Raw genomic sequence first — 56,959 nt, forward strand, 5'->3', positions numbered from 1 at the left:
CGCTTCTGGCTGCAGCCGGGCGACGGCGTCGGCGTCAGCGACTATCAGCAGTTTATGGCGCAGCAGTGCGCCGCCGATATCAGCCGCTGGCTGGTCGCCGGGCAGCAGGGACGTGCGCTGCTGGGCAAGGGCGACGATCTGCGGCCGGTGCAGGCGTCCGATATTACCGTGCTAGTGCGCAGCCGTAACGAGGCGGGCCTGATCCGCGACGCGCTGAACGGGCTGTCGATTCCGTCGGTCTATCTCTCTAACCGCGACAGCGTCTACACCACGCCCGAGGCGCGCGAGCTGCTGTGGCTGCTGCAGGCGGTACAGGCACCGGAGCAGGAGCGTCTGCTGCGCAGCGCCCTGGCGACCTCGATCTTTGCCATCGACGCCGCCTCGCTGGACAGGCTGAGCCAGAACGAGCGCGAATGGGATGCGCTGGTCGAGCAGTTTGCCGGCTGGCAGCAGCTCTGGCACCAGCGCGGCGTATTGCCGATGCTGCGCGACGTGATGAACCAGCGGCAGCTGGCGGAAAATATGCTGGCGTCGGAGAACGGCGAACGCAGGCTTACCGACCTGATGCACCTGGGCGAGCTGCTGCAGGAGGCGTCGACCCACCTCGACAGCCCGCATGCGCTGGTGCGCTTTCTCGCCCAGCAGATCGCCCGGCCCAACAGCCAGTCGGCGGAGCAGCAGCTGCGGCTGGAGAGCGACCGCCATCTGGTGCAGATCGTCACTATCCACAAATCCAAAGGATTGCAGTATCCGCTGGTGTGGCTGCCTTTCGCCGCGGGCTTTCGCGAAGCGGCCAGCGCGCTCTATCACGATCGTGAGAGCTTTGCCACGCTGCTCGACGTGCAGGGCGACGAGCAGAGTCTGGCGCTGGCGGAGCAGGAGCGTCTGGCGGAAGATCTGCGCCTGCTCTACGTCGCCTTAACCCGCTCGGTGTTTCACTGCAGCGTCGGCATTGCGCCGCTGTTTAAAGGCGCGCGCAAAAAAGAGGGCGACAGCGATCTCCACAAAAGCGCGCTGGGCTATCTGGTGCAGCAGGGCGAGAGCGGCGACGCCGACCGCCTGCGCGCCTGCCTGGCGACGCTGGCGGATGCGGATACCGAAGTGCTGTGCGACGATCTGATCCCCGGCGAAAACTGGCGTGAACAGGCGCAGCCCGACGATGCGCTCAGCAGCCGTCAGGTAACGCGCGACCTGCGCGACGCCTGGCGCGTCACCAGCTATTCCGGGCTTCAGCAGCACAGCAGTTCGCCGCTGCTGGAGGCGATGCCGACGTTCGATATCGACGCAGCGGGCGAAGAGGGCGGCGAGGCAGAAAGCGCGCTGACGCCGCATCACTTCCCGCGCGGCGCGGCGCCGGGCACCTTTCTGCACGGCCTGTTTGAATCTATCGATTTTACCCGTCCGCCGGACAGGGCGCTGCTGGAAACGCAGCTGGAACAGAACGGCTATCCGCCCCACTGGCTACCGGTGCTGGAGGCCTGGATCGCGCGCGTGCTGCATACGCCGCTTAACCGCGACGGCCTGACGCTGGGGGCGCTGAACAACCGGGACCGGCTGGTGGAGATGGCCTTTTATCTGCCGCTGGAGCGCATGCTGAACGCCCCGCAGCTCGATGCGCTGATGCGGCAGCACGATGCGCTGTCTGCGCGCGCCCCCCGGCTGGAGTTCCATCAGGTACAGGGTATGCTGAAAGGCTTTATCGATCTGGTGTTTCGCTGGAACGGTCAATATTATCTGCTGGATTACAAATCCAACTGGCTGGGGGAGAGCGAAGCGGCCTATACCCCGGAAGCGATGGCGCAGGCGATGGTGGATCATCGCTACGATTTGCAGTACCAGCTCTATACGCTGGCGCTGCACCGTTATCTGCAGCATCGCCTGCCCGACTACGACTATGAGCGCCACTTTGGCGGCGTGTTTTATCTGTTTTTGCGCGGCGTCGACGGCAGTTCGCCGCAAAACGGCATCTTTACCGCGCGGCCAACGGCCTCCTTCGTTGCCGGACTGGACGCGCTGTTTCGTCGCCCGAAAGAGGAAGAAGTATGACGGACATAGTGTCACTGCTCGATCAGGCGGTAGAGAAGCGTCTGCTGCGGTCGCTTGATCTTCAGTTTGCGCGGCTGCTGGCCGACGCCTCGCAGCCCGCCTGGCTGCTGGCGGCCGCCTGCGTCAGCGCCGAAGCGGGGGACGGTCACGTCTGCCTGCCGCTGGCGCAGCTGACCCCCGAGGCGCTTTTCGCCGGACGCCATCCCGAACTGGCTAAGGCGCTGTGGCGCGCAGCGGGCGCGCCACAGTGCTGGAAAACGGCGCTGGCGGGCTGGCCAGCGCTGAGCGACGGCGGCATCGCCACGCCGCTGGTGCTCAATCATGAGCGTCTCTATCTGCATCGCCTGTGGCAGAGCGAAGGCCGGGTGGCGCACTTTTTCACCCGGCAGGCAGAGATGGCGGAGATGGATATCGCTGCCGCGCAGAACGTGCTGAGCGCGCTGTTTGGCGATCGGCCCGATGACTGGCAAAAAATCGCCGCCGCCGTGGCGCTGACGCGTAAAACCGCCGTGATTTCCGGCGGCCCCGGCACTGGCAAAACCACTACCGTGGCAAAGCTGCTGGCGGCGATGATCCGCCTGAGCGGCAGCAACCTGCGTATTCAGCTGGCAGCGCCGACCGGCAAAGCGGCGGCGCGCCTGACCGAATCTCTCGGTCAGGCGCTGCAGGCGCTGTCGGTCAGCGACGAAGAGCGGGCGCGCTTTCCCAGCGAAGCGACAACGCTGCACCGTCTGCTGGGCGCCCAGCCCGATACGCAGCGGCTGCGCTATCACGCCGCCAACCGGCTTCACCTCGACGTGCTGGTGGTGGATGAAGCCTCTATGGTCGATCTTTCGATGATGGCAAAGCTGATTGCCGCACTGCCCGATCACGCGCGCGTGATTTTCCTCGGCGATCGCGATCAGCTGGCGTCGGTGGAAGCGGGCGCCGTGCTGGGCGACATCTGCCGCTGCGCGGAAACGGGCTACAGCCTGTCGCGCGCGCAGCAGCTGGCGGCGCTGACGCAGTGCGCGCTCGACGGCGCGGATGACGCGGGCGCGCCCGACGTGCGCGACAGCATCTGTCTGCTGCGTAAAAGCTACCGCTTTGATGCGACGTCGGGCATCGGGCAGCTGGCGCGGGCGGTCAATCTCGGCGACGCGCGCGCCGTTGAGTCGGTATTTAGCGCCGCCTTTGAGGATATCGATTTTCAGGCGCTGCAGAGCGGCGAAGCCTATCAGGCGATGCTTGACGCGGTGGCGGAGGGTTACCAGCCTTTCCTGAAGTTAGTGCAGTCGCGCGCGCCGGTAGAGGAGATTCTGCTGGCCTTTAGCCGCTACCAGCTGCTTTGCGCCCTGCGCGACGGGCCGTTTGGCGTGCAGGGGCTGAACCAGCGCATCGAGCAGCGTCTGGTGCAGCTGCAGCGTATCCGGCGTCCGGCGATCGGCAGCCGCTGGTATGCGGGGCGGCCGGTCATGGTAACGCGCAACGACAGCGCGCTGGGGCTGTTTAACGGCGATATCGGCATTACCCTGCGCGATGCAGAGAATCAGCTGAAGGTCTTTTTCCCGCTGCCGGACGGATCGGTGAAGGCGGTGCAGCCGAGTCGCCTGCCGCCGCACGACACCGCCTGGGCGATGACGGTGCATAAGTCGCAGGGATCGGAGTTTGAGCATACCGCGCTGGTCATGCCGGCCCAGTTCTCGCCGGTGCTGACGCGCGAGCTGGTCTATACCGCCATTACCCGCGCGCGCAAGCGGCTGACGCTCTACAGCGAACCGGCAGTGTTTCAGCGTGCGGTGCAGCTGCAAACCCAGCGCCGCAGCGGGCTGGTGGAAAGGCTAAGTCTGGTATAAAGGGCACATCAGGAGCGAAGGCAGGACGCTTTGCTCCACGGCCCATGCCGCCCGCGCAATCAGCTACGGGGCCGTCCGAAAGAGGAGCCGGCTGGCCACTCAGGTCAGGTCGGCCATCAGCACCTTTGAGCGCCGCTGATAGTTATACATCTGCTTTTTACTCTCCGGCAGCGACTCAATATCCACCGGCGTAAAACCGCGCTCCTGAAACCAGTGAATGCTGCGCGTCGTGAGTACGAACAGCTTCTCCAGCCCCATCTGCCGCGCCTGAAGCGCAACGCGCTGCAGCAGCATCTCGCCGCGCGACGAGCTGCGATAGTCCGGATGCACCGCCACGCAGGCCATTTCGCCGATTTTCTCATCCATAAAAGGGTAGAGCGCCGCGCAGGCGATGGTCAGGTTGTCGCGAATGATAATGGTGAACTTGTCGATCTCCATCTCCAGCTGCTCGCGCGAGCGACGCACCAGGATACCCTGCTGCTCCAGCGGGCGGATAAGCTCAAGTATGCCGCCGATATCGTTAATGGTGGCGCGGCGGATCTGCTCGCTCGACTCCATTACGATCTGCGTGCCGATACCGTCGCGGGAGAAGAGCTCCTGCAACAGCGCGCCATCTTCCTGATAGCTAATCAGATGGCTGCGGCGCACGCCGCTGCGGCAGGCTTTCACCGCGCCACGCAGGAAGCGCACCGTGCCAGAAAGGTAGTCGCCGTCGCTCTCCATCTCGTCGATGCGCGCCTGCGCGTCGTTCGGGAACAGCTCGGAGATAATGGTGCCGTCGCGGCGCGGCACCCCCTGCTCGGAGCAGAAGCCGATCATCTTCTCCGCCTTCAGCTTAATGGCCAGCTGGGTGGCGACCTCTTCTGACGTCAGGTTAAAACTTTCGCCGGTAACGGAAACCGCCACCGGGCCGAGCAGTACGATCGCATCGTTATCCAGCTGACGATGGATCGCCTCTTCGTCGATGCGGCGAATGCGCCCGCTGTGGCAGTAATCGACGCCGTCATCCACGCCCAGCGGCTGCGCGATAATAAAGTTGCCGCTGACGACGTTGATATGCGCGCCCTGCAGCGGCGTATTGTTGAGGCTCATTGAGAGTCGCGCCGTGATGTCGAGCTGCAGCCGTCCCGCCGCCTGCTTTACCAGCTCCAGCGACTGGGCGTCGGTGACGCGGGTGTACTTGTGGTAAACCGGCTCCAGCTGATGCGCCGCGAGGCTGGCGTCAATCTGCGGACGCGCGCCATAGACCACCACCAGGCGAATGCCGAGACTGTGCAGCAGGCCGATATCGTTAACGATGCTGGAGAAATTCTCATGCTCGATCGCTTCGCCGCCCAGCATGATGACAAAGGTCTTGCCACGGTGGGCATTGATATAGGGAACGGTGTGGCGAAAACCCTGAACCAGCTCAGTACTACGTTCCTTCACGGCAAACCTCAATGAATGATTATTCGTAATTTTTGTATTTTTATTCTTTTAGGGCGCTATTTGCAAGCGGTAAACCTGACGTAAATTTACGTTTTTTCGGGTGCGCTGGCAGCTAAGAGACTGCATTATTTAGCTTTTCCAGGATGACTTAGCCAAAAGGATGGGCTAAAGTTTTCAGCGCCGTTTATTAAAGTGGCGCTTTTTTAGACAGAACAGAGCAGCTGGAGCGGCATGTCAGAATCAAATCCCCTTATTTCCCGCAGAAGGCTCCTGCAGGGTACCGGCGCATTATTGCTACTGAGCGTCAGCCGCACAGGCCTGGCGGCAAAAAACCATATCGTCGCGGTTCGCATCTGGCCATCTTCGACCTATTCGCGCATGACGCTGGAGTCCAGCGTGCCGCTTCACTATAAGCAGTTTGCGCTCTCGCATCCGGATCGGCTGGTCATTGATATCGCAAATATGCATCTCAATCCGGTGCTGAAAGGCGTCGACAAGCTGGTGCGCGTAAGCGATCCCTTTATTAAAAATGCGCGGGTCGGGCAGTTTGACGCCAATACCGTGCGCATTGTGCTGGAGCTGAAGCGCAACGTCGCGCCGAAAACCTTTACGCTGGCGCCGGTGGCCGGGATCAAACACCGGCTGGTGGTGGATCTCTATCCGAGCCAGCATAGCGCAGAAGACGATCCGCTGCTGGCGCTGCTGAAGGATTACAACCAGGGCGATCTGGAACGCAACGAGCCGGCGTCCGCGCCGCTGCCCGGCAAGGCGGGACGCGACCGACCGCTGATCGTGATGATCGATCCAGGTCACGGCGGCGAAGATCCCGGCGCGCACGGCAAATACAAAACGCGTGAAAAAGATATCGTGCTGAAGATGGGGCGACGGCTTAAGGCGCTGATCGATAAAGAGCCCAATATGAAAGCCTATATGACGCGCAACGAGGATGTGTTTATTCCGCTGCGGGTGAGGGTGGCGAAAGCGCGCAAGCAGCGCGCCGATCTCTTTGTCTCGATACACGCCGACGCCTTTACCAGCCGCAGCGCGCGCGGCTCCTCGGTATTCGCGCTCTCAACCAAAGGTGCGACCTCGGCGGCGGCCCGTTTCCTGGCGCAGACGCAGAACGAATCGGATCTTATCGGCGGCGTCAGCAAGAGCGGCGATCGCTATCTCGACCACACCATGTTCGATATGGTGCAGCGCCAGACCATTCACGATAGCCTGACGTTCGGCAAAGAGGTGCTGCATCGTATGGGGCGCATCAACCATCTGCACAAGCGTACCGTCGATCAGGCGGGCTTTGCGGTGCTGAAGGCGCCGGATATTCCGTCGATTCTGGTGGAAACCGCCTTTATCAGCAACGTGGCAGAGGAGCGCAAGCTGCGTACCAGCCGCTATCAGCAGCAGGTGGCTGAAGCGATTTTCCACGGCATAAAGGCTTACTTCGAGAAGGGCGGGGCGCGACGCTAACGGCAGAAGAGGGGATGGCCTGCGCCATCCCGTTTTCAGAAGGCACAAAAACAAAAAAGCACCCTTAAGGTGCTTAAATGTTGGTTGCGGGAGCCGGATTTGAACCGACGACCTTCGGGTTATGAGCCCGACGAGCTACCAGGCTGCTCCATCCCGCGTCCGTAGTGCGCTTTGCGTCTTTTTCACATTCTCTCTTCACAAGAAGAGTTGGTTGCGGGAGCCGGATTTGAACCGACGACCTTCGGGTTATGAGCCCGACGAGCTACCAGGCTGCTCCATCCCGCGTCCGTAGTGCGCATTGCGTCTTTTTCACATTCTCTCTTCATAAGAAGATTTGGTTGCGGGAGCCGGATTTGAACCGACGACCTTCGGGTTATGAGCCCGACGAGCTACCAGGCTGCTCCATCCCGCGTCCGTGGATGCGCACTATACCTCCTGGAGCTGATGATGCAACCCCTTTTTCGCGCGAAGCGCCAAATTAGGGATTGTTTGCTGAATATTTTCTCCATATGGCTAATTATCGCACAGCTGCGCACTGGGAAGGGGAAGGCGGATTTCAATCTGCCAGACGCTTTGCTATCGTCGCGGGGCGAAAACTGATGAATAAAAGAGATGGCGATGAATAAAGGACACTGGGCGAAGTACGCACTTACTGGTGCAATGTTTGCGCTGCTGGCGGGTTGTAGCTCGAAACCGACCGACCGCGGGCAGCAATATAAAGACGGCAAGCTGGAACAGCCGCTGGCGCTGGTTAACCAGCCCAACGCCAAAGGCCGACCGGTCAACGGCAGAGATTTTGGCGAGCAGGTGCGGCAGATCCAGTCCGCCTCTTCCGCGCTGTATGGACGCCATACCGGCACCTACAGCGCGATTGAAAGCTGGCTGATGGCGGGCGCCGACACGCGCCAGCTGCGTCAGTTCGGCCTGAACGCCTTCCAGATGGAAGGAACCGATAACTACGGCAACGTGCAGTTTACCGGCTACTACACGCCGGTGGTGCAGGCGCGCTATACGCGTCAGGGCGAGTTCCAGTACCCCATCTACCGCATGCCGCCGCGCAAGCGCGGTGCGAAGCTGCCGAGCCGCGCTGCTATCTATAACGGCGCGCTGGACGAACGCTATGTGATCGGCTGGAGCAATTCGCTGATCGATAACTTTATTATGGACGTGCAGGGCAGCGGCTACGTTGACTACGGCGACGGCCGTCCAATGACCTTCTTTGGCTACGGCGGCAAAAACGGCTGGGCCTATCACAGCATCGGCAAAGAGCTGATCGATCGCGGCGAGGTGAAGCGCGAAGATATGTCGATGCAGGCGATTCGCGACTGGGCGGCATCGCACTCCGAGCAGGAGGTGCGCGCGCTGCTGGAAACCAACCCGTCGTTCGTCTTCTTTAAGCCGGAACCCTATACGCTAGTGCGCGGCGCCAGCGCGGTGCCGCTGGTGGCGAAGGCCTCTGTCGCGTCGGACCGCTCGCTGATCCCGGCGGGAACCGCGCTGTTGGCGGAAGTGCCGCAGCTGAACGAAAAAGGCAAGTTCAACGGCAAGTATGAGATGCGCCTGATGGTGGCGCTGGACGTCGGCGGTGCCATTAAGGGACAGCACTTTGATATCTATCAGGGTATTGGGCCCGACGCGGCGCACCTGGCGGGCTTCTATAACCACTATGGTCGCGTCTGGGTGCTGAAGGCCGCGCCGGGTGCCGGGCAGCCGCTGTTCAGCAACCCGCAAAACGGCGATAATGGCTCTCTGTTACTGGGTTCAAACTGATTCTCTGCGGGCCGCACGGCCCGCATGAAGCAACAAGGTTAATTATGAGTGTGGTTAACGACGCCTGGCGTCAGCGTTTTGGCGGCACGGCACGTCTTTATGGGCAGGATGCGCTGTCGCGTTTTGCCGCGGCGCACTTCTGCGTTATCGGCATCGGCGGCGTCGGCTCCTGGGCGGCGGAAGCGCTGGTGCGTACCGGCATCGGCAAAATTACCCTGATCGATATGGACGATGTCTGCATTACCAACACCAATCGGCAGATCCACGCGCTGAACGGCAACGTCGGCAAAGCGAAAACCGAGGTGATGGCGGAGCGGCTGCGCGCCATTAATCCCGACTGCGAGGTGATCTGCATCGACGACTTTATCACGCCGGACAACACCGCCGAGTTGATGGCGGCGGGCTACGACTATGTGATCGACGCCATCGACAGCGTGCGGCCAAAAGCGGCGCTGATCGCCTGGTGCCGCCGCAACAAGATCCCGCTGATTACCACCGGCGGCGCGGGTGGCCAGATCGATCCGACCCAGATCCAGGTGGCCGATCTGGCGAAGACGATTCAGGATCCGCTGGCGGCGAAGCTGCGCGAGCGGCTGAAGGCGCTCGGCGTGGTGAAAAACAGCAAAGGCAAGCTGGGCATCGACTGCGTCTTCTCTACCGAAGCGCTGATGTATCCGCAGCCGGACGGCAGCGTCTGCGCCGCGCGCAGCACCGCCGAAGGGCCGAAAAGAATGGATTGCGAAGCGGGATTTGGCGCGGCCACTATGGTGACCGCTACCTTCGGCTTTGTCGCCGTTTCTCATGCGCTAAAGAAGTATCTGGCGCGCGCGGCGCGTCAGGCGGCGTAACCTTCAGGGCTGCGCCGCGCGCGCGGCCTGATGGACCGCCTCCGCCAGCGCTTTCAGGCCGCTGCTGCGCGAGGCGCTGAGCTGAGCGCGCAGCCCAAGCTCGTCAAACAGCTGCAGCGGATCTTCCGCCAGCAGCGCCTGCGGCGTTTTGCCCTCCACGGCGGTCAGCAGCACCGCCAGCAAACCGCGCACGATGCGGCCTTCGCTGTCGCCGTAAAAATGCAGCGTGCCATCCTGGCGACGCTGGCTGCCGAGCCAGACGCGGTTTTCGCAGCCGCTTAGCTCGATATCAGCGGTTTTCAGCGCCTCCGGCAGGGCAGGCAGCTGGCGGCTGAGCTGGATAAGCTGGCGATAGCGATCCTCCCACTGCTGAAAATGGGCGAACTTCTCTTTCAGGCCGTCCAGGGTAATCAGATCGCCAAACGGGTGCGGGCCAGCCAGGGCGTGACTCATACTTCCTCCTCCGACAGCAGGTCGAGCGCGGTGTAGACGGCGCGCGTCAGCGCGTCCACATCCTGCAAATTATTATAGGGTGCAAAAGAGACGCGCAGCGTGCCGCTCACGCCCAGCGCTGCCATCAGCGGCTGCGCACAGTGCTGACCGGCGCGCAGCGCGATGCCCTGTTCCGCCAGCAGCGTGATGATATCGCTGTGGTGCACGCCTTTAAAATCGAACGCCAGCACGCTCGACCGGCTCGCGCGATAGCTGCGGAAACCGGGAAACTCGCCCAGCTGCTCTTCGGCCAGGCTGGCAAGCTGCTGGCTCCACATCTCCGCTTTCAGCCAGTCGTGCTGCTCACACCAGCTGAGCGCGGCGCTCAGTCCCACCACGCCCGCCACGTTTGGCGTGCCAGCCTCGAAGCGCCAGGGGACAGGCTGCGGCGTGAAGCCGTTAAAATCGACCTGCGTCAGCATTTTGCCGCCCCCCTGCCACGGCGACATCTCTTCCAGCAGTTCGGCTTTGCCATAGAGCGCGCCGATGCCGGTCGGGCCGTAGAGCTTATGGGCCGAAAAGGCGTAGAAATCGATATCCAGCGCCTGCACGTCGGTTGGGCAGTGCGCCACGCCCTGCGCGCCGTCGACCATAACTTTCGCGCCGACGCCGTGCGCCAGCGCGATCGCCTGCGCCAGATCCGGGCAGCCGCCGGTGACGTTGGACATCTGGCCGATGGCCAGCAGCCGGGTACGCGCGTTAAGCAGCGACGGCAGCAGCGCGATATCTGGCAGGCGATCGGCACCGATGGGCCACTTCACCACCTTTGCGCCACTCGCCTGCGCCACCATCAGCCAGGGCACCAGATTGGCGTGGTGCTCCGCCTCGCTCACCAGGATCTCGTCGCCAGCCTTTAGCCGCGGCAGCAGCCAGCCGTTGGCGACCAGGTTGATCGCTTCCGTGGTGCCGCGCGTCCAGACGATCTGGTGGCCGTTCTCCGCATTCAGCAGGCGCGCCACCTGATAGCGCGCCTGTTCATAACGCTCGGTGAGCTGACGCGCCGCGCCGTACTGGCTGCGATGCACGGTGCCGCCGCTCAGGCTGTAAAACTGTTGCGTGGTGTCAATGACCACCTGGGGCTTGAGCGTCGTGGCGGCGCTGTCGAGATAAACGCCGGCGTCACTCAGCGCGGGAAACTGCTGGCGGAAGGCGGTGGGATTGAATGCGGTCATGCTTTGTCTCGTCATACAAATAAACAGGGCCAGATCAAAAGCCTGGCGCTCTCCTGGCAAAGCTGTAAAAGCGCGTTATGCTGATTAATGCAAGGTTTAAACCAAAACCCGCACAATGAGCAACCTTCTTTAGTCAATTTGACCAGAGTTAGCCCATGCGGGTGGTTTGATGCAATCATCTACAAGGAGATAGAAAATGAAAAAACTTTCAGCAGTGCTGGCTGTCTGCGCTATGGCTTTTACTCTGGCCGCGTGTTCAAGCAATTACGTTATGCATACCAATGACGGTCGCACCATTGTTTCAGAAGGCAAGCCTTCCGTAGACAGCGATACCGGTATGATCAGTTATAAAGACGCTAACGGCAACAAGCAGCAGATTAACCGCGCTGACGTCAAAGAGATGGTTGAGATGCAGTAATCGCTTCGGCTTCGGCTGCAGGCAAAAAAAAAGCACCGCAATTTGCGGTGCTATTCAAAATCACTATGGACAGACAGGGTAAATCTACAGGAATTAAAAGCTTGATCTGCAAAGCGGCAGATCAAAATGCAAACACAACATCACGACCACAAGCCAAAAGCTTCCCGGAAATCTGCGAACTCACTCACAAATCCTGAAATCTTTTCGTTCCGGCTCAGGAAGTGCGGCAACTATAGGTATTTGCTGGAGCTTCCTCAACGGACAATTTATAATGCCTCGGATTACTAAAACTAATATGTGACCGCTTTTTATAAGCGCATGCGTATTGCCCCTGATCCGAGCACGGAAAACCATGTCGAAACGCCTTCCTCCTCTTAATGCACTCCGCGTGTTTGACGCCGCGGCGCGTCATCTCAGCTTTACCAAAGCCGCCGAAGAGCTGTTCGTCACCCAGGCAGCCGTCAGCCATCAGATAAAATCGCTGGAAGATTTTCTGGGGCTTAAGCTGTTTCGCCGGAGGAATCGTTCGCTGCTGCTGACGGAAGAGGGACAAAGCTACTATCTCGATATTAAAGAGATCTTCACCGCCCTAAACGACGCGACGCGCAAGCTTCAGGCGCGCAGCGCGAAGGGCGCGCTGACCGTCAGCCTGCTGCCGAGCTTTGCCATTCAGTGGCTGGTGCCGCGCCTCTCCAGCTTTAATATGGCTTATCCGGGCATCGACGTGCGTATCCAGGCGGTGGACCGCGATGAGGAGAAACTGGCTGACGACGTTGACGTGGCGATTTTCTACGGCCGCGGCAACTGGCCAGGACTGCGGGTGGAGAAACTCTATGCCGAATATCTGCTGCCGGTCTGCTCGCCCGCGCTGATGACCGGCGACAACCCGTTGAAAACGCCGATGGATCTGTCGCGCTTTACGCTGCTGCACGACGCCTCGCGGCGCGACTGGCAATCCTATATTCGGCAGCTGGGCCTGCAGCATATTAATGTGCAGCAGGGGCCGATTTTCAGCCACAGCGCCATGGTGTTGCAGGCGGCGATCCACGGCCAGGGCGTGGCGCTGGCCAATAACGTGATGGCGCAGAGCGAAATCGAAGCTGGTCGGCTGATCTGCCCGTTCAACGACGTGCTGGTAAGTAAAAACGCTTTTTATCTGGTTTGTCATGACAGCCAGGCAGAACTGGGTAAAATAGCCGCCTTTCGACAGTGGATCATCGCGAAAGCCGCCAGCGAACAAGAAAAATTTCGCTTTCGCTACGACCACTAACTAACTGATTTCTGTAGAGTGAAGTACAGATGCACCTTGAGGATAGTCAGATGTCCAGTCGTGCCATGTTTATCTTTGCCGCCATCAGCGGTTTTTTGCTGGTGGCCTTTGGCGCTTTTGGCGCCCATGTTTTAAGCCGCTCTCTGGGGCCAACCGAAATGGCCTGGATCCATACCGGGCTGGAGTATCAGGCGTACCATACGCTGGCGGTTATCGGTCTCGGCGCCGCCATGCTGCGCCGCGCCAACCTCTGGTTCTACTGGAGCAGCGCCTTTCTTGCCCTTGGCATCGTGCTGTTCAGCGGCAGCCTCTACTCTCTGGCGCTGTCGCATCTGAAGTTTTGGGTTTTTGTTACGCCGGTCGGCGGGCTCTGTTTCCTGGTCGGCTGGTTTCTGATGTTGATTGGCGCGCTGCGTCTTAAACGAAAGGCAGATCGCCATGAATAAAGTTTTACTCTATTGCCGTCCCGGTTTTGAAAAAGAGTGCGCCGCGGAAATCGCCGCCGCTGCCGCCGAGCGTGAAATCTACGGCTTCCCGCGGGTAAAAGAGAACAGCGGCTATGTGCTGTTCGAATGCTATCAGCACGAAGAGGCGGATCGCCTGGTGCGCGAGCTGCCTTTTGAGAGGCTGATCTTTGCCCGCCAGATGCTGGTGGTCGGCGAGCTGCTGAAAGATCTGCCGCCGGACGATCGCATCGCGCCGATTGTCGGCATGCTGACCGGCGTGGTGGAGAAGGGCGGCGAGCTGCGCGTCGAGGTGCCGGACACCAACGACGCAAAAGAGCTGACGAAGTTTTGCCGCAAGTTTACCGTACCGCTGCGCGCCAGCCTGCGCGAAGCGGGCATTCTGCTTAACTACGAAAGCCCGAAGCGTCCGGTGGTGCACGTCTTCTTTATTGCGCCCGGCGCCTGCTATGTCGGCTACTCTGTCGTTGGCAACAACTCGCCGTTTTATATGGGCATTCCGCGCCTGAAGTTCCCGGCCGATGCGCCGAGCCGCTCGACGCTGAAGCTGGAAGAGGCGTTTCACGTCTTTATTCCTGCCGACGAGTGGGACGAGCGTCTGGCGGGCGGCATGCACGCGGTCGATCTCGGCGCCTGCCCCGGCGGCTGGACCTATCAGCTGGTGAAGCGCAGCATGTGGGTTGACGCGGTAGATAACGGCCCGATGGCGCCGAGCCTGATGGAGACCGGACAGGTCACGCACTGCCGCGAGGATGGCTTTAAGTTTCGCCCGACGCGCAACAACGACTGGCTGGTGTGCGACATGGTAGAGAAGCCGGTGCGCGTCGCCAGCCTGATGACCGAATGGCTGATCAACGGCTGGTGCCGCGAGGCGATCTTTAACCTCAAGCTGCCGATGAAAAAGCGCTACGAAGAGGTAACGCAGAATCTGGCGATGATCGACGAGGCGCTAAAGGCGCAGGGCATCAACGCGCAGATCCGCGCCCGCCAGCTCTACCACGACCGCGAAGAGGTGACGGTGCATATCCGCCGCATCTGGGGCGCCATTCCCGGCCGCCGCGACGAACGCTAAGCGTCAGGCCGGGCGCGGCGTCGCCTGGCCTTCATAGCGCAGCGTTTTCAGATTTCCCTGCAACACCAGATCCTGCTTCAGCATCGCCACCTGTCGGCTGAGAAGGGCCGACTCGCGGCCCGCGATCAGCTTCGCGCGCCATTTTTCCGGCACCTCATCAAGCCGCGCATAGAGCACCTCCAGGTTTTCGAAGGTCTGCAACAGCGTTTTCGCGCTCTTCGGGCCGATGCCCGCCACGCCGGGGATCTTGCTGCTGCTGATGCCGCACAGCCCCCAGTAATCGGGCAGCCGCTGCGGCGCGACGCCGAACTCATTTTCGATAAAGGGCAGATCCAGCCAGCGCTTTTGAAAGTAGTCGCGGATGCGGATCTGCGGCGCCAGCAGCTGGCAGTAGCCTTTATCGGTTGAGACGATGGTCGCCTGATGGCCCGCCTGCGCCATTTTTACCGCCAGCGTGGCGGCCAGGTCGTCCGCTTCATCCGCCTCGGCGATCCAGCAGCTGACGCCGACGCGGCGAAACGCCTCCTGCAGCGCGGGCAGTTCGGCATGCAGATCTTCCGGCATAGGCGGCCGGCCGCTTTTATAGTCCGGCAGCAGCTGATGACGCCAGCCCTGGTGACGCTGTTCGCTGTCGAATACCGCCACGGCGTGGGTCGGCTGCGTATGCCCCAGAAGCTGGCGCAGCGCCGCGACGCAACCCTCGACGCAGGGCGATCCCTGTACTGCGTGCAGACGACGGATCAGGTTGAGCGCGTCCACAATAAGAAGGTGAAATGACATAAGCTAAACGGCAGCCCCTCAGGGCTGCCTTCCTTGCGGTTTATTTAATGATTTCGTAGCAGGGGATATAGGCGGTGCCCGGCAGCTTCATGCGGTGCTGGGCGACAAAGCCCTGCAGCAGTTCATCCATGCGGCGCATAATGTCCGGCTCGCCGTGCAGCTTATAGGGCCCTTTCTCACGAATTTCCCGTATGCCGATCTCTTTTACGTTCCCGGCGACGATACCGGAGAAGGCGCGACGCAGATCCGCCGCCAGCTGCTCCGCCGGCTGGCTGGTGTAGAGATTAAGGTTGGCCATATTTTCATGGGTCGGCAGAAACGGCTTCTGCAGATCGGGCGAGATACGGATCGACCAGTTAAAGCTGTAGGCGTCGCCCGTTTCGCGGCGATACTCTTTCACCTGCGGCATCGCTTTTTTCATCAGGCGCGCCACTTCGGCAGCGTCGTCGATAATGATCTTGTAGTGGCGGCGCGCCGCTTCGCCCAGCGTATTAACGATAAAGTCATCCAGTACGTGGAAGTAGTCGGCGCTCTCCTGCGGGCCGGTGAGGATCAGCGGCAGCACCTGCTCGTGGTTCTGCGGGTTCATCATAATGCCCAGCAGATAGAGCAGCTCTTCCGCGGTGCCCACGCCGCCCGGGAAAATAATGATGCCGTGCGCGATGCGCACAAAGGCTTCCAGACGTTTTTCGATATCCGGCATGATGATAAGTTCGTTCACCAGCGGATTCGGCGGCTCGGCGGCGATAATCGACGGCTCGGTCAGGCCGATAAAGCGGCTGTCGCGGTAGCGCTGCTGCGCATGGCCCACCGCCGCGCCTTTCATCGGCGCCTCCATTACGCCTGGCCCGCAGCCGGTGCAGATATTCAGCTCGCGCAGGCCCAGCTGGGTGCCGACGTTGCGGCAGTACTGATACTCCACCGCGTTGATGGAGTGGCCGCCCCAGCAGACGACGGTATTCGGATACTCCCCGATATGCAGCGCGCGCGCGTTGCGCAGGATAGAGAAAACCTGGTTGGTGATATGCGCCGAATCATCCGGCGGCGCCTCTTCCATGCCGGCGATCGCCAGCTGGCCGTTAACAAACAGAATGTCGCGCAGCACGGCGAACAGGTTGGCCTGCAGCGAGCGGATAATACGTCCGTCAACAAACGCCTCTTCCGGCGGATTGATCAGTTCCAGCTTAACGCCGCGCTCGCGGCGCAGCACGTTGATGTCGAAATTTTCAAAGCGGGAAAGCAGCTCGTGACTGCTGTCGGTCTGGCTGCCTGAATTCAGGACGGCAAGGGAGCAGTTGCGGAACAGCTGGTAAAGGTCGCTGCTCGCCGTGCGCTTGAGCATGTCGACTTCCAGCTGAGAGAGCAGATCCATTGAGCCAAGAGGGCTGATATGCGTAATCAAATGAACTCCGTTACACCCGCCTGGGTGACTAATGACACCGCCGTTGCGGTGGCGAAAATCCCTTGGTCGGCGATCCTCCGATCGCCGCCTTCACCAGAGTGCCTTGTCGACCCTGAATGCTCAAGAGGAACGCAACCTTTGACGCGCAGCCTGCGAGAGGCCTCGCAAAGCTACTGACGCACCAGGCGGGAATATCCCGGCGTAAAGGGCACGTTGCTGCGCCACGGATTAATATCCAGGCCGCCGCGGCGCGTGTAGCGCGCATAGACGGTGAGCTGCTGCGGCTGACAGAAGCGCAGCAGGTCGTTAAAGATGCGCTCCACGCACTGCTCGTGAAACTCATTGTGCTGGCGGAAAGAGATGAGGTAGCGCAGCAGCGCCTCGCGGTCGATGCGCGGGCCTTTGTAGCGGATCATCACCGAGCCCCAGTCGGGCTGGTTGGTAATCAGGCAGTTGGACTTCAGCAGATGGCTGACCAGCGTCTCTTCCACTGTTTCACTGCCCGCCGCACTGGCCAGGTAGTCGGCATTAAAGCTGTAGTCGCTTATCTCAATATCCTGCTCGTCAATGCAGTAGCCGCTAAACTGACCGATGGGCTGGCCCTCTACTTCGCTCAGGCGGAACAGCGCCACGCTGACCTCGCCTTGCGCGCAGGCGCTGAGATCGCGCTCCAGCGTCTGGCGCACGTCGCCCCAGTCGGCGAAGCGCGTCTGGTTGAAGCTGTTAAGGTAAAGCTTAAAGCTCTTCGACTCGATAAGATGTTCGCTGGTGGCGTTCAGCACCACTTCGCCCAGCGCCACCTGCGGCACGCCCTTGCTGTTAAGCCAGGAGAGTTCGTAAAGCGTCCAGATATCCGCGCCGCTAAAGGGCAGCGCATCGGGCGTCAGCCCCAGCGGCGTGCGGTTCAGGCTGCGCGGCACCGCCTGAAGCAGGCTGGGATCGTATTGATCGTGATAGGCTGTGGGTTTGCCCAGGGTCAGGTTGCTCAGCGCCCGATCCTTTTCATATAAAGACATAGCGGTTACCCGTGATACAAAACAAAGTAGATAAGTGTAACCCATCAGACGTGAGAAAAAGAGAGATGCAACAGACTGTCGATGCCCTGCGCGAATTTACCGCCCGCTACTGCGACGCCTGGCAACAGCGCACCGGCCACGCGCCCGCCAGCCAGGCGCTCTGTGGCGTGCCGTCGCCCTGTATTATCGCTACTCAGGCTGACGAGGTATGGTGGCAGCCGCAGCCCTTTACCCTGCCTGCCACGCTGGAAGCGGTAGAGCGCGCGCTGGATATCCGGCTGCAGGAGGATATTGCCGCCTTTTACACCGCGCAGTTCGCGGGCGATATGACGGCGCGCCTGGGGCAGCTCGAGTTGTCGCTGCTGCAGGTCTGGAGCGAAGAGGATTTCCTGCGGCTGCAGGAGAACCTGATAGGACATCTGATTATGAAGCGCCGTTTAAAGCAGACGCCGACGCTCTTTATCGCTGCCACCGAATCGGAGCAGGAGATCGTCTCGGTTTGCAATCTGACCGGGGAAGTTATTCTTGAACAGCCCGGTACTCAAAAGCGAGAAGTGCTGGCGGAAAACACTCAGACCTTTCTTAAGGGTTTACAGGTGGTTATGCCGGCATTTGCAGATAATCGCTAGTGGCATTGTGAGATATCTCTTACATATGCTGTGAGAGATTGGCATTTTTCTCAAGGGCCATCCAGAAGTCCGCAATGTAAAAAGATTGTGAATCATTGACTTAATGGCATTACTCCTAAATTTGGTCTATAAACAAATAAGGTAACGCTGTTAAGTATCTTGTTTATTCAGCCGCCTCTGACAGAATAGTCAGCAGTTGGCAGGAAGCCAGAGGATTGAAGATAGCGTCAGGATACGTCATGCCAGGAGGCGGGAACGTAACGGAGTTTACGTCACACGGAAGGCTTCAGGATGAAGCAGGACACTCAGGAAAGAGTCAGGGACACCTCCAGGAAGGAGAACGAGAGCCGCACATGATGCGCGGTGGGCCCGGAAGCCAAAGGAATTATCGGGATGATAAGCGCAGGATAGCGCGCAGGAAAAGTTGTCACGGATGAGCAGGGAGCATCAAAGTAGCGGGAAAGCTGCAAACGAACCGGGAGCACTGTTTTAACAGTGCTCCCTTTTTTTGCGCGCGCGTTCGGCGGTGGTATGCTTGCCGCCCCAATTTACCGCTCGCTGGAGGTGGCGTATGACCCTTTTACTGTTACAACGGCTGGAGCAGCTTGAAGCGCTGCTGCGCGATCACCATCACTGGCAGGAGACGCCCCCGTCCGCCAGCGCGCTCGCCAGCAGCCAGCCTTTCTGTCTCGACACGCTGGAGCCGCTTGAGTGGCTGCAGTGGGTTCTTATCCCGCGCATGCGGGCGCTTATTGCCGCGCAGCAGCCGCTGCCGCAAAATTTCGCTATCGCCCCCTATTTTGAAGTCGCGCTGACCGCCGCTACGCCGGGCCATGGGCCGATCCTGCATAGCCTGACCCAGCTCGATGCGCTGTTTATGGACGATCGCGCCTGATGCTGGAGATTATCTATCAGGATGAGTGGCTGGTGGCGGTCAACAAGCCCGCCGGCTGGCTGGTGCATCGCAGCTGGCTGGATCGCAAAGAAAAAGTGGTGGTCATGCAGACGGTGCGCGATCAGATAGGCCAGCACGTCTTTACCGCGCATCGCCTCGATCGCCCCACCTCGGGCGTGCTGCTGATGGGCCTCTCCAGCGAAGTGGGGCGCCTGCTGTCGCAGCAGTTTGAGCATCATCAGATGCAGAAAACCTATCACGCGGTAACGCGCGGCTGGCTGCAGGAGAGCGGCACGCTCGACTACCCGCTGGTAGAGGAGCTGGACAAGATCGCCGATAAATTCGCCACGGAAGCGCGTGCGCCGCAGCCGGCGGTGACCGACTATCAGGCGCTCGCCTGGGCGGAGATGCCGGTGGCTATCGGGCGCTATCCGAGCGCGCGCTACAGCCTGATGCAGCTCTCGCCGCGCACGGGCCGCAAGCACCAGCTGCGCCGCCATATGGCGCACCTGCGCCACCCGATTATCGGCGATACCACCCACGGCGATCTGCGGCAGAATCGCGGCGCGGCGCAGCATTTCGGTGCCGATCGCCTGATGCTGCACGCCAGCAGCCTGGCGCTGACGCACCCGGTGACCGGCGAACCGCTGGTGATCCGCGCCGGCCTGGACGGGATATGGCGCGGGCTGGCCGACGCGTTTGGCTGGCAGGCGGCGTTCGCCGCCGCAGGACTTGAGTTTGCCGACGCGGCAGGCGAGGATAGCAGCTCAGCTTAAGGAGCAGGCACATGGCGAAGATTGGCATTTTTGTAGGTACGGTATACGGTAACGCGCTGCTGGTGGCGGAAGAGGCGCAGCCGATTTTACAGGCGCAGGGGCACGACGTGGCGGTTTATGACGATCCGACCTTAGCGCAGTGGCAGGGCTACAGCAGCGATGTCGCGCTGGTGATCACCTCGACCACCGGGCAGGGCAATTTCCCGGACAATATCGCCGCGCTCTATCACGACGTGAAAGATAAGCTGGGCTATCAGCCGACGCTGCGTTACGGCGTGATCGCGCTGGGCGACAGCAGCTACGACCACTTTTGCGGCGCGGGCAAAACCTTTGACGCGCTGTTGCAGGAGCAGCACGCGCAGCGCGTCGGCGAGGTGCTGCTGGTGGACGCTACCGAAGATCCTGAGCCGGAGACGGTCACGTCGCCCTGGGTTGAAGCCTGGGGAAAACAGCTTTGAGTTAACCGCGCGCCGCCGCAGCGCAGCGCGCCTCGCTGTCAGGTCACCGGCGCCGGATTGAACACCGCCAGCTGGTTGCGAATGCCCCAGCGATCTGACCAGGTTTGCTGGCGGCCGCTGGCGATGTCCAGTATCAAGTGAAAGAGCCGCCAGCCGACCTGCTCAATGGTCTCTTCTCCCGTGGCGATAGTGCCGGCGTTAATATCCATTAAATCGTGCCAGCGATCGGCCAGCGCGTTGCGCGTCGCCATCTTGATCACCGGAATCGCCGCCAGTCCGTAAGGGGTGCCGCGTCCGGTGGTAAAGACCTGCAGCGTAATCCCCGACGCCATCTGCTGCGTGCCGCAGACGAAATCGCTGGCGGGAGTAGCGGCGTAGATCAGGCCGCGCCGCGTCGGTCGCTGGCCGGGCGACAGCACTTCGACAATCGCGCTGCGGCCCGATTTGGCGATCGATCCCAGCGCTTTTTCCACCACGTTCGCCAGCCCGCCTTTTTTATTGCCGGGCGAGGGGTTGGCGCTGCGGTCAGTCTGGCCCTGATCGAGATAGTCGTCATACCACGCCATCTCCTCCAGCAGCCGCCTGCCGACCTCTTCATTAATAACGCGCGGCGTCAGCAGATGGATAGCGTCGCGCACTTCTGTCACTTCGGAAAACATCACCGTCGCGCCGCAGCGCACCAGCAGATCGGAGGCGAAGCCCACGGCGGGATTGGCGGTGACGCCGGAAAAGGCGTCGCTGCCGCCGCACTGCGTGCCGACGATCAGCGCGGAGGCGGGGCAGGTTTCACGCTGGCGGCGGTTGAGTCGCTCAAGGTGCCTTTTCGCTACGCTGAGGATCTCCTCCACCATCGCGCCGAAGCCGATATGGCGCTCATCCTGCAGGCGCACAATATCGCTTTCGTCGAGTGAAATCGCCTGCACGTCGGGGGTGCCGGTCAGCAGACGATCCGGCTGCAGCTTCTCGCAGCCGAGGCTCACTACCATGATTTCGCCGCCGAAGTTAGCGTTCAGCGCCAGGTTATGAATAGTGCGAATCGGCACCACCGCCGCCGGCGCGTTAATCGCCACGCCGCAGCCGTACAGGTGGTTTAGCGCCACGACGTCATCGACGTTCGGATAGTTCGGCAGCAGGTCGCGTTCGATAATCTGCACCACGTAGTCCACCACGCCCGCCACGCAGTGTACGCTGGTGGTAATGCCGAGCAGGTTGCGCGTGCCGACGCTGCCGTCCGCGTTGCGGTAGCCTTCAAAGGTGTAGCCCTCCAGCGGCGGCAGCTCCGGCGGCACGTTGGTCGCCAGCGGCAGGCTGGCGAGCGGCGGCGCTTCAGGCAGCATAACCAGCGACTCGTCGATCCAGCTCCCCTGGGCGATATCGCGCAGCGCATAGCCGATCGTTTCGCCATAGCGGAGGATGGCCGCCCCCTGCGGAATCGCGGCGAGGGCGACTTTATGCCCTTGCGGAACATGTTCCGTCAGCGTCAGTCCATCGGGAAAGGTGGTGCCTGCCGGCAGGCCCTGGCTATTGACCACGATAGCGACATTGTCATCTTCATGGACTTTGATACAGAGCGGCGGCTCATTCAGAATTCGGTTCATCGCTCACCTTCCAGTCATGCATACGCAAATGATTAATCCCGTGCCCGAGCAGGCTTTGTCAGCAGCCGGGCGCGCCGTACGTGGCGGCGCATTATCGTTCTTCATGACGCACATCAGATTTGCCAGCCTTAGTATATGAACCCCGGTTGTCGCCCGCATTGTGCAACTGACCGGCATTTGCGCGCATTTACGCTGCTTTTTGGTTCGCTTCTCCAAAAGCAAGTGAAGAGTCTCACAAAGGCGTCCGCCGCTGCTTAATAAATCGCCATTACTGGCTGAAAAAAGCGGGTTCCGTGAGGCGCGCCGCAGTCGGCTGTGCAACTGCCAGACAATGCGTGTCCCAGAGGCTTAATTGTCAGGCGTTCTTCCAGTGCCTCCGCCTGTTGTCATTCCTATACTGGCTTTCGTTATTCGACGTTAGGTTATTCGTCACGACGCACTATCGGTTTGCCCCTATAAAAAATCGCCGTGTTTAACCCGACTTCTCTCTGATACCCAACGCGATGTGTATGCAGTCAGAGCGAATGTAGCGAACGCTATATTTCAGGAGTGCATCATGAATAGTTACAGCCAGACGGCGGAAGCGGTGCAGAAGCGCACCAACGCCCGCTACTGGATCGTGGTGATGTTGTTTATCGTCACCTCGTTCAACTACGGCGACCGCGCCACCATTTCCATCGCCGGCTCCGCCATGTCGAAAGATATCGGCCTGGACTCGGTGGGACTCGGCTATATCTTCTCGGCGTTCTCCTGGGCCTATGTTATCGGCCAGATCCCGGGCGGCTGGCTGCTGGACCGCTTCGGCTCTAAACGCGTCTACTTCTGGAGCATCTTTACCTGGTCGCTCTTTACGCTGCTGCAGGGCTTTGTCGATATCTTCAGCGGCTTCGGCATTGTCGTTTCGCTGTTTCTGCTGCGCTTTATGGTCGGCCTGGCCGAGGCCCCTTCATTTCCCGGCAACAGCCGCATCGTTGCCGCCTGGTTCCCGGCGCAGGAGCGCGGCACCGCGGTGGCGATTTTCAACTCCGCGCAATATTTCGCCACGGTTATTTTTGCGCCGATTATGGGCTGGCTGGTGGCCGAAGTGGGCTGGGCGCACGTGTTCTGGTTTATGGGCGGTCTCGGCATCATTCTCAGCTTTATCTGGCTGAAAGTGATCCACGATCCAAACGACCATCCCGGCGTGAACAAAGCCGAGCTGGAGTATATGGAGCAGGGCGGCGCGCTGATCAATATGGACGCGAAAAAGACGCAGCAGAAAGTGAGCTGGGATGAGAAGTGGTTCCAGATCAGACAGCTACTCTCCTCGCGCATGATGCTGGGTATCTATCTCGGCCAGTACTGCGTCAACGCGCTCACCTATTTCTTTATCACCTGGTTTCCGGTCTATCTGGTGCAGGCGCGCGGCATGTCGATTCTGAAAGCGGGGATGATCGCCTCGATTCCGGCGGTGTGCGGCTTCCTCGGCGGGGTGCTGGGCGGCGTTATTTCCGATTACCTGATGCGGAAAACCGGCTCGCTCAATATTGCGCGCAAAACGCCTATCGTGCTCGGCATGCTGCTCTCGATCAGCATGGTGATGTGTAACTACAGCGATACCGAATGGGTGGTGGTGTTCTTTATGGCGCTCGCCTTCTTCGGCAAAGGCATCGGCGCGCTGGGCTGGGCGGTAATGGCGGACACCGCGCCGAAAGAGATCAGCGGCCTGAGCGGCGGCCTGTTCAATATGTTCGGCAACTTATCCGGCATCGTTACGCCTATCGCTATCGGCTATATCATCGCCAGCAGCGGCTCGTTTGAAGGGGCGCTGATCTATGTCGGCATCCATGCGTTCGTCGCCGCGTTCAGCTTCCTGGTGATTGCAGGCGATATCAAACGTATCGAACTGAAACCGCGCGGATAAGGAGAAAGTATGTCTACGCAAAGCTCGCCGATCGTCACCCGCATGCAGGTGGTCCCGGTCGCCGGATATGACAGCATGCTGCTGAATATCGGCGGCGCGCATAACGCCTGTTTTACCCGCAATATCGTCGTGCTGACCGACAGCGCGGGGCATACCGGCGTCGGCGAAGCGCCCGGCGGTGACACCATCTACCAGACGCTGGTCGAGGCGATCCCGCAGGTCGAGGGGCAGCAGGTGGCGCGCATGAACCGGCTGGTGCAGCAGGTGCACAAAGGCAACCAGTCGGCCGACTTCGATACCTTCGGCAAGGGCGCCTGGACCTTTGAACTGCGCGTCAACGCGGTCGCCGCGCTGGAGGCGGCGCTGCTCGATCTGCTTGGCCAGTGCCTCGGCGTGCCGGTGGCGGATCTGCTTGGCCCCGGCCAGCAGCGCGACGAGGTAACGGTGCTCGGCTATCTCTTCTATATCGGCGACCGCCGCAAAACCGATCTGCCCTACCTGAGCGGGGAGAGCGGCGACCACGACTGGTATCGCCTGCGTCATCAGGAGGCGCTGACGCCGCAAGCGGTAGTGCGCCTGGCCGAGGCGGCGCAGGACAAATATGGCTTTAAGGATTTCAAACTCAAAGGCGGCGTGCTGCCGGGCGAGCAGGAGATGGAATCCGCAGCGGCGCTGAAACGGCGCTTTCCCGAGGCGCGCATTACTGTCGATCCCAACGGGGCCTGGCATCTGGACGAGGCGATCCGCCTCTGTAAAGGCATGGGGGAGGTGCTGACCTACGCCGAAGATCCGTGTGGCGCGGAGCAGGGCTATTCCGGCCGCGAGGTGATGGCGGAGTTCCGCCGCGCTACCGGGCTGCCTGTCGCTACCAATATGATCGCCACCAACTGGCGCGAGATGAACCATGCGGTGATGCTCAACGCGGTCGATATTCCGCTGGCCGATCCGCACTTCTGGACGCTGAGCGGCGCGGTGCGCGTGGCGCAGCTCTGCGACGAGTGGGGGCTTACCTGGGGCTGCCACTCCAATAACCACTTCGATATTTCGCTGGCGATGTTCACCCACGTCGGCGCCGCTGCGCCGGGCAATCCGACCGCGCTCGATACCCACTGGATCTGGCAGGAGGGCGACCAGCGCCTGACCAAAGAGCCGCTGCAGATCCGCAACGGTAAAATCGCCGTTCCCGACTCGCCGGGGCTGGGCGTCGAGCTGGACTGGGATCGGCTGCGCCAGGCCAACGACCTCTATAACTCGCTGCCGGCGGGCGCGCGTAACGACGCCACCGCCATGCAGTATTTGATTCCCGGTTGGACGTTCGACCGCAAGCGCCCGGCATTCGGCCGCGCCACAGTGTAAGGAGCAGGAGATGAGTTCGACACCAAAAGTCACAGCGATGCAGGTTATTCCGGTAGCCGGATATGACAGCATGTTGCTCAACCTGAGCGGCGCACACGCGCCTTTTTTCACCCGAAATATCGTCATTATTAAGGATAACGCGGGCCATACCGGCGTAGGCGAAATCCCCGGCGGCGAGCGGATCCGCCAGACGCTGGAAGAGGCGGCGGCGCTGGTGATCGGCAAAACGGTCGGCGAGTACAAAAACGTTCTTAGCCTGGTGCGCAGCACCTTCGCTGACCGCGACGCATCGGGACGCGGCAGCCAGACCTTTGACCTGCGCACCACGATCCACGTCGTCACCGGCATTGAGGCGGCGCTGCTCGACCTGCTGGGCCAGCATCTGCAGGTGAACGTCGCCACGCTGCTGGGTGACGGGCAGCAGCGCGACCGCGTCGAGATGCTCGGCTACCTGTTCTACATCGGCGACCGTAAGAAAACCGCGCTGCCCTACCAGAGCCAGGAGGATGAGCGCTGCGACTGGTATCGCCTGCGCCACGAAGAGGCGCTGACGCCAGAGGCCGTGGTGCGGCTGGCCGAGGCGGCATACGACAAGTACGGCTTTAACGACTTCAAGCTCAAGGGCGGCGTACTGCGCGGCGGCGAAGAGGCGGAAGCGGTGACGGCGCTGGCGAAGCGCTTCCCGGAGGCGCGCATTACGCTCGATCCCAACGGCGCCTGGTCGCTGAACGAGGCGATCCTGCTCGGCAAGCAGCTGAAAGGGGTGCTGGCCTATGCGGAAGATCCGTGCGGCGCCGAGCAGGGCTATTCGGGACGCGAAGTGATGGCGGAGTTCCGCCGCGCCACCGGGCTGCCGACCGCCACCAATATGATCGCCACCGACTGGCGGCAGATGGGCCATACGCTGTCGCTGCAGTCGGTGGATATTCCGCTGGCCGATCCGCACTTCTGGACCATGCAGGGCTCGGTGCGCGTGGCGCAGATGTGTCACGACTTCGGCCTGACCTGGGGCTCGCACTCCAACAACCACTTTGACGTCTCGCTGGCGATGTTCACCCACGTCGCGGCCGCCGCGCCGGGCGCCATCACCGCTATCGATACCCACTGGATCTGGCAGGAAGGCAACCAGCGCCTGACCAAAGAGCCGCTGCAGATCAAAGGCGGCATGGTGCAGGTGCCGCAGAAGCCAGGGCTGGGCGTCGAGCTGGATATGGATCAGGTGATGCAGGCCAACGCGCTCTATCAAAAACATGGGCTAGGCGCGCGCGACGATGCGCAGGCGATGCAGTTCCTCGTGCCGAACTGGACCTTCGACAATAAACGTCCCTGTCTGGTGCGCTAATTTTTGCGCTCCCGGCTGGGAGCGCCGTAACGGGAGAAGAGATGATGAGTAACAGAGCCTGGCCGAACACGTTTCGCCGTCGCCTGCTGGCAGGCGAAACCCTGATTGGCAGCTGGTGCGCGCTGGCCAACCCTATTACCACCGAAGTGCTCGGCCTGGCCGGTTTCGACTGGCTGGTGCTGGACGGCGAACATGCCCCCAACGATATCACCACCTTTGTGCCGCAGCTGATGGCGCTCAAGGGCAGCGTCAGCGCGCCGGTGGTGCGTCCGCCCTGCAACGAGCCGGTGATTATCAAGCGCCTGCTCGATATTGGTTTCTACAACTTTCTGATCCCGTTTGTGGAAACGGAAGAGGAGGCGCTGCGCGCCGTGGCCTCGACCCGCTATCCGCCCGCCGGCATTCGCGGCGTCTCGGTGTCGCACCGCAGCAATATGTACGGCACGCTGCCGGATTACAACGCCACGGTAAACGACAATATTACGCTGCTGGTGCAGATCGAAACCCAGCAGGCGGTCGACAACATCGACGCTATCGCCGCGGTTGACGGCGTTGACGGCATCTTTGTCGGGCCGGGGGATCTCTCCGCCGCGCTGGGCTATCTCGGCCAGCCTGCCCACCCGGAGGTGCTGAAGGTGATTAAGCATATCTTCGAGCGCGCCAGCGCGGCAGGCAAGCCGAGCGGCATCCTGGCACCGGTCGAGGCGGACGCGCGCCGCTATCTTGAATGGGGCGCCAGCTTTGTTGCCGTAGGCAGCGATTTAGGGGTTTTCCGCAACGCCACCCAGGCGCTGTGCGACAAATTTAAGCTGTAACTGACAGAGAGGAAAGGCAATGAAAATTGGATTTATCGGCCTCGGCATTATGGGCAAACCAATGAGTAAAAACCTGGTGAAAGCCGGTTACTCGCTGGTGGTGCGCGACCACAACGCCAGCAACGAGGCGGAATTGACCGCGCTGGGCGCGACCGTGGCGAGATCGCCGAAAGAGGTGGCGGAGCAGGTTGACGTGGTGATCACCATGGTGCCCAACTCACCGCAGGTGAAAGAGGTGTGCCTGGGCGAAAACGGCATTATCGACGGCGCAAAGCCGGGGCTGATTGTTATCGATATGAGCTCTATCGCGCCGCTCGCCAGCCGCGAGGTGCATGACGCGCTGGCGGAGAAGGGAATTAAGATGCTCGACGCGCCGGTGAGCGGCGGCGAGCCGAAAGCGATCGAAGGCACGCTCTCCGTGATGGTGGGCGGTGACAAAGAGACCTTCGACCGCTGCTACGACATTATGAAGGCGATGGCGGGATCGGTGGTACACACCGGCGATATCGGCGCGGGCAACGTCACCAAGCTGGCGAACCAGGTCATCGTAGCGCTCAATATCGCGGCGATGTCGGAAGCGCTGTCGCTGGCGACGAAAGCGGGCGTCAATCCTGAGCTGGTCTATCAGGCGATCCGCGGCGGCCTGGCGGGCAGCACCGTGCTCGACGCCAAAGCGCCGATGGTGCTGGATCGCAACTTCAAGCCGGGCTTCCGCATCGACCTGCATATCAAGGATCTGGCGAACGCGCTCGATACTTCGCACGGCATCGGCGCCCATCTTCCGCTCACCGCCGCAGTGATGGAGATGATGCAGGCGCTGCGCAACGACGGGCAGGGCAACGCCGACCACAGCGCGCTGGCCTGCTATTATGAAAAATTAGCCAAAGTTGAGATAACCCGTTAACGCGTTGCGGCGGTCGGCGCGGCCGCCGCAGCGCGCCATCAGGGATGATGAATCGTCTATCAACAGCGCCTGGATTGCCTATGAAAATCGTAATCGCACCGGATTCATACAAAGAGAGTTTATCCGCCTCAGGCGTGGCAACCGCGATTGAAGCGGGCTTCCGCGAGATTTTTCCTGACGCCACCTACGTAAAGATACCGGTTGCCGACGGCGGCGAAGGCACGGTTGAGGCGATGGTAGCGGCGACGGCGGGGAGTATCGTTAACCTGCGCGTGACCGGACCGCTCGGCGCGCCGGTTGACGCCTTCTACGGCCTTTCCGGCGACGCGCGCACCGCCTTTATCGAAATGGCGGCCGCCAGCGGGCTGGAGCTGGTGCCCGCCGCGCAGCGCGATCCCCTGACCACCACCTCGTACGGCACCGGCGAACTGATCAAGAGCGCGCTGGACAAGGGCGTCGGGCATATCATTATCGGCATCGGCGGCAGCGCCACCAACGACGGTGGCGCGGGCATGATGCAGGCGCTGGGCGCGCAGCTGCTGGATGCCCAGAGGAGCGAGATCGGCTTCGGCGGCGGCGCGCTGCCGGCGCTGGCGAAGATCGATATCAGCGGGCTGGACGCGCGCGTGCGGCAGTGCCGTTTCGAAGTGGCGTGCGACGTCACCAACCCGCTGACCGGCCACGACGGCGCATCGGCCATCTTCGGCCCGCAAAAAGGGGCGACGCCGCAGCTGGTCAGGCAGCTGGACAGCGCGCTGGCGCACTACGCGGCGATTATTCAGCGCGATCTCGATATCGACGTGCTGCATATTCCCGGCGGCGGCGCGGCGGGCGGCATGGGCGCGGCGCTGCATGCCTTCTGCCAGGCGGATCTGCGGCGCGGCATCGAGATTGTCACCGAGGCGCTGGGGCTGGCGGAGCAGGTCAGAGACGCCTCGCTGGTGATCACCGGCGAAGGACGCATCGACAGCCAGAGCATCAACGGCAAGGTGCCGATTGGCGTGGCGCAGGTGGCGAAACAGTTTAACAAGCCGGTGATTGGCATTGCCGGCAGCCTGACGGCGGACGTTGGCGTCGTGCATCAGCACGGTCTGGACGCGGTATTCAGCGTGCTTTACAGCATCTGTACGCTGGAGGAGGCGCTGGCAAACGCGGAAACCAATCTGCGGCTGGCGGCGAGAAATATCGCGGCGACGCTGAAGGTCGGCGGCGCACTACAGTAAAAAAGCGGCCTTCAGGCCGCTTTCTGTTTTACTTCTTATACTTCGCTTCCAGCGTGGCGAACCAGGGCGCGACGAAATCGTTGTTGCCGCCCCAGCCGGGCACAATCTTATTCAGCGACGCGACGTTGATCGCCCCCTGCTGGCTATTCAGCTGCTGCTGAGAGATCGACGCGCCTTTGAAATCGTAGGTGGCGGGCGTGGTTTCACCGGCGATCTTGTTCGCCACCAGACGCATATTTACCGCGCCGATGGTTTTCGGATCGACCGCCACGGTCTGCACCCACGGGCTGTTTTTCTCACGCATCAGCTGCAGATCCTGATTAGAGACGTCAATGCTGTAGAGTTTGATCTCGGTGCGGCCGTTCTCCTGCAGCGCCTTATAGGCGCCCTGACTGAAGGCGTCCCACGCGCCCCAGATCGCGTCGATCTTGCCTTTCGGATACTTCGCCAGGATCGCGCCGATCTTGTTGGCGGTATCGCCCTGCACGTCAGAAGAGACCGCGCCGATCGACTCCAGCTGATGAATGCCGGGGTTCTCCTTCAGCAGCTTCTCATAGACCACCTGACGGCGCTCCATCGCCGGAAAGCCAGCTACCCACAGCTTGACGATATTCGCCTTGCCGTTGAAGTCTTTGATCAGCTGGCCAAGCGACGACTGCGCCAGCGAGGCGTCATCCTGCGCGGTGACGGTCACGCCGGGGAGCGGCGTATCAACCGGCGTATCGAACACCGAGACTTTAATACCGGCGTCGGCGACGCGCTTCACCAGACCGCTGGCGTAGGGCGCTTTGCCGTGGGACAGAATAATGCCGTCATACTTCTGGCTAATCGCCTGATTAACGAAGTCCTGAAAGCGTGCGTCGTCGCCGTTGCTGAGGAAGGTGCTGACCTTAAAGCCCAGCTTGCGGCCCTCCTGAATGGCGCCGGCGACAAACTGCGTGGTGTTGTCGTCAGAGCCCAGGTTGCGGATCACCGCGATGCGCACCGGCCCCTGGTGATTCGCGATGGGGGCCGGCACCGGCACAAGGGTATCGGCGAAGGCGCTGGCGGAGAGCAGGCTGACGGTCAGCAGAGAGAGCGTTATTTTTTTCATTGTCATTTCCCGGTTAATCAGCGTTAGCGGCGCTGAACGTAGGTCATTGCCAGTGCCAGAGCCAGCACCAGTCCTTTAATAATATCCATGGCGTAGTAGGGGACAGAGAGCATCACCAGGCCATTTTGCAGCACGCCGAGCAGCACCGCGCCCACCAGCGTGCCGAGCGCGTTAGGCTTGCCGGCACCCGCCAGCGACAGGCCGATCCAGGCGGCCGCCACGGCGTCCATCAGGTAACCTCCGCCCGCATTCACCTGCGATGAGCCGATGCGCGACGCCAGCAGAATGCCGCCCAGGCCCGCCAGCAGCGAGGCGATGACATAGGCGAGCACGCGATAGCGGGTGGTGCGGATGCCGGAGAGGCGCGCCGCTTCAGGGTTGCCGCCCAGCGCGTACATGCGGCGGCCGTGGGTGGTCAGCGACAGCGCCAGCTGCGCCGCCGCCGTCACCACCAGCATAATAATGACGATCACCGGCACCTGGCCGAGCAGGCCAAAGCCCGCCGGGATCGTGCCTTCCGCCATATCGCCGCTCGGCATCACCATATTTTCCGTGATGGAACCGCCGAAGCTGTAGGTCATCGCCACGCCCTGGATAATAAACAGCGTGGCGAGGGTCGCCAGCATATCGGGAATGCGCAGAATGACGATCAGGAAGGCGTTGAACAGGCCGATCAGCGTACAGAGCGCCAGGGTGAGCGCAATCGCCTCAACGCTGTTCATGCCGTACCAGACGAACAGCGAGATCACCAGCGCGTTGGCCAGCGAGGCGGTGGAGCCAACCGAGAGATCGAAGCCGCCGACGGTCAGCGACACCGACACGCCCACGGCGATCACCGTCACGATGGCGATGGATCGCAGGATATTGATGATATTGTTCGGTTCCAGAAAACTCTCTGAGGCGAGGCCAAAGCCGGCAATCAGCAGGGCGACCGTGATTAGCATTCCCCACTTATAGAAGAAGTCGAACAGTCGATGGCGCAGCGGCGTCGCTGCGGTCAGGGTAATCTCTTTGCTGCTCACGCAGGGGTTCCTCCAGTGGAATAGAGCAAAAGCGTCTCTTCGGTGGCCGCGCGCCCGTCCAGCTCGGCCACGATGCGCCCGTCCCAGAGCACGCAAATTCTGTCGCACAGCCCGACCAGCTCGGCAAACTCGCCGGAGGCGTAGATCACACCTTTGCCCTCCTGCGCCAGATCGCTGATTAAACGGAACAGTTCGGTTTTCGCCTTGATGTCGACGCCTTTGGTTGGCTCATCAAAAATCAGCACGTCAGCGTGGTTGCGCAGCCACTTGCCGATGGCGACTTTTTGCTGGTTGCCGCCGGAGAGGCGGCGCAGCGGCTGCGCCGGGCCGGTGGTGCGCACGTTCAGGCGCTGAATAACCTCTTCCGCCCAGCGCCACGCCTGACGGTGGCCGAACAGGCTCCAGCGCGAAAAGCTGTTGTCGGCGCTGACGCTGAGGTTCATCGCCACCGGCTCGTCGATAAAAATGCCCTCTTTGCGCCGCTCTTCCGGCACCAGCGCCATGCGTCGGCTCACCGAATCGTGCGGCGAGCGCGGCCGCCACGGCCTGCCGTGCAGCTCGCCGCGCGTTACGCGGCTTTTGCTGGCGCCGAACAGCGCCTTGCACAGCTCGGTTTTACCCGCGCCCGCCAGCCCGGCGATGCCGAGGATCTCTCCCTGATGCAGCCGCAGCGAAATATCCTGCAGCAGCCGGTCGTCGTGCAGGCCCTCTACCGCCAGCAGCAGCGGCTGCGCGCTGGCGGGACGGCGCGGCGGATAGATATCGGTCAGCTGATGGCCGAGCATCTTCTCAACGATCTGCTCGCCGCTGAGTGCCGCCATCGGGCCGCTCTCGATCAGGCGACCGTCGCGCAGCACCGTCAGGCGATCGCAGATCGCCTTCAGCTCATGGATACGGTGTGAGATAAACACCACGCCGATGCCGCTGTTTTGCAGGCGGCGCACCACGGCGAACAGCCGCTCGCTCTCATGCTGGTCGAGCGGGGCGGTCGGTTCATCCAGGATCAGAAAGCGGCAGTGGTGCGACAGCGCGCGCGCCAGCAAAATCTGCTGCTTCTCCGCCAGCGTGCAGCGCTCCACCAGCTGCCTGACGTCGATATTCGCCTCGAGCTGCGCCAGCAGGGCGCGCGCCTGGCGGCGGATAGCGCGCCAGCGAAACCCGTGCCCCGGTTCGGCCAGCCGATCCAGCAGGATGTTTTCCGCCACGCTCAGCTGGGGCACCAGCGCCACATCCACTTCCTGCTGCACCAGATGAATGCCGAGCCGTTTCGCGTCGCGCGGGCTGCGTATCGACACCGGCGCGCCGTCCAGCAGGATTTCGCCGCTGTAGTGGCTGTGCGCACCCGACAGCACCGCCATCAGCGTCGATTTGCCCGCGCCGTTAGCGCCGGTCAGCGCGTGAACCGAGTGGCCTTCCGTGACGAAATCCACCTGCGTCAGCGCGGCGAATCCGCCGAATGCGAGCGAGATATTGCGCATCTCAAGGCGGTTTAAGGCACTCATCAGCTGAAGCTCCCCTGTGACTGGCTGGCCGCAATTTTTTCCTGAAGTCTCAGGCGCGGCAACAGCCGAAAGCGCATAAGCTAGCACGAAATCTTATTAGCCATCCAGACATCTGGATAGTTTGGCGGCTAAAGCTGGCTCGCCAGATAACTCTGGTGTTTTACAGCGGGGAACTCAGTGAAAAGCGGTGTTTTATGCTGGCGCGGCGCGGGCATAAAAAAACCAGGCCGGAGCCTGGTTTATCGAACTACGCCGCGCTTACTTTTCTGGAATCGCATTCAGCAGGGTGGTGAGCAGTTTCCAGTAAAGGCCGACGCTCTCAATATGCACCTGCTCGTCCGGCGAGTGCGGACCGGTGATGGTCGGGCCAATGGAAACCATATCCATATTCGGATAAGGCTTCTTGAACAGGCCGCACTCCAGACCGGCGTGGATCACCTGGATGTTCGGCGTTTTGTCGAACAGCGCGATATAGGTCTGACGCGTCAGCGCCATAATCGGCGAGTTAGCGTCTGGCTGCCAGCCCGGATAGCCGCCTTTCGGTTTGGTCTGCGCGCCAGCCAGCTGGCCGAGAGAGGTCAGCATCTGCACCACATAGTCGCGGCCGGTGTCGATCAGCGAACGGATCAGGCAGTTAATCTCCGCCTTGTCGTGATCCATCGTCACCACGCCGACGTTCAGCGAGGTTTCCACCACGCCTTTCGCCACGTCGGAGTTGCGAATAACGCCGTTCGGCGTGCTGTTCAGCAGGTTCAGGAAGCGGTCGCGGCTCTCTGCGCTCAGCGCCTCGCCCTGGTGCGCCAGCGGCTCGGTGACCACGTTGATGTTCTTCTCTTTTACGCCGTGCTCGTTCTGCAGCGCCAGCAGGAAGTGCGCCGCCGCCGCTTTCAGCGCGTCGACGTTATGGCTCTCGACCGCCAGCGTGGCAAAGGCTTCGCGCGGGATGGCGTTACGCAGCGTACCGCCGTTGAAATCGATCAGGCGCAGATCGAGATCGGCGGCGTGCGCGGCGAGGAAGCGCGCCAGCAGCTTGTTGGCGTTGCCGAGACCCATATGGATATCCGCGCCGGAGTGGCCGCCGCGCAGCCCTTTCAGGGTCAGCTTCAGGGTGTCGAAGTTAGCCGGAACCGCTTCGCGCGTCAGCGGCAGGGTGGTAATAAAGTCGATGCCGCCAGCGCAGCCCATATAGATCTCGCCTTCCTCTTCCGAGTCGGTGTTGATCAGGATCTCAGCCTGAAGCCAGTTCGGCTGCAGACCGAAAGCGCCGTCCATGCCGGTCTCTTCGGTCATGGTGAGCAGCACCTCCAGCGGGCCGTGGGTCAGGCTGCTGTCGGCCAGCACCGCCAGCGCGGAGGCCATGCCGATGCCGTTGTCGGCGCCCAGCGTGGTGCCGCGCGCCTTGACCCATTCGCCGTCAATATAGGGCTGAATCGGATCTTTGGTGAAGTCATGGGCGGTGTCGTTGTTTTTCTGCGGCACCATATCGAGGTGCGCCTGCAGCGCTACCGGCGTGCGGTTTTCCATACCGGCGGTCGCCGGTTTGCGGATCAGAATATTGCCGACCGCATCGCGCTCAACCCAGAAACCTTGCTCTTTCGCCCAGCCAACAATATAGGTGGCCAGCGCCTCTTCATGAAAAGAGGGGTGCGGAATGGAGCAGATTTTGGCGAAGATATCCCACAGCGGTTGGGGAGAAAGCTGAGACAATTCAGACACGACAGGTCTCCTGTGTCAGTGCGCCGGCCAGGCCGGTGTGCGCGAGTTTCCAGTGAATGGTCGCCGTCAGCGAATCTGACGTGATGGGGCTGAGAATATCACTGTTAGCGTCGGGTGCGTACTCAGGCGCGCTAAAAAGCCGCAACTGGTGGTTCGGATGCTGGTTTTTAGCGCTGAGGATCCTTATAATCTCGCGCAACCTTTTCCCCGTTGCACATTTTTAAGCCGATTAAACTGGCTGGGATCGCTATTCATGAGTGAAAAATACGTCGTTACCTGGGACATGCTGCAGATTCATGCCCGCAAACTGGCTCAGCGCCTGCTTCCTGTTGAACAGTGGAAAGGCATTATCGCAGTCAGCCGCGGTGGCCTGGTGCCTGCTTCTCTGCTGGCACGCGAGCTTGGCATTCGCTATGTCGATACCGTCTGCATCTCCAGCTACGACCACGACCACCAGCGCGAAATGAAAGTCCTCAAGCGCGCGGAAGGCGATGGCGAAGGCTTTATCGTTATCGACGACCTGGTCGACACCGGCGGCACCGCGCAGGCGATCCGCGAAATGTATCCTAAAGCGCACTTCGTCACCATCTTCGCCAAGCCGGCAGGCCGCCCGCTGGTTGATGACTACGTGGTGGATATCCCGCAGAACACCTGGATTGAACAGCCGTGGGACATGGGCGTGGTCTATATTCCGCCTATCGTTAAAGGCGCCTGATCTTCTCCTGTTAACAACGCCCGGCTTGCCGGGCGTTGTGCTTTCTGCGCTCTTTTGCACCTCGCGCCCCTCCTGACGCTGCAGTACACTTAGCCACTGCCAGGGCCGTCAGGAGAAACGAGTATGTCGAGCAAAAATCTCAGCGAAGAGCTATTCAAGCCGCACTACAACTACCCCGAAACCTCCTCGCTGGTGCATCGCCAGCACCACGCCGAAGTAGAGGTCGAAGCGACGCTGGACGGCAGCAGCCAGCACGGCTGGTATCGTATGCTCAACAAGCTAATGTGGACATGGCGCGGCGTGCCGCCACAGGAGATCAGCGAGGTGCTGGCGCGTATCGCCATCAGCGACCAGCGCCATACCAACGACGCGCTGCTCGATACCGTTATCGGTTTTCGCAGCGGCAACTGGGCGTTTGAGTGGTCGAAGCAGGCGGGCCTCTGGCAGGCGCGCGCGCAGGAAGAGCGCGACGACAGCCTTGCCGGCGAGCACTGGCTGCGCGCCTCCCACCTCTTTAGCCTGGCCGCCTATCCCTATATTAAAGGCGACGAGCTGGCGGATCAGGCGCAGACGCTGGCGAACCGCGCCTATGAAGAGGCGACGCGCCGCCTGCCGGGCGAACTCAAGGCGCTGAGCTTTAATATCGAAGGGGGCAGCCCCATCACCGGCTTTCTGCATATGCCGCCCAACACCCCGGCGCCGTATCCCACCGTGCTGTTGTGCGGCGGCCTCGACTCGCTGCAAAGCGATCACTATCGCCTGTTTCATGACTACCTCGCGCCGCGCGGTATCGCCATGCTGACGCTGGATATGCCGTCGGTGGGCTTTTCCGTTAAGTGGCGGCTTAATCAGGACACCAGCTTTCTGCACCAGCAGGTGCTGCGCGATCTGGCGAACGTGCCCTGGATCGATCATCAGCGCGTGGCGGCGTTCGGCTATCGCTTCGGCGCCAACGTCGCGGTGCGGCTCGCCTATCTGGAAGCGCCGCGCCTGCGCGCCGTGGCGACGCTCGGCCCGATGGTGCACAGCCTGCTGACCAGCGCGCAGCAGCAGGATGCCATTCCAGATATGTATATGGATATGCTTGCCAGCCGCCTCGGCATGGCGTTTACCAGCGACAGCGCGCTGCGCACCGAACTGAATCGCTACTCGCTCAAGGTGCAGGGGCTGCTGGGCCGCCGCACCTCGACGCCGATGCTGGCGGGCTACTGGCCGAACGATCCCTTTGGCCCGGAAGAGGATGCGCGGCTGATCGCCAGCTCTTCCGCCGACGGCAAGCTGCTGCCGATCGGCGTCAGGCCGGTGCTGGCAAATTTCGAGCGCGCGCTGAATCAGGTTTGCGACTGGCTGGCAAAGCGGTTACAACAGTAGCTGGCAAATTCACAGCGGTTTGCTTTAATACTAACGGTCAAACTTATGGAGAATTAGCATGACGTTACCGAGTGGTCATCCCCGTAGTCGCCTGCTTAAGCGCTTCACCGAGCTGGGACCGTATATCCGCGAAGGGAAATGTGAAGAAACGCGGTTCTTTTTCGACTGCCTGGCCGCCTGCGTCAATGTCAAACCCGCGCCGGAAAGCCGTGAGTTCTGGGGCTGGTGGATGGAGCTGGACGCACAGCAAGACCATTTTACCTACGTTTATCATATTGGTCTGTTCGATAAAGACGGCGACTGGTCCGTTGCAAATATCAAGGGCAAAGAGAACACGCAGAAGGTGGAAGAGACGCTGCGTAACTTCCATACCCGCCTGAAAGCGATGCTGGAGGAGCTGAATCTGGGCCTGACGCCCGCCAGCGGCTTTAAAGAGCCGGTCGATCTTAGCGCCTGATACTCAACCCTGAACGGCAGGCATAGCCCGATTCGCTTTGGCTATGCCTGTTCTGCAATATTGCTGCCCTTGCGCTGCGTTTATATTATCTCTCTTCTCCCGCTTTAATTTAATTCTCTCTTTCAGACCAAAACAGCTTCGCTGCTTATTTGATTATGGATATTAACTAAACCCGCTTTATAAAGGCTGAGTAATCAACGCCGCCAGCTGAAATAACCGGGCCAGATAAATCAGAGTGCGGCACGGCATTATTCTTATTCTCATTTTATTGAGGCGAATCGCACTGACGCTTTGTAGACCTTTTCCTGACGAAATGGTGTGATACCAGCCAGCGCGACCGCCCCCGTCGCGGCTTTTCTCCGTTTGTTATCGGCAAAAAAAAGAATGCCAACCCGGACAGCTAAAAGTCCGGGTGGACCTGTGCTGTCTCTCTGGAGGAAAACCCTTTGTTTAAATTAAATCCGCTGTTATTAAGCCTGGCGGCTGCGCCCGGGCTGCTTTTTCCCATTACCAGTAGTCAGGCCGCTACGTTAAAACCCTTTTCCCCGCTGGTAAATGACAATAAGGCAGGCGTCTTTTGCGTCTGTAATGGATCGACGCAAACCCTGAGCGGTATTCAACGCTTTCAGCCGGGCGAAGATGGCGGCCGTCCCATTACCGTGGGCGAACTCTTATCAGGCGGCAGAATTATTTCCGATGACAACGTCATCGGCGCGGATCGCCTGACGTTCGGCGCGCAAGATTATGTTATTAGCGTGCCCGATATCAACGGCGGTAATCATCCGCTTCAGGTATTTAATTCGGCCAGTATTAGCGCGCTCGCTCCGGTGACGCCCGCCAGCGAACTGCCCAATTACTACAACGTTAACGGACAGCAATATATTGATGCCCGCGTGGCGCAGGTGAGCAACGGCACCATTAACGTCGATATCGGCGTTGAGGGCGCGGCGACCACCGCCGCCACCAACGGCTGGAGCATGGCGGCGAAGCAGAGCCAGCTCTTTACCGCCAGCGGCAGCGGCGCGATGAACTGGCAGTCGGCCAACCGCATCGCCTTTACCGGATCCTATACCGAATACACCTACAATCTGGCCTGGTGGGTGGATAACGTCGCCCACTACAGCGGCCCCTTCAGCGTCACCACGCTGGACGGCAACAGCCGCGAGTTTAACGTCGCCAGCCTCAACGATCTGCGCCAGTACAACGACTGGCTGATTGAGCAGCTGCAGAGCGGCAACCTCAGCGCGGGCAGCTACAATGGCGAATTCAATAAGGCGCTGACGCTCTACGGCGCGCCCATCGCCTATGTGATCGACGCTGATGAGTACAACGACGAGGTGACGCTGCCGGTGGGTGAGCGCTCGGTGCTGAGCGCCGACGGCCCTGGCGCCAGCGTCTCGGTGCAGAAGGGGGCGACGCTGGAGGTGGTCGATGCGGACGGCGGCGCGGTACGCGCCACCAACGGCGCAAAGGCCACTATCGACGGCAAGCTGGCCGCCAGCGGATCGGCGGCCCATGAGAACAGCGCGCTGCGGCTGGCGGGCAGCACCGGCATCAATAACGGGGTAATTAACGGCGGGTTCTTTAACAACGCAGACGGCAGCGGCGTGGATGCGGCGACGCTCGGCTACAGCGGCAACGCGGTGCTGGCGACCGGCGGCAGCCGTTTCGTCAATAACGGCGTGCTTAATTACGCCACCACGCAACCGGGCAATGCGCTGCGGCTAAGTGACGCCCAGGGGATCAACAACGGCGCGATTAACCTCGGCGTAGCGGAGTCGAGCGGCAGCCACAGCAGCGCGGGCGTCTTGCTCGACACCAGCGGCGCCAGCTTTATTAACACCGCGAGCGGCGTGATCTACGTCGGCCGCGCGCCGCAGAACGCGAAAAGCGACGTCGTGGAGGAGGTGGCGATTAACCAGAGCGGCGGCGTCAGCGCCATTGCGCAGCAGTTTAACGCCACCGCGATCAACGACGGGCGCATTGTGCTCGGCAGCAAGGTGCAGAACGCTGCCGCCATGCGCGTCGAGAACGGCCCGGACGCGGTCGCGCTGAACAACGGCACCATCGATCTCAACGGCCGCGCGCAGTTTCGCCCGGCGGAAAGCGTCGGCCTGCTGGCGATAGATTCCGGCAGCGGCGGGCTGGTGGGCAACAACGGCACCATCAACCTTAACGGCGACGGCGGCACCGGCATTAAAGTCATCGCCCACGACGGCCAGCGCGCCAGCGCCTTTTCCAGCGGGGCGATCAACGTCACCGGCCGCGCCGATACCCTGAACGGCAGCTTTAACACAGCGGTGTGGCTTAACGGGCAGGGGAGCGGCAAGGCGTCCGCCACGCTGAGCGGCCCCATTGTGCTGCAGGGCAACGGCGCGGTCGGCATTCGCGCCGAGGGAGAGGCCACGGTCGATTTAACCGAGGCAGCGGTGCCGCAGCTCGGCGGCAGCGGCGAGTATCAGATGGGCTTCCTCGCCATCGGGCCGAATGCCAGAATCAATCTGCCGCAGGCAGGCAACTACGCCACCGGATCTGACGACTGGTACGCCACGATTTTTCGCTATCAGGACGGCGCGGACTTTGACGGCGCGGGCCTGACCATCTCGCCGGGCGCGGCTTTCTCCACCGGCATCGAAGCGGTGGGCGAAGGCTCGGTGGTTAACACCCACGGCGCGACCTTCAACATCGGCAACACCTCCACCGGGCTGCGCATCGAGGGCGGCGCGCAGGGCACCATTGACGCGGCGACGCAGCTTAACCTCAACGTCGGCGGCGCGACGGCGACGGTGGTCGACGGCAACTACTACAACCTGACGCGCTACATCACCAACAGCTTCGATCGGCCTTTCGCCTCGACGCTGGTTAACCATGCCAATATCAATGGCCAGAGCAATCAGCAGATCGGTTTAATCGCCCAGTACGGCGGCACGCTGACCAATACTGGCGATATCAACCTGCGCGGCGAGCAGAGCTACGGCATTCAGGCGCTGGTCGGCGGTCAGGCCTCCAGCAGCGGTAATATCAGCGTCAGCGACGGCGCGGTCGCGCTGTTCGCAGCGGGCTACGCCTTTGCCGACCCGAAAAGCAGCACCATCACCAGCAGCGGCACGCTGAACGTGACGGCAGGCAGCGCGGACGGCTTTTTCCCCACTACCGGCTTATACGCCACGGGCGACGCGGCGCGCATCGAGCAAGACGGCGTTATCAACCTCTATGGCGGCAACGTGCTGGCGGGCGAAGCGCTCTACGGCGGCGCGCTGGTGCTCGGCCAGCAGAGCAGGGTGGTGTTTCACGATCCCAACCAGACCGCTTACCGGGTGGTGGAGGGCGGCGGCACTATCTACGCGTACGGCAGTAATCAGGATGTCTCTACCGACGGCTCAACGCTCTATCAGCTGGGCGACGGCGCGATCCTGTCGCTGCAGCGGCAAGGCGAGATCACCCTGAGCGGCGCCAACACCACCGGGGTGAAAATGTCCGGCAGCGCGACGCTCTATGACAATGAAACCTACTTCGTTAACGGCAAGGGGTCGGTGGCGCTGCGCGCTTCCGGCGGCGCCTATGGCGATCTGGGCGACGTGTGGCTGAACGGCGACGAGACCATCGGCGCAATCAGCGAAAACGGCGACGGCGCGGTGTTCAGCAACCGCAACATCATCGGCAGCGGCAAAAACGTTACCGCGCTGCAGGCGTCCGGCGGCGCGACGGTGATGAACAACGGCACCATTATCCTCGACGGCGAGAACAGCACCGGTGCGCGGCTGCTGGATGGCGGCCGCCTGATCAATAACCTCTGGATCCATGTCGCGTCTGGCATTGGGGTTGACGCCAGCGAAGGAGCGGGCCTCTATCAGCCCTTCAACGGCACGGTGCAGGTAGACGGCGGCATTGCCGGCGCGCGCGTGGGAGAAAAGGCGACGCTCAACATTGAGGGCGACCAGCTGTTCCGCAGCGGTATCTGGGTCAAAGGGGGGGCGGACGCGGTATTGCTGGATCGCGGCGCGGCGGGATTGCAGGCGAGCGAAATTATCCTCAGCGCCGAAGGCGGCGGCAGCGCCATCAACAACCGCGCCGAAACCGCGAATATTGCGCTGGATAACGCCTACCTTATTCCCACTGACGGCGCGGGCATCCGCTCCGCCACGTCGTTCGACTACGGCGGCAAGGCGACGATTGACGTGCAGGGCAGCGGCGTCGGCTATCTGTTTCAGAACGAGGATGGCTCCGCCACCGCTAACGATCTGGTGGTGCCGCCAGGCTACGCCATTATCGTTAACGGCAGCGGTGACGGCATTCGCGCCAGTACCACCGGCCGCGTCTTCGCCGACGGCTTTATCGCCGTGGGCAGCGAAGCGGGCGGATCGGCGATTGTCACCCGCAGCGCCAGCGAGGTGATAAACCGCGGCACCATCGTCTCCTACAGTCGCGTCGCGCCGGTGATCGATCTGCGCGGCGGCCAGACGGTGTTTATCAACCAGGGCGATATCAGCGCGGAATACCCGGAGACGCCGATCGTGGCGGGCGGCGCGACCAATGACCAGCTCGCCTTTATCGGCGGCAGCGTAACCGGCGAGGTCAATACCGGCAACGGCAGCGATACGCTTGCCGTCACCGGCGGCACCCTGAACGGCAGCCTGACGATGGGCAGCGGTGAAAACAACCAGGCGCTGATTGAGAACGTCAGCCTGGCGAATACCCGCCATATCACCACCGCGGGCGGCGTCGGCAGCACGCTCAGCTTCAGCAACATCGAGGCTGGCGGCGGCTCCTTTAGCCGCGACGATCTCAGCAGAGGGGTCAACCTCGGCGCGGGCTGGAGCACGATCAACTTTATCCATACGCAGTGGACGCTCACCGATAACCTGAAGCTGGCGCACAGCACCATTAATATCGACCGCGACTCCACGCTGTTTGCCGGCAATGGCGTCAACCCGCTGCTGGCGGGCGCCACCGACGACTCGCTGGTGGTAAACAATGCCGGCACGCTGGATCTGAGCAACGGCGGCGCGGCCAGCAATCTGCTGACCCTCGACGGCACGCTGGCGTCGCTCGGCGGCACGCTGAGGCTGGCGACGCGGCTTAACGGCGCAGGCGGCCAGAGCGACGCGCTGCGGGTAAACGGCGACGTCACCGGCACCACGCTGATTGACGATCGTATTCTCGCCGGCAGCGCCGCGACGCAGAGCGACGCCAACGGCGACGGGGCGATAGATGGCCGCGAAGGGGTTTCGCTGGCGCAGGTTTCCGGCAGCGCCAGCGCCGACAGCTTCGCGCTGCAGGGCGGCTATCTGGCCGCCGGGCCCTGGCAGTACGGGCTTTACGCTTTCGCGCCTGCGAACGGTGGGGCGGGCTGGGATTACCGGCTCGCTAACCGCTATGTGTGCGAAGATGGCTCGCTGTGCCAGCCGCAGGCGGGCAGCACCGCATCGCGCGCCGCCCGCCCGGCGCTCGCGCCGCAGGTGCCCGCGTATCTCTCGGCGCCGGTCGGCCTGGCCTACTACACCCAGGCGCTCACCGACGATCTGCACAAGCGTCTCGGCGAGCTGCGCGACGGTCAGCGCAGCGGAACGGGCGGCGAGCTGTTTCTGCGCTACCTCGGCTCTAACCTCAGCTGGCAGAGCAACCGCGGCCTGAGCGACTACGGCTTTGATGCCGATATCGACTACAGCGCGGTGCAGCTCGGCGGCAATCTGCTGCAGCTGGACGGCGTGAGCGACAGCCTGCGCGGCGGCATGGCCTATACGCGTGGTAATACGCGCATTCGTCCGCACGCGGCCGACGGCTACAGTTCAACCAGCTTCGACAGCGACAGCGTCTCGTTCTACGGCACCTGGCAGCGCGACAGCGGCTTCTATCTTGACGGCGCGCTGAGCTGGAGCTGGCACCGCGGCGACACCGATATCGCGCGGCAAAAAGAGGTGGCGAAGCTGAAGGCCGACGGCTGGAGCGCCTCGCTGGAGTCGGGCTATCCCTTTGTTTTCGCGAACGGGCTGCGTCTCGAGCCGCAGGCGCAGCTGACCTGGATGCGTCTGAAGTTCGATGACGCCACCGATAAGGATGGCGTTAAGGTGGCGTTTGACGACGACGACCAGACCATCGGCCGTCTCGGCGCGCGGCTGGATCGCACCTGGCAGGACGACGCGCAGCGCGAATACACGCCTTATCTGCGCGCCAACTATTCCCACGGCTGGGGCGGCGGCGCGAAGGTGAAGGTTGGCGCGGCGGGGAGCGATATCGGTCAGGATTTCACCAGCGGCAGGTTCGGGCAGATGTGGGACGTTGGCGTCGGCACCACCACGCGCTTCCGCAACGACCTCTCGCTCTACGCCGAGGCGGACTACCGCAAGGAGATCGACGGCAACGGCGCGAAGGGCTGGCGCTATAACGCCGGCGTGCGCTGGACGTTCTGAGTAGAAAGAAAAGGGGCCACCATGAGGAGGCCCCTTTTCGGCAGGTGCAAAAGCAGATGGCATGGGCCGATCGCAAAGTCGCTCAAGGCATCCTTGCGCGCTCGGCCCGCGCCATCCCTGGCGCGGGACGCTTTGCTCTTAAGCCCATGCCATCCGCTTCTTAACCATGGAGCAGTATGAAGAAAGGGCCGCTGATGAGGCGGCCCTTGTTTATCAGACACATTGAGGGAGAAACACTGTCGCCGTCGCGCGTCGCGGCGGCGTCAGATTTTTTAGAACTGGTAGGTCATACCCAGCGCAACCACGTCGTCGTTGTTCAGGCTCAGACGGTTGTCGTCGTCCAGCTGGTTGATTTTGTAATCCACAAACGCTGACATGTTTTTGTTGAAGTAGTAGGTGGCGCCCACGTCGATATATTTCACCAGATCCGCATCGCCGATACCGTTTTCGATATCTTTGCCTTTGGTCTGGACGTAGCCCAGTGACGGACGCAGGCCGAAATCAAACTGATACTGCGCCACCAGCTCGATGTTCTGCGCTTTGTTCGCCGCGCCAGCCGCGCTCAGGCCCGTTGCGCGGTCAGTGCCGCTGAACGGCGTCATATTGCGCGTTTCGGTATAGATCGCCGCCAGGTAGACGCTGTTGGCGTCATACTTCACGCCAGCGCCCCAGGACTCTGCGCGGTCGCCCTGACCGTAAACGCGCGCCTGCTGCTGGTTGGTGCGGTCGGAAGAGGTGATCGCCGACATCAGGCTCACGCCGGTGTCGCCGAGGGTGTAGCCCAGCGAGGCGCCGTAGCCGTCGCCGTTCTGACGGTTGATATCGCTGCGCGCGTTGGCGCCGTTGGCATCGTTGCGGCCCTGGTACTGCAGCGCAAAGCGCAGGCCGTCAACCAGGCCAAAGAAGTTGTTGTTACGATAGGTGGCTACGCCGGTGGCGCGCTGCGTCATATAGTTATCTGAACGCGCGGTGCCGTCGCCGCCGAATTCCGGGAAGACGTCGGTCCAGGCTTCCACATCGTAAAGCACGCCGTAGTTGCGGCCGTAGTCGAAAGAGCCATACTGACCAAACTTCAGGCCGGCAAAGCCCAGACGGGTTTTATTGCCGCTGTTGGCGTCGGAGCCTTCGGAGTTATTGACGTTATACTGATATTCCCACTGGCCGTAACCGGTCATCAGGTCGTTGATCTGGGTCTGGCCTTTGAAGCCGATACGGACATAGGACTTATCCCCGTCCAGGCTGTCCGCGTCGCTCAGATAGTGCATCGCTTTTACTTTGCCGTAGAAGTCCAGCTTATTGCCGTCTTTGTTATACACTTCCGCCGCGTGAGCAACAGAGGTCAGCGCCAGAGCAGAGACGACCAGTGCCAGTATACTTTTCTTCATTTGCTATCAATCCCGATGAGTAAAATATGTTATGCGCCTGAAAAGGGCTTATAAAACAGGGGACGTTTTACCGCCTGGATATGAAGGTTTCATGACATTTTTTATGGTTTCTTGTGATATGCGAACTTTTGGTCTACCCGACTGTCTCGGGTTTTTCGTGCTTTTCCCCGGCTGAGAGTTGGCTTCGCATCTGACTCCTGATAAAAAGTTCCTTCGCAGAAATTTTTTCTTTTTTTACTGAAACGGCAGGAAATATGAGCGGCAGTCAGACCCTGGTGGTCAAATTAGGGACCAGCGTCCTTACCGGCGGTTCGCGCCGGTTGAATCGGGCGCATATGGTGGAGCTGGTTCGTCAGTGCGCGCAGCAGCACGCGGCCGGCCATCGCATCGTGATCGTTACCTCTGGCGCGATGGCCGCCGGACGCGAACACCTGGGCTACCCGGAATTGCCGCCTACCATCGCCTCAAAGCAGCTGCTGGCTGCGGTGGGGCAGAGCCGTTTAATCCAGCTGTGGGAGCAGCTCTTCTCCATCTACGGTATCCATATCGGCCAGATGCTGCTGACCCGCGCAGACATGGAAGATCGCGAGCGCTTCCTTAACGCCCGCGACACCCTGCGCGCGCTGCTGGATAACCATATCGTGCCGGTGATCAACGAAAACGACGCGGTGGCCACGGCGGAGATCAAAGTCGGCGACAACGATAACCTGTCGGCGCTGGCGGCGATGCTGGGCGGTGCCGACAAGCTGCTGCTGCTCACCGATCAGCAGGGGCTCTATACGGCCGACCCGCGCAGCAATCCGCAGGCGGAGCTGATCGCCGACGTGCATGAAATCGACGACGCGCTGCGCGCGCTGGCGGGCGACAGCGTCTCCGGCCTGGGCACCGGCGGCATGTCCACCAAGCTGCAGGCGGCGGACGTCGCCTGTCGCGCCGGTATCGACACCATTATCGCCGCAGGCAGCCGTCCCGGCGTCATCGCCGACGTTATCGCCGGCAATCCGGTCGGCACGCGCTTTCACGCTATGCAGACCCCGTTGGAGAACCGCAAGCGCTGGATCTTCGGCGCGCCCCCGGCCGGGGAGATTACCGTGGATGACGGTGCGCTGGCGGCGATGCTGGAACGTGGCAGCTCGCTGCTGCCGAAAGGCATCCGCGACGTGCGCGGCAACTTTTCGCGCGGCGAGGTGATCCGCATTCGCAGCCTTGAGGGCCGCGATATCGCGCACGGCGTTTCGCGCTACAACAGCGATGCGCTGCGCATCATCGCTGGCCATCACAGCCAGCAGATCGGGGAGATCCTCGGCTACGAATACGGTCCGGTGGCCGTGCATCGCGACGACATGATCGTCAGTTAAGGAGCGGTCAAATGCTTGAAGAAATGGGAAAAGCGGCGCGCGCCGCCGCATATAAGCTGGCCGATCTGTCGACCGCTGAAAAAAACCAGGTGCTGCTTGCCATCGCCGATCGTCTCGACGCGGAGCGCGAGGCGATTCTGGCGGCCAACGAGCAGGATCTCGCCGATGCGCGCGCTAACGGTATGAGCGCCGCGCTGCTCGATCGCCTGACGCTCAATCCGCAGCGGCTGAGCGCTATCGCCGACGACGTGCGCAAGGTATGCCAGCTCGCCGATCCGGTCGGCCAGCTGATCGACGGCGGCCAGCTCGACAGCGGGCTGCGCATCGAACGTCGCCGCGTTCCGCTCGGCGTGGTCGGGGTGATCTATGAAGCGCGCCCCAACGTTACGGTCGATGTCGCCAGCCTGTGCCTGAAAACCGGCAACGCGTCGATTCTGCGCGGCGGCAAAGAGACGTGGCGCACCAACGCCGCCACCGTTCGCGTGATCCAGAACGCGCTGCAGCAGCACGGCCTGCCGGCGGCGGCGGTGCAGGCGATTGAGAATCCCGATCGCGAACTGGTCAATCAGCTGCTGAAGCTCGATCGCTACGTCGATATGCTGATCCCGCGCGGCGGCGCGGGCCTGCACAAGCTGTGCCGCGAAAACTCGACCATTCCGGTGATCACCGGCGGCATCGGCGTCTGCCATATCTATCTCGATGACACTATGGAGATCGCGCCGGCGCTGGAGGTGATCGTCAACGCGAAAAAGCAGCGGCCCAGCGCCTGCAACTCGCTGGAAACCCTGCTGATCCACCGCGACGCCGCCGACCGTTTTCTGCCGGCGTTTGTGGCACGTATGGCGCAGGAGGGGATCCCGCTACACGCCGACGAAAACCTGCTGGCGCGGCTGCAGGACGGCCCGGCCAGCGTCACGCCGATTGCACCGGGCGACTACGATGACGAATGGCTGTCGCTCGATCTTAACGTGAAGCTGGTGGATGACATGGATGCGGCGATCGAGCATATCCGCACCCACGGCACCCAGCATTCTGACGCCATCCTGACGCGCAGCACGCAGAACGCCAGCCGCTTTGTGAAACAGGTCGACTCGTCGGCGGTGTACGTTAACGCCAGCACGCGTTTCACCGACGGCGGCCAGTTCGGTCTCGGCGCGGAAGTGGCGGTGAGTACCCAGAAGCTGCATGCGCGCGGCCCGATGGGGCTGGAGGCGCTAACGACCTATAAATGGGTCGCGTGGGGCGACGATACGCTGCGCCCCTGATTGCGACTTTATTTAACAAAAAGGGTGTCCAGAACGGGCGCCTTTTTTTTTGACCCCTGTTTTTCGATCCAGTTAATTTTGGAGTTTTTCGGTGCGACTTTCGACGTCTCCTGACGCGACTTTTTTTTCTGCAAAGCGGCTGTCTGTTTTTTACCCGTTTTTCTGCAGAACATTCCTGAAAGCCGCGCCGCAACAGGGCGCAGCGCGATTGAGAGTGGTTGCCCAGAGCCTGAGGAGGATAATGATAATTAGCGCTGCTTTACAAAAGCAATTGGGTAGCAAACGGACGGTAATATAAAATGAACTGGTAGCAATAATGAAAATAACATCCAGTATCTCCTCTATGGCAGATTATTAACTAATGGTTAAAAAAGAGAGTACGAGACAAGCTTTTACTGCCAGGCTGATTGCCGCGTGCGAAAGTGCGGGAATTGTCGGACATGGACGTAATAAACAGGTTGCTAAAGCGTTACAGCAGCAGGGGTGCAAAATATCGACGCCGGGCGTATGGAAGTGGTTCAACGCGCAGTCCGTGCCGGATGATAATAATTTGCTGGCGCTAAGCCGACTGCTGGGCGTACGGGTTGAGTGGCTGCAGTACGGAATGGAAAAGCCCGCCGAGTCGCTTTCGCTCGATAGTCTGAAGGCGCAGCGCAATGTCTTTCGCATCGAAAGCCTCGATATCGGGCAAAAGTCAGCCTCTGGGCTGCACGCGCGCGATGAGTTCGTCGAGACTATCCACGCCATTGAATATGGCGTGGATGAGGCGCGCGTGCTTTTCAACGGCCGTCCGGCAGAAAATATTCGCCTGATCGCCATCAACAGCGATTCGATGGTAGAGACCTTTGCGCCGCGCGATCAGCTGTTCGTGGATATCAGCGTGAAGTTTTTCGACGGCGATGGCATCTATATCTTTACCCTTGATAACCAGCTCTATCTCAAGCGTCTGCAGCTGCAGCACAAAAAAATCGCTGTTATTTCAGATAATAAGCGTTATGAAACCTGGTATCTTAATCGGGAGGAGGTCGACAGTATGCAGGTGATGGCAAAGGTCATCCTGAGCCAGGCGCGGCACTATCAGCTACTGGGTTAACCTCTGGGCGAAATGTGTTCAGCTGCAACCTGCTGAAAAAAAATAATTCAGCAAAATTCAAAAATTTAACCGACAGTAAATAAAAAATTAACTGTTGGTGTTTGATAAAGCATAAGAACAGGTTAATAATTTGAGCGTGGACCAACGAAGCCCTTCTCTCACGGAGTGAGCCGCTCTTAAACAATCGAGGCGCTGCACAAGCGCGAATCAAACCATCCAAAGTCAGTGAACTTTGGGATGGGGTGGATGCGCACATGCAGCGTCGTCAGATGCCGCCTTTTTCTCCCTACTCGCGCTTAGCCTGGCTGTTATTACAGCCGGGGCATTGCGCTGTGAGCGGAAAACGCGGTATCCGGGACGGTTCGGCTTGCCGAAAACCCGCGCCTGCCACCCCATCGCCAAAGACTCATTCACAGGAGGAGTTATGGCGATAATACACTATGGCAAAAGCGTCTTTGTAGGTAATGCCCGCACCCGCAGGCATCGGCGGCGCCAGCCGCTCAGTCGACTCAAGCTCAGCATCGATCAGGCGCTGGGCTGCGAACCCGAAAATCCCCCGTTACGCCGCGCCGAACGCATCGTTCAGCGTCCGGTGACCTCGCGCGTTGAGCGGGCCATTGCTCCTGGGCCTGTTAACCGCGCCGAAAACGCCAGTTTTGATAACTGCTGTCTGCCGCATGTGCACCTCTACGCCGTGCGCTGAACCTGCTCTGTAACTGCCTTTACCGCTGTATCTCATCTTTTCTCCCGTTTTGTCTGGACGGGAATTCTCAACCCACTGTTTAGACCCGCTGCTGGTTTCACCTGCGGTTTTGCTGGTGTTATCTCTGGCACTGATCAGTGTGATTTAACTGTCGCTGTCGCATTGGGAACCTGTTCCCGTGCCCGCAAAAGAGGAATGGCTATGACCCAGATTATTGAGATTCTCAACTTTGAAGAGGGCTACGTTGAAGCGCCTTATCTCGACACGCAGGGATTCCCCACCGTGGCGGGAGGCATTCGCATCGGCCCAAAAGGTGCGTCGCTCAATAACTACGTGTTTCGCGTGCCGCGCCAGGTCGGTGACGTCTGGAAGAAGTGCATTATCGAAGGCAAAGCTCAGCAGATGCAGAGCCTGCCGCTGCTGCAGCAGGCGCTGGCGAAGTGCAACGACGCGCGCAGCGACGTGCTCTACAGCATGGCGTATCAGCTCGGCGTCGACGGACTCTCGCTGTTTAAAAACATGCTGACCGCCGTGGCGGCCGAGGATTACGACAGCGCGGCCAACGCCATGCTCAACAGCCTGTGGGCGCGTCAGACGCCGGGGCGCGCCCGCCGTCATGCCGAAGTGATGCGAAGCGGCACCTATGACGTCTACAGGGGGCTGCTATGAGATGGCTCTTTTTTATTATCGCCGTGCTGATGGTGGTTATCGTGCTGCTGATTATGCAGCGCTTTACCACGCTGGAGTTTGTGGCGCATGCGCGCCTGCTGTTTAAAACCTGGTCGGTCTGGCTGGCGTCGCTGGGTTCGATGCTCAGCGCCTGGGTGCAATCCTTTCCCTCTGCCTCGCTGGACGCCTGGAACGCCCTGCCGGAAGACGTCAAATCCATTCTTCCCCACAACTACCTCGGCCTGATTGGCGCCTTTATGGTGGCAATGGGCGTAATCGCGCAGTTTGTGCGGCAGAAGAATCTGGTGCAGCAGAAACAACTGCTGGAGGCGAAAAAACCATGAGTTTATTTACTGCACTGCTCAGCGGCGGCTGGCACTGGCTCGCCGTCATCGGTGCGCTCATCGCCGCGCTGGGCGCCAGCTATTTCGGCGGCAAGAAGATCGGCAAGGTGCAGCAGCAGGCCGAGGCCGATACGAAGAGCGCGCAGAAAGAGGCGGCGCAAACCGCCGCCGTGGCGCAACAGCAGCAACAGCATCGCGAGGAGGCGACCCGTGTTACCACCGAGAACAACAATCTTGATGACGCTGCTGCTCGCGACAAGCTGCAGCAGTCGAAATACAACAAACCCTGAGCCCGTGGCCGTCACCGATTCGGCCTGCGTGCTGTTTTCCCCGATTTATACCCACGGCGACGATGCGCAACGCATGGACGTTCGCACCGTTCGCGCCATCAATACCCACAACGACATGTGGGATCAGCTTTGCGGCCATTCGGCCAAACCCTGATTTATCTGATGCTTTAGTACCTAAAATCCTGAGGAGGATGCCATGATTGAAGTGAACTCATTTGCCGAACTGCGTACCACCAAACCCGCAGCAGCAGGCCAGGTCGCCAGCCTGAACCGTTACTACGACAAGGATTCCACCTTCCGCGGCGGCGGCGATTTCGTCGGCTTTATCGGCACCACCACGCTGAAAGATGACGGCGGCACCATTGCGGTAGGTGACGGTTTCTACTGGAAGCGCACCATCAACGATCCCGCAGAGCTGAACGTGCTGCACTTCGGCGCGAAAGGGGACGGCTACGCCGACGACACCGAAGCCTTTATGCGCATGTACAACTGGACTAAAACCTGGAACGCCAACTGCGTTGCGCTGCCCGTGCGTTTCCCTGGCGGTAAGTTCCTGATCAAGCCGATCGACCTCAGCGCCACCGACGCGACCTTCTTTGGTCTGCTCGGCGACGATTCGCCGCTGGGCTCGCTGCCGCGCACCACCATTATCTCCGACAAGAGCGATGCGCCGGTGTTCAAGGTAAAAGCGCGCCGCACGGTGATTACCGGTATGGCGTGGAACGGTCAGGCCAGCGCCGATACCGTCGCCAATACCGGCACCATCACCGCCGATCTGGTGAGCAACAAGCAGCCGTTCTTCGAGAACACCTGTATCGAAGGGGAGACGGTGAATATTCACTGCTTCCGCGCGCAGAACACCGGCGGCACGGTGTTCAAGCTGCTGGATACGCTCGACAGTAAGTTCGACCAGATCTATACCCTCTACACCTATTCGCGCGTGTTCGATGTAGGCTGGTCAAACTCACCGCGCGGCGTCTGGGACCACTCGACGGCGATCGAGCTGAGCAACGCCAACTTCCAGACCGGCTACGGCGACGCCACGCTCTATATGCCGCGCGTTACCCAGGGGATTATGCGCAACGTCTGGATTGAGCATACGCGCAACCCGGGGGATCTCTCCGACGGCGGCTGGACCATCGATACGCTGAACATTGAGGATTGCGGCAACCCGTTCAATCTGAACAATGCGCGCGTGGTGATGCGTCAGATCGGCCTGCAGTCGGGCGCGAGAATCTCTCAGGACGCCGCCAGCGGCCGCTGGCTCTCTACCTTCGAGTATGGTTATCGCCGTGATGAAAACCACGGCACCTTTATGACTGGCTCGCTGCGGGTAGGCTACTTCAGCGGTTATAAGGTGACCAACAATACCAGCACCGATAACTGGTATCGCCTCGGTCAGTTCTTCTTCCCCAACGCCAACCAGCAGTGGGTGATCGAGATGATCGGCAAAGGCGACGCCACCTCGCCATCTACCACCGCCGCCTCGCCGGTGAATATGGTGGGGACCGGTAAAACCTGGATTAACCTGCAGCGGCTGGAAACCGTCTGGGCCGATGCCCACCATATGGGGCAGCCGGCCGTGCTGGATATCCGCTACAGCCGTGTGGGTACCACCTACGCGGTGGTCTGGGTAAAGCTGGCCGCGAACAGTGGGGACACCATGTTCAACCTGAAATGTACCGGCCCGACGCGTTTCGATACCGGTTCATGTTCTCTGTTCCAGTCGGATATGTCGGTAGTAACGGATACCACCAAAATGGGGACGCTGAAGCCGGCAGCGCGCTTTGGCCTGCACAATGGAGTGGCGGGTATCGGCGCCAACGAGAAAGGCGTAGTCACGCTCGCGACGACCGCGGGTACGCCGACAAATAAAACCACGCCTTCGGGCTTTGTGCTGATCAATATCAATGGTACCGACCGCAAGGTTCCTTATTACGATTGATGAGCGGCACGTTTTGGCGAGGCTACGGCCTCGCCTTTTTTGTTTCTGGCGTCTGAAACGTGCGGGAAGGAGAGGAGCGTGCTCTTTTCCTTGCCAGATGACGAGAAAAGCAGCATCCGCGCGCTGCGGCTCTTGACGGAAGTGACGCTTTTTTCTAACTTAATGCCCCGTAGTTCTCGCCTCTATGCCGGTGTAGCTCAGTTGGTAGAGCAGCGCATTCGTAATGCGAAGGTCGTAGGTTCGACTCCTATTATCGGCACCATAAAATCAATAAGTTATGAAATACTCTTTCATAAAAGCTTCCCGTTTTTCCACTCGCGTACTTACTGGCGTACTTATTTAGCACGGTATAGCTCCTACCATAATCTCCCATATGAAAGCATTAGCCATTGACCGTTGGCTGAAATCCGGTTGTTGCATATAGTGGTGTAAAGACATAAAAACCGGGCAACCTAATGACAAAAACAGAAAAAATGCTGGCGCTGAGAAAGTGGTTCAATCCAGATAACTATGACGCCTTGCTGGATCTTACCATTGAAAAGCTCCATCAGGAATTCAGATACAGACAGCAAATGTTTGTGGGTTTTAAGACGGCATCCGAAGATGAACTCGAAACGGTCAATGAGGAAGAAGAGCAACAGATTTTTTCGGGCAATCCTCTTCTTACTGTTTCGTTAAGGGCCAGGGAAGCCTCTGCCTCAGAGCATAATTTAGAAAGCGATCAGCATATCAGGCATTTTCCTGTTGGCTGGCTTTACCAGGCTGAGGATCTGATACGTCGAAGTGGAATCGTACCTTTCTCTGAGTCCGGACGCCCGAAGACGACTTCCCCCTACGCCAGCTATCCTGTCTCGTGGTTTTGGGGAGAGAAAAACGAACGGTTGAAAGGACGGATGGTGTTACACCTCGATCTAAGTGGTTCGACAGATGATGAAATCATAGAATCTGTCCGTTATCTTCTGCCAAAGTGGCGAAAGGCAACAGGTGCTAAACCACATACTCAAAAGCAGACGTTCTACTTTGGTGAAGTGATGATCAAAAAACTCATTGATTTCCGCATTATTCCCCTCTTGGATTTACTGTACTGGTCAGAACGAAACTCGATAAAGCTCAGCGATGCTGAACTGTCTGCTCTCATATACAGGGTTGGTATCGATACGGTTCGTGGTGACTCACAAATAAAGGAAACGGACAGGCCGATGGCTCTAAAAGCCAGAACCCGTGAGTTCAACAGCCTGTTCACGGCATTTATCTATAAAAACCGATATCTGATGGATATGAAAGTTTCTGCTGTGCTGGATAAGCTGAAAAGCGATCAGAAGTCGAAAAATAAATCAAGGGATGAGTAAATAAATAGTTCCCCGGACAGTTATCCGTCTGGTTAACGGCGGGAATTGAGCAGGAGGTCGTCTCAGACGACCTCCTTTTTTTTGGTCCATTTTTTTGCATAGCTATTCGCAATATCATTCTTCACATCAAAAAAACAAAGGAGAAAAATATGAGTCAAAAATATGAAAATTTTATTCGACTGTCAGAAGTAATAAAAAGAACAGGTATAAGCAGGTCCAGCATTTATCGCCTGGTAAATAAAAATAAGTTTCCTGCACCAGTAAAAATAAGCGAAAAAAACGTTGCCTTCATTGAGAGTGAAATAAATGACTGGATTGAAAAGCTGATTAATTCTTCACGCAATAAAGCAGCATAATCTAAATTAATAAATAAAATAAAAAAGAGGTGTATATGAGTACATTAATTAAAAAAGCAACAAGAGAAATGGATAAACTGGACTGGGGTTATTTAGATATATTGGCAGAATATTTATACACACCGCACTGGATTGCCGATTTCGACGAAAAAAAGAGCAGGTTTTACAATATAATAATAATCTATCGTGATCTTGATTGCTTTGGTCAGGAATCACTGAAATGTTATCTGGCGTATAGAAAAAATAAAATTATTTCAGAGGGATAATAATATAAAAGTAGGCTTTGAAAATGATGAGCAAACGCCATAAGGTTGGCGTTTTCCTGGGGTAAAAGATAGGAGAGGTAAAAATGAAATCGTTTTATATAAGAAGTTTATGTTTTAAAATTGAAGTTGATATTTTGGACGAGTTTTATGAAGATGAATTAAGAAGTGCAGTAAAACGAGGTTTGGATAAATGGATTACGGATACAGGGATCAGGGAAAGGACAAACAAACAGAAAAAAGCGTCTGACAAGATAGCTTTGCAGAATTATCTAAATAAATATGCAATCAAGGAATCTCATGTTAATGCAGTAGAGATTAAAGTAAAAATCGTGTGGGACATGCCGTGGATTGGGTAAAAATATGGAACAGCCCGGCATGGGCTTTCTCATGGTTTCTTTACCAAAAGTACTACTGTATTTTTCGCTTCTCGCTCAAAGCGGTCTGTCGGCTTCAACAATCGGCAGGAGTGTAGTATAACAGCTTTGTGGTTTTTTATCGGCTGATTATGCTTAGAATCTGCCTATTATCAAAAAGGTCGTGCCGCCAGTTTTCATTAATGGAAAACAGTTTGGTCAATTGTGTTATTAACCCCCTGCACAACCGTATGTTGTGCCTGTGGGGGCCATGGTGGTTAAAGTTCTTCTTTTATGCAGTAGCTGGGCAATAACAGAGCATTTGCTTCTTTGCCTTTTAGTGGCAACCAGCAATGCCTGTATGGGCTATATGAGTAATAATGGTTTTACTGAGCTATATGCTCACATACTAGCATGTAGCAATAAATAAAACCCTTGTATAAAATGACTGGTCTTGATTTCGCTAATGCGCTCAATCGCTAAAACCCTCGCAAAAGTTCTGACGAACGTTTTGCTGGCTCTCGCCCTTTTGTTTTAAATTTTGAGAACATTTTTCTTCACCAGATGAAGTGATTTACTTAAAGTTTCACAGTTAGAATGGCGAAAGTTCTTCGCGCGATGAAGAAAATGGTTTTGACAGAAAATCTCTGTTATTTAAGTCGTTAGTGCGCGTGAGCGCATAGCGATTGAGCGAGTAGCGAAATCAAGACAGCTTCCTTATCAAAGGGTTTTGATTTTAAAGCAGGAAATGAGCAAGCGAGTGTGCTGCATAGAAAAACTAATTAAATAACAAACCATCAGTACCTAGCCTGCTGGTTGCCCCTTAAAGGCAAAGAAGCAGAGTTCAGAAATTTTAGTTCTGATATAAAATAAAGAAAAAGCAGGAAATATGAACCGCAATGACACGGCACAACAGCCGTGTTGGGTTACTTCAAACAATATAAAATCATCATTTTTTTACTTGATAAAAACAATGAAGAACATCTGTCGCTTCTCGTTATATTAATAATGAAGAAGAAAGCTTCTCTCAGACCAGATATAGCTTAAAACAAAGTTCGCGCTCTGGGGACTTAAAGTCCGTGGTTTGGGGACTTTAATCGATTATTATTCTCATTCATACTTTGTAAGTTTATTTTTAAATAATATTTTGATACTTCAAGTGTCAGTCTTTGATACTTGAAATGCTATTTATTTAAAAATAAATGTACTTTAAGTGTTGACTAAGAAAATAAATGTGTTAAATAAAACACAATAAAATAATAAAAGGAAAATAAAATGACGCAGGAGATAACGAATAAATCAAGAAGAGGATTACAGCGCCATGTGAAAAACCCATTTATAATGTCTGCGAGCAATAATACAAAAGGCGGGGTAAGAAGAATATCAACAGGAAAAGACAGACTAATGGTCGTCAATGAGAACACAGGAGAATGTTTAGGTGGGGCCGGTTTTTTTCAATACCAGGCAGTGGATAAAACACAGTTTTTAAAACTCTATGTTAATGGTGTCAGAGCGATTACTGAATTATCTTCGGCAGGTACAAAGGTTTTCGAAATTCTTTACAGAGCAATGCAGGAGCAGAAGGACACTGACACAATTTTAATGTCGTATGATATTGTAGATAAAACAATTATTAAAGTATCCAGAACGACTTATTTTAAAGGTATGAAAGAATTGGTGGAAAAGAATTTTATTGCTGAAACTATGATCCAAAACTATTACTTTATTAACCCTGACTTTATGTTCAATGGTGATCGTCTGTCATTTGTTAAATCCTATATTTTAACGGAATCAAGGCTTTGTTGAATAAATCGAACTTTTGCTGAGTTGAAGGATCAGATCACGCATCCTCCCGACAACACAGACCGTTCCGTGGCAAAGCAAAAATTCAAAATCACCAACTGGCCCACCTACA

At 59.4% G+C, this 56,959-nt stretch carries 50 protein-coding genes and 4 tRNA genes (1 of these 54 only partly in view); 39 read left to right on the plus strand and 15 right to left on the minus strand.

The window, feature by feature from the left end; all coding sequences use genetic code 11:
- Together recB and recD are read left to right on the plus strand one after the other, a co-directional pair.
- A protein-coding gene (recB, locus tag MHZ97_RS15185) for an exodeoxyribonuclease V subunit beta (RefSeq protein WP_239314857.1) crosses the window boundary here: on the plus strand, positions 1-2,046 show its 3' portion. The gene continues 1,491 nt to the left of window position 1, outside the view; only the last 2,046 of its 3,537 coding nucleotides appear in the window; its start codon lies beyond the left edge, outside the window; the stop codon is at positions 2,044-2,046.
- Complete coding sequence (gene recD, locus MHZ97_RS15190) at positions 2,043-3,881, plus strand: exodeoxyribonuclease V subunit alpha (protein ID WP_103795214.1); 1,839 nt, start codon at positions 2,043-2,045, stop codon at positions 3,879-3,881. Before recB ends, recD begins: the two co-directional genes overlap by 4 nt.
- Before the next feature lie 99 nt (positions 3,882-3,980).
- On the opposite strand, the gene argA is transcribed toward recD, so the two are convergent.
- On the minus strand, positions 3,981-5,309 hold the full coding sequence (gene argA, locus MHZ97_RS15195; RefSeq protein WP_239314858.1) for an amino-acid N-acetyltransferase: 1,329 nt from the start codon (positions 5,307-5,309) through the stop codon (positions 3,981-3,983).
- Positions 5,310-5,540: 231 nt separating this feature from the next.
- On the opposite strand from argA, the gene amiC reads away from it, so the two are divergent.
- Complete coding sequence (gene amiC / locus MHZ97_RS15200) at positions 5,541-6,779, plus strand: N-acetylmuramoyl-L-alanine amidase AmiC (protein WP_103795212.1); 1,239 nt, start codon at positions 5,541-5,543, stop codon at positions 6,777-6,779.
- Positions 6,780-6,860: 81 nt separating this feature from the next.
- On the opposite strand, the gene MHZ97_RS15205 is transcribed toward amiC, so the two are convergent.
- The 3 genes from MHZ97_RS15205 to MHZ97_RS15215 all read right to left on the minus strand — a co-directional run bounded on the left by MHZ97_RS15205 (position 6,861) and on the right by MHZ97_RS15215 (position 7,191).
- Positions 6,861-6,937: transfer RNA gene (locus MHZ97_RS15205), tRNA-Met, on the minus strand.
- A gap of 50 nt (positions 6,938-6,987) precedes the next feature.
- Positions 6,988-7,064: transfer RNA gene (locus MHZ97_RS15210), tRNA-Met, on the minus strand.
- Positions 7,065-7,114: 50 nt separating this feature from the next.
- Positions 7,115-7,191 (minus strand) — tRNA-Met (locus MHZ97_RS15215).
- Between the two features lie 206 nt (positions 7,192-7,397).
- Here MHZ97_RS15215 and mltA point away from each other — a divergent pair.
- Both mltA and tcdA read left to right on the plus strand, forming a co-directional pair.
- On the plus strand, positions 7,398-8,549 hold the full coding sequence (mltA, locus tag MHZ97_RS15220; RefSeq protein ID WP_375337770.1) for a murein transglycosylase A: 1,152 nt from the start codon (positions 7,398-7,400) through the stop codon (positions 8,547-8,549).
- Between the two features lie 44 nt (positions 8,550-8,593).
- Positions 8,594-9,397, plus strand: coding sequence for a tRNA cyclic N6-threonylcarbamoyladenosine(37) synthase TcdA (tcdA, locus tag MHZ97_RS15225; RefSeq protein ID WP_048786952.1), 804 nt, complete (start codon positions 8,594-8,596; stop codon positions 9,395-9,397).
- A 3-nt stretch (positions 9,398-9,400) separates the two neighbouring features.
- Here tcdA and csdE read toward each other — a convergent pair whose 3' ends face one another.
- Both csdE and csdA read right to left on the minus strand, forming a co-directional pair.
- Positions 9,401-9,850, minus strand: a complete 450-nt coding sequence (gene csdE, locus MHZ97_RS15230; RefSeq protein ID WP_103795210.1) for a cysteine desulfurase sulfur acceptor subunit CsdE — start codon at positions 9,848-9,850, stop codon at positions 9,401-9,403.
- The gene (csdA, locus tag MHZ97_RS15235) at positions 9,847-11,061 is read right to left on the minus strand and encodes a cysteine desulfurase CsdA (protein WP_239314860.1); all 1,215 of its coding nucleotides are present in this window, start codon (positions 11,059-11,061) and stop codon (positions 9,847-9,849) included. The genes csdE and csdA overlap by 4 nt, the downstream gene beginning before the upstream one ends.
- Before the next feature lie 196 nt (positions 11,062-11,257).
- Between csdA and MHZ97_RS15240 the strand changes: the two genes are divergently transcribed.
- The 4 genes from MHZ97_RS15240 (at position 11,258) to rlmM (ending at position 14,285) form a co-directional block, all read left to right on the plus strand.
- The gene (locus MHZ97_RS15240) at positions 11,258-11,479 is read left to right on the plus strand and encodes a YgdI/YgdR family lipoprotein (RefSeq protein WP_103795208.1); all 222 of its coding nucleotides are present in this window, start codon (positions 11,258-11,260) and stop codon (positions 11,477-11,479) included.
- Positions 11,480-11,831: 352 nt separating this feature from the next.
- Positions 11,832-12,749, plus strand: coding sequence for a transcriptional regulator GcvA (locus tag MHZ97_RS15245; RefSeq protein ID WP_033752825.1), 918 nt, complete (start codon positions 11,832-11,834; stop codon positions 12,747-12,749).
- Between the two features lie 50 nt (positions 12,750-12,799).
- Complete coding sequence (locus tag MHZ97_RS15250) at positions 12,800-13,195, plus strand: DUF423 domain-containing protein (protein WP_103795207.1); 396 nt, start codon at positions 12,800-12,802, stop codon at positions 13,193-13,195.
- Complete coding sequence (gene rlmM, locus MHZ97_RS15255; RefSeq protein ID WP_239314861.1) at positions 13,188-14,285, plus strand: 23S rRNA (cytidine(2498)-2'-O)-methyltransferase RlmM; 1,098 nt, start codon at positions 13,188-13,190, stop codon at positions 14,283-14,285. The genes MHZ97_RS15250 and rlmM overlap by 8 nt, the downstream gene beginning before the upstream one ends.
- 3 nt (positions 14,286-14,288) lie before the next feature.
- On the opposite strand, the gene xni is transcribed toward rlmM, so the two are convergent.
- From xni to queF, 3 genes are all read right to left on the minus strand, one after another.
- Positions 14,289-15,065: a flap endonuclease Xni gene (gene xni, locus MHZ97_RS15260; RefSeq protein WP_239314862.1), complete on the minus strand. Its 777-nt coding sequence runs from the start codon at positions 15,063-15,065 to the stop codon at positions 14,289-14,291.
- Positions 15,066-15,105: 40 nt separating this feature from the next.
- Entirely contained in the window at positions 15,106-16,467 is a 1,362-nt protein-coding gene (gene ppnN, locus MHZ97_RS15265; RefSeq protein ID WP_048786947.1) for a nucleotide 5'-monophosphate nucleosidase PpnN, read from the minus strand.
- A gap of 170 nt (positions 16,468-16,637) precedes the next feature.
- On the minus strand, positions 16,638-17,483 hold the full coding sequence (gene queF / locus MHZ97_RS15270; protein ID WP_239314863.1) for an NADPH-dependent 7-cyano-7-deazaguanine reductase QueF: 846 nt from the start codon (positions 17,481-17,483) through the stop codon (positions 16,638-16,640).
- 65 nt (positions 17,484-17,548) lie between these two features.
- Between queF and syd the strand changes: the two genes are divergently transcribed.
- From syd to MHZ97_RS15290, 4 genes are all read left to right on the plus strand, one after another.
- Positions 17,549-18,112: a SecY-interacting protein gene (gene syd, locus MHZ97_RS15275; RefSeq protein WP_103795203.1), complete on the plus strand. Its 564-nt coding sequence runs from the start codon at positions 17,549-17,551 to the stop codon at positions 18,110-18,112.
- Between the two features lie 571 nt (positions 18,113-18,683).
- Positions 18,684-19,007: a YqcC family protein gene (locus tag MHZ97_RS15280; protein WP_103795202.1), complete on the plus strand. Its 324-nt coding sequence runs from the start codon at positions 18,684-18,686 to the stop codon at positions 19,005-19,007.
- The gene (truC, locus tag MHZ97_RS15285) at positions 19,007-19,783 is read left to right on the plus strand and encodes a tRNA pseudouridine(65) synthase TruC (protein WP_103795201.1); all 777 of its coding nucleotides are present in this window, start codon (positions 19,007-19,009) and stop codon (positions 19,781-19,783) included. The genes MHZ97_RS15280 and truC overlap by 1 nt, the downstream gene beginning before the upstream one ends.
- Positions 19,784-19,794: 11 nt before the next feature.
- Positions 19,795-20,241: a flavodoxin gene (locus MHZ97_RS15290; protein ID WP_103795200.1), complete on the plus strand. Its 447-nt coding sequence runs from the start codon at positions 19,795-19,797 to the stop codon at positions 20,239-20,241.
- 38 nt (positions 20,242-20,279) lie between these two features.
- On the opposite strand, the gene garD is transcribed toward MHZ97_RS15290, so the two are convergent.
- On the minus strand, positions 20,280-21,839 hold the full coding sequence (gene garD / locus MHZ97_RS15295; RefSeq protein ID WP_239314864.1) for a galactarate dehydratase: 1,560 nt from the start codon (positions 21,837-21,839) through the stop codon (positions 20,280-20,282).
- A gap of 556 nt (positions 21,840-22,395) precedes the next feature.
- Between garD and MHZ97_RS15300 the strand changes: the two genes are divergently transcribed.
- The 6 genes from MHZ97_RS15300 to MHZ97_RS15325 all read left to right on the plus strand — a co-directional run bounded on the left by MHZ97_RS15300 (position 22,396) and on the right by MHZ97_RS15325 (position 29,382).
- Positions 22,396-23,742, plus strand: coding sequence for an MFS transporter (locus MHZ97_RS15300; RefSeq protein ID WP_103795198.1), 1,347 nt, complete (start codon positions 22,396-22,398; stop codon positions 23,740-23,742).
- Between the two features lie 9 nt (positions 23,743-23,751).
- Positions 23,752-25,098, plus strand: coding sequence for a glucarate dehydratase family protein (locus MHZ97_RS15305; protein WP_239314865.1), 1,347 nt, complete (start codon positions 23,752-23,754; stop codon positions 25,096-25,098).
- A 10-nt stretch (positions 25,099-25,108) separates the two neighbouring features.
- Positions 25,109-26,440: a glucarate dehydratase gene (gudD, locus tag MHZ97_RS15310; RefSeq protein ID WP_103795196.1), complete on the plus strand. Its 1,332-nt coding sequence runs from the start codon at positions 25,109-25,111 to the stop codon at positions 26,438-26,440.
- Between the two features lie 44 nt (positions 26,441-26,484).
- Entirely contained in the window at positions 26,485-27,255 is a 771-nt protein-coding gene (garL, locus tag MHZ97_RS15315) for a 2-dehydro-3-deoxyglucarate aldolase (protein WP_103795195.1), read from the plus strand.
- A 19-nt stretch (positions 27,256-27,274) separates the two neighbouring features.
- Complete coding sequence (garR, locus tag MHZ97_RS15320) at positions 27,275-28,159, plus strand: 2-hydroxy-3-oxopropionate reductase (RefSeq protein WP_103795194.1); 885 nt, start codon at positions 27,275-27,277, stop codon at positions 28,157-28,159.
- 80 nt (positions 28,160-28,239) lie between these two features.
- Positions 28,240-29,382, plus strand: a complete 1,143-nt coding sequence (locus tag MHZ97_RS15325) for a glycerate kinase (protein ID WP_239314866.1) — start codon at positions 28,240-28,242, stop codon at positions 29,380-29,382.
- A gap of 28 nt (positions 29,383-29,410) precedes the next feature.
- Here MHZ97_RS15325 and MHZ97_RS15330 read toward each other — a convergent pair whose 3' ends face one another.
- The 4 genes from MHZ97_RS15330 to pepD form a co-directional block, all read right to left on the minus strand.
- Entirely contained in the window at positions 29,411-30,475 is a 1,065-nt protein-coding gene (locus MHZ97_RS15330) for a sugar ABC transporter substrate-binding protein (RefSeq protein ID WP_103795192.1), read from the minus strand.
- A 23-nt stretch (positions 30,476-30,498) separates the two neighbouring features.
- Positions 30,499-31,497, minus strand: a complete 999-nt coding sequence (locus MHZ97_RS15335; protein WP_103795191.1) for an ABC transporter permease — start codon at positions 31,495-31,497, stop codon at positions 30,499-30,501.
- On the minus strand, positions 31,494-32,999 hold the full coding sequence (locus tag MHZ97_RS15340; protein WP_103795190.1) for a sugar ABC transporter ATP-binding protein: 1,506 nt from the start codon (positions 32,997-32,999) through the stop codon (positions 31,494-31,496). Before MHZ97_RS15340 ends, MHZ97_RS15335 begins: the two co-directional genes overlap by 4 nt.
- 258 nt (positions 33,000-33,257) lie before the next feature.
- A complete protein-coding gene (gene pepD, locus MHZ97_RS15345) occupies positions 33,258-34,715 on the minus strand; it encodes a beta-Ala-His dipeptidase (RefSeq protein WP_103795189.1) in 1,458 nt (485 codons plus the stop codon).
- A gap of 253 nt (positions 34,716-34,968) precedes the next feature.
- Between pepD and gpt the strand changes: the two genes are divergently transcribed.
- The 4 genes from gpt to MHZ97_RS15365 all read left to right on the plus strand — a co-directional run bounded on the left by gpt (position 34,969) and on the right by MHZ97_RS15365 (position 43,668).
- Complete coding sequence (gene gpt / locus MHZ97_RS15350) at positions 34,969-35,430, plus strand: xanthine phosphoribosyltransferase (protein ID WP_081141165.1); 462 nt, start codon at positions 34,969-34,971, stop codon at positions 35,428-35,430.
- Positions 35,431-35,553: 123 nt separating this feature from the next.
- The gene (gene frsA / locus MHZ97_RS15355) at positions 35,554-36,801 is read left to right on the plus strand and encodes an esterase FrsA (protein ID WP_103795187.1); all 1,248 of its coding nucleotides are present in this window, start codon (positions 35,554-35,556) and stop codon (positions 36,799-36,801) included.
- A gap of 58 nt (positions 36,802-36,859) precedes the next feature.
- The gene (gene crl, locus MHZ97_RS15360; protein WP_103795186.1) at positions 36,860-37,258 is read left to right on the plus strand and encodes a sigma factor-binding protein Crl; all 399 of its coding nucleotides are present in this window, start codon (positions 36,860-36,862) and stop codon (positions 37,256-37,258) included.
- A gap of 446 nt (positions 37,259-37,704) precedes the next feature.
- Positions 37,705-43,668, plus strand: a complete 5,964-nt coding sequence (locus MHZ97_RS15365; RefSeq protein WP_239314867.1) for an autotransporter outer membrane beta-barrel domain-containing protein — start codon at positions 37,705-37,707, stop codon at positions 43,666-43,668.
- Between the two features lie 272 nt (positions 43,669-43,940).
- Here MHZ97_RS15365 and ompC read toward each other — a convergent pair whose 3' ends face one another.
- Positions 43,941-45,053 (minus strand): porin OmpC, encoded by a 1,113-nt coding sequence (gene ompC, locus MHZ97_RS15370; protein WP_103795184.1) that lies wholly within the window; start codon positions 45,051-45,053, stop codon positions 43,941-43,943.
- A 254-nt stretch (positions 45,054-45,307) separates the two neighbouring features.
- Between ompC and proB the strand changes: the two genes are divergently transcribed.
- The 16 genes from proB to MHZ97_RS15450 all read left to right on the plus strand — a co-directional run.
- Positions 45,308-46,411: a glutamate 5-kinase gene (gene proB, locus MHZ97_RS15375; RefSeq protein WP_103795183.1), complete on the plus strand. Its 1,104-nt coding sequence runs from the start codon at positions 45,308-45,310 to the stop codon at positions 46,409-46,411.
- An 11-nt stretch (positions 46,412-46,422) separates the two neighbouring features.
- The gene (gene proA, locus MHZ97_RS15380; protein ID WP_239314868.1) at positions 46,423-47,676 is read left to right on the plus strand and encodes a glutamate-5-semialdehyde dehydrogenase; all 1,254 of its coding nucleotides are present in this window, start codon (positions 46,423-46,425) and stop codon (positions 47,674-47,676) included.
- A 361-nt stretch (positions 47,677-48,037) separates the two neighbouring features.
- Complete coding sequence (locus MHZ97_RS15385; protein WP_103795181.1) at positions 48,038-48,769, plus strand: XRE family transcriptional regulator; 732 nt, start codon at positions 48,038-48,040, stop codon at positions 48,767-48,769.
- A 424-nt stretch (positions 48,770-49,193) separates the two neighbouring features.
- The gene (locus tag MHZ97_RS15390; RefSeq protein ID WP_103795180.1) at positions 49,194-49,472 is read left to right on the plus strand and encodes a hypothetical protein; all 279 of its coding nucleotides are present in this window, start codon (positions 49,194-49,196) and stop codon (positions 49,470-49,472) included.
- 201 nt (positions 49,473-49,673) lie between these two features.
- Positions 49,674-50,141, plus strand: a complete 468-nt coding sequence (locus MHZ97_RS15395) for a glycoside hydrolase family protein (protein WP_103795179.1) — start codon at positions 49,674-49,676, stop codon at positions 50,139-50,141.
- The gene (locus MHZ97_RS15400; RefSeq protein ID WP_239314870.1) at positions 50,138-50,485 is read left to right on the plus strand and encodes a hypothetical protein; all 348 of its coding nucleotides are present in this window, start codon (positions 50,138-50,140) and stop codon (positions 50,483-50,485) included. The genes MHZ97_RS15395 and MHZ97_RS15400 overlap by 4 nt, the downstream gene beginning before the upstream one ends.
- Positions 50,482-50,775 (plus strand): hypothetical protein, encoded by a 294-nt coding sequence (locus MHZ97_RS15405; RefSeq protein ID WP_103795177.1) that lies wholly within the window; start codon positions 50,482-50,484, stop codon positions 50,773-50,775. Before MHZ97_RS15400 ends, MHZ97_RS15405 begins: the two co-directional genes overlap by 4 nt.
- A gap of 4 nt (positions 50,776-50,779) precedes the next feature.
- Positions 50,780-50,929 (plus strand): hypothetical protein, encoded by a 150-nt coding sequence (locus MHZ97_RS15410; protein ID WP_158253389.1) that lies wholly within the window; start codon positions 50,780-50,782, stop codon positions 50,927-50,929.
- 42 nt (positions 50,930-50,971) lie between these two features.
- Positions 50,972-52,720 carry an amylovoran biosynthesis protein AmsF gene (locus MHZ97_RS15415; RefSeq protein ID WP_103795176.1) on the plus strand — a complete coding sequence of 583 codons (1,749 nt, stop codon included), beginning with the start codon at positions 50,972-50,974 and terminating at the stop codon, positions 52,718-52,720.
- 186 nt (positions 52,721-52,906) lie between these two features.
- Positions 52,907-52,982, plus strand: a tRNA-Thr gene (locus MHZ97_RS15420).
- A gap of 193 nt (positions 52,983-53,175) precedes the next feature.
- A complete protein-coding gene (locus tag MHZ97_RS15425; protein WP_239314871.1) occupies positions 53,176-54,069 on the plus strand; it encodes a DUF6387 family protein in 894 nt (297 codons plus the stop codon).
- A gap of 149 nt (positions 54,070-54,218) precedes the next feature.
- The gene (locus MHZ97_RS15430) at positions 54,219-54,425 is read left to right on the plus strand and encodes an AlpA family transcriptional regulator (protein WP_239314872.1); all 207 of its coding nucleotides are present in this window, start codon (positions 54,219-54,221) and stop codon (positions 54,423-54,425) included.
- 35 nt (positions 54,426-54,460) lie between these two features.
- Positions 54,461-54,691 carry a hypothetical protein gene (locus tag MHZ97_RS15435; protein WP_239314873.1) on the plus strand — a complete coding sequence of 77 codons (231 nt, stop codon included), beginning with the start codon at positions 54,461-54,463 and terminating at the stop codon, positions 54,689-54,691.
- An 83-nt stretch (positions 54,692-54,774) separates the two neighbouring features.
- Positions 54,775-55,047, plus strand: coding sequence for a hypothetical protein (locus MHZ97_RS15440; RefSeq protein WP_239314874.1), 273 nt, complete (start codon positions 54,775-54,777; stop codon positions 55,045-55,047).
- Positions 55,048-56,319: 1,272 nt separating this feature from the next.
- Positions 56,320-56,850, plus strand: a complete 531-nt coding sequence (locus MHZ97_RS15445; protein WP_239314875.1) for a replication/maintenance protein RepL — start codon at positions 56,320-56,322, stop codon at positions 56,848-56,850.
- A gap of 21 nt (positions 56,851-56,871) precedes the next feature.
- On the plus strand, positions 56,872-56,959 hold an 88-nt coding region (locus MHZ97_RS15450), incomplete at its 3' end, for a hypothetical protein (protein WP_239313698.1).

The organism is Pantoea sp. ACRSC (assembly GCF_022346785.1).
Lineage (GTDB): Bacteria > Pseudomonadota > Gammaproteobacteria > Enterobacterales > Enterobacteriaceae > Pantoea > Pantoea alvi.

What these genes read in the sequence shown, in the direction of transcription:
- gudD (WP_103795196.1), top strand. Translation starts at nt 25,109, where the DNA reads ATGAGTTCGACACCAAAAGTCACAGCGATGCAGGTTATTCCGGTAGCC.
- garL (WP_103795195.1), top strand. Translation starts at nt 26,485, where the DNA reads ATGAGTAACAGAGCCTGGCCGAACACGTTTCGCCGTCGCCTGCTGGCA.
- garR (WP_103795194.1), top strand. Translation starts at nt 27,275, where the DNA reads ATGAAAATTGGATTTATCGGCCTCGGCATTATGGGCAAACCAATGAGT.
- MHZ97_RS15435 (WP_239314873.1), top strand. Translation starts at nt 54,461, where the DNA reads ATGAGTACATTAATTAAAAAAGCAACAAGAGAAATGGATAAACTGGAC.
- MHZ97_RS15425 (WP_239314871.1), top strand. Translation starts at nt 53,176, where the DNA reads ATGACAAAAACAGAAAAAATGCTGGCGCTGAGAAAGTGGTTCAATCCA.
- MHZ97_RS15430 (WP_239314872.1), top strand. Translation starts at nt 54,219, where the DNA reads ATGAGTCAAAAATATGAAAATTTTATTCGACTGTCAGAAGTAATAAAA.
- csdA (WP_239314860.1), bottom strand. Translation starts at nt 11,061, where the DNA reads ATGACCGCATTCAATCCCACCGCCTTCCGCCAGCAGTTTCCCGCGCTG.
- garD (WP_239314864.1), bottom strand. Translation starts at nt 21,839, where the DNA reads ATGAACCGAATTCTGAATGAGCCGCCGCTCTGTATCAAAGTCCATGAA.
- MHZ97_RS15390 (WP_103795180.1), top strand. Translation starts at nt 49,194, where the DNA reads ATGGCGATAATACACTATGGCAAAAGCGTCTTTGTAGGTAATGCCCGC.
- tcdA (WP_048786952.1), top strand. Translation starts at nt 8,594, where the DNA reads ATGAGTGTGGTTAACGACGCCTGGCGTCAGCGTTTTGGCGGCACGGCA.
- MHZ97_RS15280 (WP_103795202.1), top strand. Translation starts at nt 18,684, where the DNA reads ATGACCCTTTTACTGTTACAACGGCTGGAGCAGCTTGAAGCGCTGCTG.
- MHZ97_RS15400 (WP_239314870.1), top strand. Translation starts at nt 50,138, where the DNA reads ATGAGATGGCTCTTTTTTATTATCGCCGTGCTGATGGTGGTTATCGTG.
- MHZ97_RS15445 (WP_239314875.1), top strand. Translation starts at nt 56,320, where the DNA reads ATGACGCAGGAGATAACGAATAAATCAAGAAGAGGATTACAGCGCCAT.
- MHZ97_RS15330 (WP_103795192.1), bottom strand. Translation starts at nt 30,475, where the DNA reads ATGAAAAAAATAACGCTCTCTCTGCTGACCGTCAGCCTGCTCTCCGCC.
- recD (WP_103795214.1), top strand. Translation starts at nt 2,043, where the DNA reads ATGACGGACATAGTGTCACTGCTCGATCAGGCGGTAGAGAAGCGTCTG.
- MHZ97_RS15340 (WP_103795190.1), bottom strand. Translation starts at nt 32,999, where the DNA reads ATGAGTGCCTTAAACCGCCTTGAGATGCGCAATATCTCGCTCGCATTC.
- proA (WP_239314868.1), top strand. Translation starts at nt 46,423, where the DNA reads ATGCTTGAAGAAATGGGAAAAGCGGCGCGCGCCGCCGCATATAAGCTG.
- truC (WP_103795201.1), top strand. Translation starts at nt 19,007, where the DNA reads ATGCTGGAGATTATCTATCAGGATGAGTGGCTGGTGGCGGTCAACAAG.
- syd (WP_103795203.1), top strand. Translation starts at nt 17,549, where the DNA reads ATGCAACAGACTGTCGATGCCCTGCGCGAATTTACCGCCCGCTACTGC.
- xni (WP_239314862.1), bottom strand. Translation starts at nt 15,065, where the DNA reads ATGTCATTTCACCTTCTTATTGTGGACGCGCTCAACCTGATCCGTCGT.
- MHZ97_RS15405 (WP_103795177.1), top strand. Translation starts at nt 50,482, where the DNA reads ATGAGTTTATTTACTGCACTGCTCAGCGGCGGCTGGCACTGGCTCGCC.
- MHZ97_RS15415 (WP_103795176.1), top strand. Translation starts at nt 50,972, where the DNA reads ATGATTGAAGTGAACTCATTTGCCGAACTGCGTACCACCAAACCCGCA.
- MHZ97_RS15325 (WP_239314866.1), top strand. Translation starts at nt 28,240, where the DNA reads ATGAAAATCGTAATCGCACCGGATTCATACAAAGAGAGTTTATCCGCC.
- MHZ97_RS15250 (WP_103795207.1), top strand. Translation starts at nt 12,800, where the DNA reads ATGTCCAGTCGTGCCATGTTTATCTTTGCCGCCATCAGCGGTTTTTTG.
- MHZ97_RS15385 (WP_103795181.1), top strand. Translation starts at nt 48,038, where the DNA reads ATGGTTAAAAAAGAGAGTACGAGACAAGCTTTTACTGCCAGGCTGATT.
- csdE (WP_103795210.1), bottom strand. Translation starts at nt 9,850, where the DNA reads ATGAGTCACGCCCTGGCTGGCCCGCACCCGTTTGGCGATCTGATTACC.
- gpt (WP_081141165.1), top strand. Translation starts at nt 34,969, where the DNA reads ATGAGTGAAAAATACGTCGTTACCTGGGACATGCTGCAGATTCATGCC.
- frsA (WP_103795187.1), top strand. Translation starts at nt 35,554, where the DNA reads ATGTCGAGCAAAAATCTCAGCGAAGAGCTATTCAAGCCGCACTACAAC.
- proB (WP_103795183.1), top strand. Translation starts at nt 45,308, where the DNA reads ATGAGCGGCAGTCAGACCCTGGTGGTCAAATTAGGGACCAGCGTCCTT.
- rlmM (WP_239314861.1), top strand. Translation starts at nt 13,188, where the DNA reads ATGAATAAAGTTTTACTCTATTGCCGTCCCGGTTTTGAAAAAGAGTGC.
- MHZ97_RS15300 (WP_103795198.1), top strand. Translation starts at nt 22,396, where the DNA reads ATGAATAGTTACAGCCAGACGGCGGAAGCGGTGCAGAAGCGCACCAAC.
- crl (WP_103795186.1), top strand. Translation starts at nt 36,860, where the DNA reads ATGACGTTACCGAGTGGTCATCCCCGTAGTCGCCTGCTTAAGCGCTTC.
- amiC (WP_103795212.1), top strand. Translation starts at nt 5,541, where the DNA reads ATGTCAGAATCAAATCCCCTTATTTCCCGCAGAAGGCTCCTGCAGGGT.
- queF (WP_239314863.1), bottom strand. Translation starts at nt 17,483, where the DNA reads ATGTCTTTATATGAAAAGGATCGGGCGCTGAGCAACCTGACCCTGGGC.
- MHZ97_RS15440 (WP_239314874.1), top strand. Translation starts at nt 54,775, where the DNA reads ATGAAATCGTTTTATATAAGAAGTTTATGTTTTAAAATTGAAGTTGAT.
- MHZ97_RS15290 (WP_103795200.1), top strand. Translation starts at nt 19,795, where the DNA reads ATGGCGAAGATTGGCATTTTTGTAGGTACGGTATACGGTAACGCGCTG.
- mltA (WP_375337770.1), top strand. Translation starts at nt 7,398, where the DNA reads ATGAATAAAGGACACTGGGCGAAGTACGCACTTACTGGTGCAATGTTT.
- MHZ97_RS15245 (WP_033752825.1), top strand. Translation starts at nt 11,832, where the DNA reads ATGTCGAAACGCCTTCCTCCTCTTAATGCACTCCGCGTGTTTGACGCC.
- MHZ97_RS15395 (WP_103795179.1), top strand. Translation starts at nt 49,674, where the DNA reads ATGACCCAGATTATTGAGATTCTCAACTTTGAAGAGGGCTACGTTGAA.
- ompC (WP_103795184.1), bottom strand. Translation starts at nt 45,053, where the DNA reads ATGAAGAAAAGTATACTGGCACTGGTCGTCTCTGCTCTGGCGCTGACC.
- MHZ97_RS15240 (WP_103795208.1), top strand. Translation starts at nt 11,258, where the DNA reads ATGAAAAAACTTTCAGCAGTGCTGGCTGTCTGCGCTATGGCTTTTACT.
- MHZ97_RS15305 (WP_239314865.1), top strand. Translation starts at nt 23,752, where the DNA reads ATGTCTACGCAAAGCTCGCCGATCGTCACCCGCATGCAGGTGGTCCCG.